Source organism: Merdimmobilis hominis, assembly GCF_900104615.1.
Lineage (GTDB): Bacteria > Bacillota > Clostridia > Oscillospirales > Ruminococcaceae > Merdimmobilis > Merdimmobilis hominis.
The window spans coordinates 278,766-335,115 of the sequence record NZ_LT629939.1 but is presented as its reverse complement, the minus strand read 5'-3'; the positions used below and the strand labels follow the sequence as shown (position 1 = coordinate 335,115).

Here is a 56,350-nt window from a genome sequence, read left to right as displayed (position 1 = left end):
AGACCATGGACGTCAAGGAGGTTCGCCTCTCTTTGAACATCGACGTCCACGACTTTGACACCAAGCTCAACCACGCCAAGAAGTTCCTGGCCGGCGGCGACAAAGTCAAGGTTGCCCTGCGCTTCCGTGGCCGTGAGATGGCGCATCCCGAATTGGGCGAAGCCATCGTTAAGCGCTTCATTGAAAGTTGCTCGGAGTTGGGCTCGGTTGACAAACTGCCCAAGATGGAAGGACGCAGCATGGTCGCGTTTATCTCACCGAAGAATGCCAAGTAAATTTAAGGAGGAAAATCCACATGCCTAAGCTGAAAACTCATACCGGCGCCAAAAAGCGTTTTAAACTGACCAAAAACGGGAAGGTAAAAAGAGCGCACACCAACAGAAGACATATCCTGAACCACAAGACCACCAAGAGAAAGAGAGCTCTGCGGAAAGCTACCTATGCGGATAAGACCAATATGAGAGCACTCAAGCTCCTCATGCCCGCAAGATAATTTTTGAAGAACTACTTTTAAGAAAGACCAAAACGGAGGTATAACGATATGGCTCGTATTAAGGGCGCTACCATGACCCGCAAGAGAAGAAAAAAGGTACTGAAACTGGCCAAAGGCTACTTTGGTGCAAAGAGCAGACTGTTTAAAACCGCAAAAGAGGCGGTTATGAAATCCGGCCAGTACGCTTACATTGGCAGAAAGCAGAAGAAACGCAACTTCCGCTCCCTGTGGATCACCCGCATCAGCGCTGGCTGCAAGATGAACGGCACCAACTACTCCACCTTCATGAACGGCCTGAAAAAGGCTGGTATTACCCTCAACCGCAAAATGCTGTCTGAGATCGCCATCAACGATCCTGCTGCTTTCACCGCTCTGGTTGAGAAGGCAAAAGCCGCTCTGTAATTTTGACTAGAAAGAACGCCCGGGTCGCAATTGACACGGGCGTCTTTTACTACCTTAGGCGGGCTGCCGCCGGAAAGGGGAAGGGATGGAACGGATCACCTCACGGGAAAACCCCCAGATCAAACAGCTGATCAAATTGATCACCCAGAAAAAAGAACGGATCCGCACCGGGTTATTTGTAGCCGAGGGCGCGCGAATTGCTGCCGATGCGGTGAAGAGCGGCCTTGCTGTAGAGCAACTGTTCCTTACCCCTCAGGCAGGGGAACGCTATCCCCAGGAAACGGCTCTCCTCACAGAAAAGGCCCAGAAAATCTACGAAATCACCCCGGAACTGGCGCAGAAGATTGCCGATACCAACACCCCCCAAGGGGTTTTCTGCGTCCTGCCTATGCTTGACAATCACTTCCAGACTGCTACAATATGGGGTACAGGGCATTATTTGGTGCTTTGCTCCCTCCAGGACCCGGGGAACCTGGGCACCATTATCCGCAGCTGTGAAGCCTTTGGCATCGACCGGCTGTTTTTGACCAGCGATTGCCCGGATCTTTACAGCCCTAAAGTGCTGCGTGCCACCATGGGGGGCGTATTCCGCCTGCCTATTACAGTGGCGGACAACCTGCCGGATCTATTTGAAAGGTTCCGGAGGGAGAAGGTGCCGGTGTATGCCGCCGCCCTTCAGGAAGGGGCCAAGGACATCACCCGGCTGCCCCTGAACCAAGGGGGCGCAGTGGTCATCGGCAACGAGGGGAAGGGATTGCCGCCGGAGGTTGTCGCCTTGTGCGACAGCGCGGTAATCATCCCCATGGCGGGGCGGGCGGAGTCTCTCAATGCCTCGGTGGCGGCGAGCATTGTCGCCTGGGAGATGGCCCGGCCCTAGGGCAGGGAAAAGGGGGAATACCATGGAAGAAGCGCTTTATTGGATGTGGTTCCAGCAGGTGTTTGGCGTGGGTACCCGCCGGGCGGAGGAAGTCCTCTCCCGGGTCGGCCACCCGCGGAAATTGTATGAGATGGACCGCATAAACCTGGCCCGGCTGGGCATCTTCTCCCAGAAGGAGCTCTCTTTGTTGGGCAACACCACCTTGGATCAAGCGCGAAAAAACGCCGCCGAGGCCAGGCGGCTCGGGTTTGAAATTTTGACGCCTGAGGACCTTAAATACCCTAATTTATTGAAGAACATTTATTCCTGCCCCCTGGTGCTCTATGTGGAGGGGGAACTGCCCGACCTCTCCCAACAATTGCCCATCGCTATGGTGGGCACCCGCAATTTTACCGAATATGGCAAGCGGGTGGGAAAAACTCTCTCCGGCGACCTGGCCAGGGCCGGGGCGGTGGTGGTCAGCGGACTTGCAGTCGGCATTGACGCCATCTGCCACGCAGGGGCCATCGCCGGCGGCGGAAAGACAGTCGCTGTGCTGGGCTGTGGTCTCGATGTGGACTACCCCCGGCAGAACAGCGACCTTCACCGGCTCATCTCCCAAAACGGGGCAGTCATCAGTGAATATCCCCCGGGCACGCCGCCCAACCCCGGCCATTTCCCCTGCCGCAACCGGATTATCTCCGGCCTCTCCAAAGGGGTCGTGGTGGTGGAAGCGGGGGAGCGCAGCGGCTCTTTGATCACAGCGGGCCTGGCCCTTTCCCAAGACCGGGATGTTTTTGCGGTGCCCGGCCGGATTGAGGAGCCAAATTCCAAAGGGACCCATAAACTGATTCAGCAGGGGGCAAAGCTGACGGCCTGCGCTCAGGATGTTTTGGAGGAGTACCTCTATAGCGGGTACGCCTTCCACCTTCCTCAGCAGCCGGCGCCGGAGCGCAAATCCAAAGAAAGGCCCCCAACCATCAACCAGAAAACACAGCCTGCGGCGCGCCCACCGGAGTATCTCAATCCGCCGCAGCTTTCCATATACAAGCTGTTGGAGCAGGGCCCACGCAGCGCCGAGCAGATTGCCCAAGAGGGCCGGATGCCGGTGGCAAAGGTCCTCTCCACCCTAACCGAATTGGAGATCTACGGGGCAGTCACCGCCTTGCCTGGCGGCCGATACAGCCTGTAGCCATAGACCCCCCGGCCAACTGTGGCCGAATCCTTTCATGGAGGTATTGGATGTCAAATCTAGTGATTGTGGAGTCGCCGGCCAAGGCGAAAACCATCCAGAAATATCTGGGCGATAATTATGAGGTGGTGGCCTCCATGGGCCACATCCGCGACCTGCCCAAAAGCAAAATAGGGGTGGATATCGAACACGGTTTCACCCCCCAATATGTCAACATCAAAGGCAAGGAAGATCTGATCTCCTCCTTGGTCAAAGAGGCCAAGAAGAGCGACAAAGTCTATCTGGCCACCGACCCCGACCGGGAAGGGGAGGCCATCTCCTGGCATTTGGCCCACCTGCTGGACCTGGATCTCAAAGACGAGAACCGGGTCACCTTTAATGAGATCACCAAGACCGGCGTCCAGAACGGCATGGCCCATCCCCGGCAGATCGATCAGGCGCTGGTGGACGCCCAACAGGCCCGACGCATCCTGGACCGGATTGTGGGTTATAAAATCAGCCCCTTTTTGTGGAGGAAAATCCGCCGGGGGCTCTCCGCCGGGCGGGTTCAATCGGTGGCAGTCAAGCTGATCGTCGACCGGGAAGAGGAGATCCGCGCTTTCAAGTCAGAGGAATACTGGACCATCGATGCCAGCCTGCTCGCTGAGGGCAGCCGCAAGGCGTTCCCCGCCAAATACCACGGCCATGGGGGCAAAAAACAGGAGATCAAGGACAAGGAGACCGCTGATGCCATCCTGGCCGCCCTCCAAGGGGTGGAGTTCCAGGTGGGCACGGTGAAGAAGGGGGTCCGCAAGAAATCCCCTGCTCCGCCGTTTATCACCTCCACCCTCCAGCAGGAGGCTTCCCGCAAATTGGGCTTCCAGGCGCGGCGGACCATGAAAGCCGCCCAGGAGCTCTATGAAGGCGTGGAAGTGGAGGGGATGGGCGCCATGGGCCTCATCACCTATATGAGAACCGACTCCCTGCGCCTTTCCGACGAAGCGGTGAAGGACGCGGCCGCCTTCATTGAAGAGAAGTACGGCAAGCCCTACCTGCCCCAGACCAAGCGGGTGTACAAATCCAAGGCCAGCGCCCAGGACGGCCATGAGGCCATCCGGCCCACCGTGGCCAGCCTCACCCCTGACAAGGTCAAAGGCAGCCTGACCAGTGATCAATACAAACTCTACAAACTGATCTGGGAGCGGTTTATCGCCAGCCAGATGGCCACTGCCCTGCTGGACACCGTCTCCGCCGACATCCACGCCGGCGACTACCTCTTTAAAGCCTCCGGCTACTCGGTGAAGTTTGATGGTTTCACCGTGCTGTATGTGGAGGGCAAGGACGAGGAGGAAGAGGACTCCGGCGCCCTGCCGCCTTTGGAGACCGGCATGGCCCTCAAGGTCAAAGCCCTGGACGGCAACCAGCACTTCACCCAGCCGCCGGCCCGGTTCACTGAGGCTTCCCTCATCAAGACGTTGGAGGAAAACGGCATCGGCCGCCCCAGCACCTACGCCCCCACTATCACCACCATTTTACAGCGCAACTATGTAGAGCGGGACGCCAAGGCCCTCAAACCCACCCCTCTGGGGGAGGTGACCACCAAGCTGATGGAAGACCAATTCTCCAACATTGTGGATGTGGACTTCACCGCCAACATGGAGAAGAACCTGGATGGGGTGGAGGAGGGCAAGACCGACTGGGTCAGCACCCTTGACAACTTCTACAAAGATTTTGCCGCTACCTTGGAACAGGCGGAGAAGAATATGGACGGCACCCGGATCAAGGTCCCGGATGAGGAGACCGATGTGGTCTGTGAATTGTGCGGCCGAAAAATGGTGATCAAAATGGGCCGGTTTGGCAAATTCCTGGCATGCCCCGGCTTCCCCGAGTGCAAGAACACCAAAAAGATCGTCCAGGAAACCGGCGGCATCTGCCCCTTGTGCGGCGGCAAGGTGCTGGCTAAAAAATCCAAAAACGGCAAGGGGTACTACGGCTGTGAAAACAACCCCACCTGCTCCTTTATGACCTGGGATAAGCCTTTGACCGACCTCTGCCCCCAGTGTGGCTCCACCCTGTTTAAAAAGGCGGGGCGGTATGGCCGGATTCACTGCCTCAAGCCGGACTGCGGTTATGAGCAGGCCACCGGCAAAGAGAAAAAGGAGAAGGAAGAATGATCCGGGCCGCGGTAGTAGGGGCGGGCCTGGCCGGCTGTGAAGCCGCCTGGGCTTTGGCCCAAAGGGGAATCGGGGTGGACCTTTTTGAAATGAAGCCCCAGCGGTACAGCCCTGCCCACAAATACCCCGGCTTTGCGGAGCTTGTCTGCTCCAACTCCCTGAAAGCCTCCCGCCTGGGGTCGGCGGCCGGGCTTCTGAAAGAGGAGATGCGGATGCTATCCTCCCTCACCATGGCCTGTGCGGAAGAGACCAGCGTCTCCGCCGGCGGGGCCTTGGCGGTGGACCGGGAGAAATTCTCCGACCTGGTGACCCAGCACATCAAAAGCCACCCCAATATCACCGTCCATGTAGGGGAGGTTACCGCCATCCCGGAAGGCCCGGCGGTCATCGCCACCGGCCCCTTGACCGACGGCGCTTTGGCCCAGGCTATCCGGGAGCTGTGCGGCAGCGATACCCTCAGCTTTTTTGACGCTGCCGCCCCCATCGTCTCCTTTGACTCCATCGACCAAGAGCGGGTGTTTTTTGCCGCCCGCTATGGCCGGGGGGAGGATGACTACATCAACTGCCCCTTTAATAAGGAGGAGTATGAGGCCTTTTACGATGCCCTGATCCACGCGGAATCCGCCCCGTTAAAGGAATTTGACAAGCGGGATTTCACCGTCTACGAGGGCTGTATGCCGGTGGAGGTAATGGCCAAACGGGGGCCGGACACCTTGCGCTTCGGGCCTATGAAGCCGGTGGGACTCACCGATCCCCGCACCGGCCGCCGCCCTTGGGCAGTGGTGCAGCTGCGGCGGGAAAATGCCGAGGGCACCATGTTCAACTTGGTGGGCTTCCAGACCAACTTGAAGTTCCCGGAGCAGAAGCGGGTGTTTTCTATGATCCCGGGGCTGGAAAACGCATCTTTCCTGCGCTATGGGGTGATGCACCGCAACTCCTTTTTGGATTCGCCCCGGCTGCTCACGCCCACCTTCCGCTTCCGAGGCAGGGAGGACCTCTACTTCGCCGGGCAGCTGACCGGGGTGGAGGGATATACCGAGTCGGCGGCCTCCGGCATCCTGGCGGGGCAGAATTTGGCGCGGCAGCTGCTGGGACAAGCCCCTCTTGTCCTCCCCCGGGACACCATGTTGGGGGCTCTGTGTGCCTATATCAGCGACCCAAACGTAAAAGAATTCCAGCCCATGGGGGCCAATATGGGTATTTTGCCACCTTGGCCGGATAGAATCCGGGATAAAAGCCAACGCTATATGTTGGTGGCCCAGCGAGCAGTGGACAGCCTTCGGGCTTATTTGCAGGAAGAGACACCTTTGTATGGGAAAGGGGATAACTAGCATCATGCGGATTATTGTAGACGCTTTCGGCGGAGACAACGCCCCCCAGGCAGTCATCGAGGGCTGCCTGCTGGCAAAACAGGAATACGGTGTGGACCTGGTCCTCACCGGGGATGAAGAGAAAATCCGGGAGGCGGCCAAGGAGATGAACGCCGACCTCACCGGGATTGCCATTGAAAATGCCCCCGGTATTATGCCGGTGGAAGCTGACCCCACCGATATCTTGAAAACTTATAGCGATTCCTCTATGGCGGTGGGCCTCAAGATGCTCAGCGAGGGGAAAGGGGATGCCTTCCTCTCGGCGGGGAGCACCGGCGCACTGGTGGTCGGCTCCACCCTGATTGTCAAACGGCTCAAGGGCATCAAGCGGGCGGCCCTTGGCACTGTGATCCCCACCATGACCGGCCGGGGCAATTACCTTCTGATGGATGCTGGCGCCAACCACGAATGCCGGCCGGAGATGCTCTGCCAATTCGGGGTGCTGGGTTCGGTGTACATGGAAAAGGTCATCGGGGTCAAGAATCCCAAGGTCGGCGTGGTCAATATCGGCGCAGAGGAGACCAAGGGCCTTCCCTTGCAGATCGATGCAGGCGCCCTGCTCAAAAAAGCGCCGGTGAATTTCATCGGCAACGTGGAAGCCCGGGGCTTGCCCTTGGGCGAGGTGGATGTGGCGGTGGCCGACGGCTTCACCGGCAACGTCATCCTCAAATTGAGCGAGGGGCTTGGCAAATCCTTTAGCGGAGCCATTAAGGACCTGTTTAAACAGTCGCTGCTGACCAAGATCGGCTACCTTTGCGTGCGGGGGGGCCTGGACGGCTTCCGCAAGAAGATGGACTACACCGAACACGGCGGCGCGCCCCTGTTGGGCCTTACCAAGCCGGTGATCAAAGCCCACGGCAGTTCCAACGGCTATGCCTTTAAAAATGCCATCCGGCAGGCTAAGCTGTGCTGTGAAAGCGACATGATTGGCACCATGCAGAAAGCGCTGGAAGAACTCAAAACCAGCACGGCGGCAGTTGCCGAAGAATAAATGGAAGGCCCAAAAGGCGGGAGATCTGCTCCCGTCTTTTGGCGCATCCTGTGGAGGAACGAATGAAAGGAGGGTTTCCCGGTGGATTTGGAAAAACGGATTGGCTACCACTTTCGGGAAAAACAATATTTGCAGACGGCGGTCACCCATTCCTCTTATGCCAACGAGATGAAGGACCCGACCCCGTACAACGAACGGCAGGAGTTTTTGGGGGACGCGGTGCTTTCCATCGTGGTGTCCGACTACCTCTTTAAAAACTCCAGCTTGGCGGAGGGGGATTTGACCAAGCTGCGGGCGGCTCTAGTCTGTGAAAAATCCCTGTGCGGCTTCGCGGCCAAAATCGACCTGGGTTCCGCCATCCGGCTGGGCAAGGGGGAAGAGATGATGGGCGGCCGGACCCGGCCATCCATCCTGGCAGACGCCTTTGAGGCGCTGATCGCCGCCATCTACCTGGACGGCGGCATGGAGGCGGCCCGGGAGTTTGTCCTTCCCTTTGTCATGGACACCTTGGAGAGTGAGAGCAAAATCCGCTTCCACGACTACAAGACCGCCCTCCAGGAGATCGTGCAGAAAAACCCGGAGGAAAAACTCTCCTATGTGCTGGTGGAGGAATCCGGCCCTGACCACAACAAGCGGTTTGAAGTGGAAGTCCGCCTCAACTCCAACGTCATAGGCCACGGGGTGGGCAAGAGTAAAAAGGACGCCGAGCAGATGGCGGCCAAAGAGGCCTTGGAATTGATGGGGCAATGATGGGGCAATGATGGGGAAACACGCCAATGTAGCCATCTTTGTCCCCCATTTGGGATGCCCAAACCAGTGCAGCTTCTGCGACCAACGGGAAATTTCCGGGGCCGTGTCTGCCCCCACCGCCCAAGAGGTGAAGGCGGCCTGTAAACAGGCTCTCCGGCAGTTGGGGGAGGGAGCCCGGCAGGCGGAAATTGCCTTTTTTGGCGGCAGTTTCACCGCCATCGACCCGGCTTACCAGCGGGAGCTGTTGGAGGCGGCATTTTCCTTTGTGGGGCCGCAGGGCTTTGGGGGTATCCGCCTTTCCACCCGGCCGGACGCCATCGACCGGGACATCCTCTCGATGCTGAAAAGCTATGGGGTCACCGCTGTGGAGCTGGGGGCCCAGAGCATGGACGACCGGGTCCTGGAGATGAACCGGCGGGGCCACAATGCCCAGGCGGTGCGGGATGCCTCCCGGCTCATCCGGGAAGCTGGGCTGGAGCTGGGCCTTCAAATGATGTTGGGCCTCTACGGGGACAGCCCCCAAGGGGCCATGGAAACCGCCCGGGAATTCGCCGCTTTGGGGGCGGATACAGTGCGGATCTACCCCACGGTGGTGCTGCGCCGTACCCAGTTGGAAACGCTGTACCAATCGGGGGAGTACCTCCCCATGGAATTCGAGGAGGCGGTGGAACTTTCCGCCCGCCTGTTGGAATTTTTCGGGGAACAGGGGATTCGGGTCATCCGCTGTGGGCTCCACGACAGCCCGTCTTTGGAGGAGAACCGGGTGGCCGGGCCCTATCATCCCGCCTTCCGGGAGGTCTGCGAGGGGAGGATGTTCCTCCGGCGGGCTCTCCGGCTGCTGGAGGGGATGCCCCAAGGGGAGGTCACCCTTTGGGTGGAACCCCGCAACCTCTCCCGGATGATCGGCCAAAAGCGGTGCAACCTTTTGGAGTTGCAGCGACGGGGCTACCGGGTGAAGGTGAAAGCCGACCCTGCCCTTACCGGGGATGGAATCCGCATATCATTTTGATGGAAGACCGAAACGACCGCGAAAGGGGGGAATGCCGCATGCAGCTGAAAGTGCTGGAAATCCAGGGGTTTAAATCCTTTCCCGACCGCACCCGGCTGACCTTCGGCCCGGGGATCACCGCAGTGGTGGGCCCCAACGGCAGCGGGAAAAGCAACATCTCCGACGCGGTGCGCTGGGTACTGGGGGAACAGTCCAGCCGCACCCTGCGGGGCGCCAAGATGGAGGATGTCATCTTCGGCGGCACCCAGACCCGCCGCTCCCAGGGGTACGCCTTTGTGTCCCTCACCATCGACAACCGGGACCGCGCCCTCCCTATGGAAGAAGATGAGGTCACCGTGTCCCGCAAGCTCTACCGCTCCGGGGAGAGCGAATACCGCATTGGCAGCGCTCAGGTCCGGCTGCGGGACGTCTACGAGCTGTTTCTGGACACCGGCCTGGGGCGGGACGGTTACTCGGTCATCGGCCAGGGGAAGATCGCAGAGATCGTCTCCGCCAAGGACAGCGACCGGCGGGAAATTTTTGAGGAAGCTGCCGGAATCGCCAAATTCCGGTTCCGCCGCACCGAGGCGGAGCGCCGCCTGGCCGCCGCCCGGGAGAACCTGGACCGGCTGCGGGACATTTTGGGGGAGCTGGAAAGACGGGTGGAACCCCTGCGGCAGGAGAGCGAAAAGGCCAAGGAATTCCTCGTTTTAGCGGGGGAGAAAAAGACGCTGGAAATCTCCCTGTGGATGGATAACCTGCGCAAGGCCCGGGCCCTCATCCGGGCGGAGGAGGACAAAATCCTGGTGGAGCAGTCCCGCCGCAAGGAACTGGATGGGGAGATCGCCGGGGTGGAGGCTGAAATCGCCGCCCTGTACCAAAAGATGCAGGAGGCGTCGGTGAAGGCGGAGGAAGCGCGCTCCCAGGTGAAAAGCCGGGAGGAGGCCGCCGCCGCCCGCACTGCCGAGATCGCTGTGTGCGAAAACAACCGGGAGCACAACCAGCAGGCACAAAGGGAAATCGCTGCCCAGCTGGAAGAATCCGGCCAGGCCGGGGCGGAATCGGAACAGGCCATCGCCGCCCTGGAAAGCCTGATGCAGGAGAAATCTGCCGCTCTCGATGCCCTGCGTCAAGAAGGGGAGGCCCTGGGCAGGGAATTGGCTGCATCTCAGGAGGAGGGGACCGCCATCCAGCGGGAGATCGACCGGCAGCGCGCCCTGCGGGATGCGGTGTACCTGGACGTCTCCAAGGCCGGGGCGGAAAAGGATGCCTCCGCTTCGTTGTTGGAGGAGGCCCGGGCCCGGATAGAAGAAGGGGCACGGCAGGACTTCGCCTCCCTATTGGCGGAGGTGGAGGCCCAGCTGGCCCAGGCAAAAGAGGACCTCACCGCTTTGGAGGAGGAAGCCTCCGGGCTGGAAAATACCGGAAAGGGCTATCGCCTGCGGCTGGAGCGAAAGGCCGCCAAGCGGGAGGAGCTCCTCGCCCAGCGACAAAAATGGGAGGACCAGCTGCGGGAAAAATCCCAGCGGGCCCGCCTGTTGGAGGACCTGGAAAACAGCATGGAGGGCTTTGCCCAAAGTGTGAAATACATCGTAAAGCAGGGGAAGAAGGGCCTCTTGCAGGGCATTGTGGGGCCGGTCTTCCAATTGATCGCCGCCAAGGGGGAACACGCCTTAGCCATCGAAACCGCTTTAGGCGGCGCCATGCAGAATATTGTGGCTGAGGATGAGGAAGCCGCCAAGGCGGCCATCCGGCAGCTTTCCCGGGACCGGGCTGGGCGGGCCACCTTCCTGCCCCGCACCTCGGTGAAGGGAAACCGGCTGGACGTCCGCTCCCTCTCCCGCCAGGCGGGGTTTGTAGGGCTGGCCGCTGACCTGGTTACATACGATCCCCGTTTTGAAGGGGTCGTGGCCTGGCTTCTTGGCCGGGTGGTTGTGGCGGAGGATTTGGACGCCGCTGTGGCCATCGCCAAGGGGGCCAGGTATCAGTTCCGGGTGGTGTCGCTGGATGGCCAGGTGGTCAACGCAGGGGGCTCCCTCACTGGGGGTTCTACGGCAAAATCCGCCGGCGCCCTCAGCCGCCGCACCGAAATTGAAACCCTCACTCAAGAAGTGAGCGCCCTGAATGCCAAGATCGGGGAATTGGAGAAGAAGCTTCTCGCCGCCCAGGGGGAGATCGGCCGGGACCAGGCGGAATTGACCGCTCTGGAATCCCGGAAAAAGACCCTTTCCGAGGATGCCATCCGGCTGGAAAGCCGGTTGCAGCGCCTCACCCAGCGGCGGCAGGAACTGCGGGAGGCGAGGGACTTCGCCCAAGGGGAAACCCAGCGCCTCAGCGCCCGGGCCAAGGAGTTGGAGGGCCAGAACCAAGCTGCCCACCGGCTGTTGGAAGAGCTGACCGCCCGCCTTTCTGAGGTGGAAATCCAGTTGGAAACCGCCCTCCTGCGCAAGGAGAAGCACCAGGGCCTTCTGGGGGAACTCCAGGATCGCCTCTCCAAGAACAGCCTCTCCGCCCTGGCGGCGGAGAAGGACGTGGAACAGCTTTCCGGCCGGCGGGACCAGCTGCGGCAGCAGCGGGAAAACCAGGCGAGCCGGGGCCAGGAACTGACCGCCCGGGCGGAAGCCCTCGTTGGGGAAAACGCGGCCATCGGGAAGAAGATCGAGGAACTGAAATCCCAGCGAGCCCACAGCCAGCGTCAGGCCGAGGAGTTCCGGGGGAACATCCTGGGACTCATGGCCCAGCGGGAGAGTTGGGAAGGGGAAACCACCCAGCTGCGGGGGCGGGAAAAAGAGCTCTCCGCCAAGCGGGAGGACAGCGCCCGCAGCCTGGCCCGTTTGGAGGAGCACAGGCTGAATCTCCAGGGGAGTTATGACAGTGTGATCCAACGGCTGTGGGATGAGTATGAGGTGACCCGCACCGAAGCGGAAGCCTTGGCCCAGCCGGTGAAGGATCTGTCTGCTGCCCAGCACCGTCTGCAGGAACTGAAAGGGAAAATCAAGGCCCTTGGCAGCGTCAATTTGGGGGCTTTGGAGGAGTATGAAGAGGTTTCTGGCCGGTACAGGGCGCTGAAGGGGCAGGTGGAGGATGTCACCCAATCGGAGGCGGAACTCTCCCGCCAGATCGGCAGCCTCACCCGGGAGATGCGGGAAATCTTTGCGGCAAGCTTTCAAAAAATTGCGGATCAGTTCTCTAAAGTGTTTACCGAGTTGTTTGGCGGCGGCCGCGCCAGCCTCTCCCTTACAGGGGAGGATGTGCTGGAATGCGGCATTGAAATCGCAGTCCAGCCTCCCGGCAAGGTGATTAAAAACCTTTCCGCCCTTTCCGGCGGGGAGCAAGCCTTTGTGGCCATCGCTATTTACTTTGCCATTTTAACCGTCAACCCGGCGCCTTTCTGCCTTTTGGATGAGATTGAAGCGGCACTGGATGACGTGAATGTGGATAAATTTGCCCGGTACTTGCGCCGCCTGTGCGGAAAAACCCAGTTTATCGCCATCACCCACCGCCGCGGCACCATGGAGGAAGCCGACGTCCTGTATGGGGTCACCATGCAGGAAGAAGGGGTCTCCAAACTGTTGGAATTGAAGGTGAGCGAGCTGGAAAGCAAGCTGGGCATGAAATAACTATCGTGAGGTGATCCTGTGGGATTTTTTAGCAAAATCAGCGAGGGGCTCAAAAAAACAAGGGACTCCTTCGCAAAAAAGGTGGAGGCCATCACCAATTCCTTCACCACCATCGACGACGACCTGATGGATGAGCTGGAGGAGACTCTCATCCTCTCTGACGTGGGTGTGACCACTTCCCAGCACATTGTGGAGGCGCTGCGCCGCCGCATCAAGGAGCGGGGGGTCACCGATGCCCGGGAGGTCAAGGGGCTGCTCAAGGAGATCATCGCCGAGATGCTGGAGGGCGGCCAGGAGCTGAACCTCTCCACCAAGCCGGCGGTTATCCTGGTCATTGGGGTCAACGGGGTGGGCAAGACCACCACCATCGGCAAGCTGGCCCACCAGCTCAAAGAGGAGGGCAAGACCGTCCTGTTGGCGGCGGCAGATACCTTCCGGGCCGCGGCCATCGACCAGCTGGAGATCTGGGCTGACCGGGCCGGGGTGGACCTCATCAAGCACCAGGAGGGGTCAGACCCCGCCGCGGTGGTGTTTGACGCGGTAAATGCCGGCCGGGCCCGGGGGGTGGACGTCATCATCTGCGACACCGCCGGGCGGCTCCACAACAAGAAAAACCTGATGGATGAACTGGCCAAAATCAGCCGGGTCATTGCCCGGGAACTGCCGGACAGCGCGGTGGAGACCCTGCTGGTGCTGGATGGCACCACCGGCCAGAACGCCCTCAACCAGGCAAAGCTGTTTGGGGAGGCCGCCGGCCTCACCGGCATCGTGCTGACCAAGCTGGATGGCACCGCCCGGGGCGGCGTGGTCATCGGTATCAAGGAAGAATTGAAAATCCCGGTGAAATACATCGGCGTGGGCGAGGGCATCGACGACCTGCGGCCCTTTGACCCGGTGGACTTTGCCGACGCGCTGTTCGGGGAGGAGTCCTCTAAGGAGATTCCACAAGAGGAAGCCCCCATCCCCCAGGAGGAGGAATAATCATGGAAATCATTGTAGCAACCCGCAACCAAGGCAAGATGCGGGAATTCGCCCGCATCTTGGAAGAATTCGGCTGCACCGTCATCGGCATGGAAGAGGCCGGGGTGGACATGGAGATTGAGGAGGACGGCTCCACCTTTGGGGAGAATGCCACCATCAAGGCCATGACCATCCACAAGGTGACCGGCAAGTCGGCCATCTCCGACGACTCCGGCTTGTGTGTCGATTACCTGGACGGCCGCCCCGGGGTATACTCCGCCCGGTACCAAGGGGAGGACACCCCCTATCCCGAAAAGATCGCCGCCTTGCTGGCGGAGCTGAAGGACGCCGCCCCCGAGGAGCGCACTGCCCGGTTCACCAGCGCCATCTGCTTTGTGGGAGAGGATTCCACTCCTCATCTCTTTGAGGCCAGCTGCGAAGGGACCATCGGCTATGAGTGCCGTGGGGAGAATGGCTTCGGATACGACCCCATCTTCTACGTGGGGGAGAGGAGCTTTGCCCAACTCTCCGGCGAGGAAAAGGACGCCATGAGCCACCGGGGCAAAGCCCTGCGACTCTTTGCAGAAGAGCTGCCTCAATTATTAAAATAAACAACTAGGAGAATGCAAGTGATCACATCAAAACAACGCGCAAAACTCAAATCCCTGGCCAACCCGATGGAGACCATCTTCCAAATTGGGAAATCCGGCATTTCGGAAGCTACGGTGAAGCAGGTGAACGACGCCCTCACTGCCCGGGAGCTGATCAAGCTGCGGGTGCTGGAAACCGCCCCCGCCTTCGCCCAGGAGACGGCACAGGAGCTGGCCGCCCTGACCGGCTCTGAGGTGGTGCAGGTCATCGGCACCCGGATCGTCCTGTACCGCCGCAATGACAAAGACCCCAAAATCGAGCTGTAACTAAGGGAGGCGCAGCCTATGAAAATCGGCGTTTTCGGCGGCACCTTTAACCCCATCCATCAAGGACATCTGTCGCTGGCCACCCAATTTGCAGACCGGCTGGGGTTGGACAGGGTATTGCTCATCCCCACAGCCATCCCGCCCCACAAGTCGGCACAGGACCTTGCCCCAGCGGAGCACCGGCTGAACCTCTGCCGTCTGGCCGCCAAAACCGATCCCCGGTTTGTCCCCTGCGATTTGGAGCTGCGGAGGGAGGGCCCCAGCTATACGGTGATGACCCTGCGGGAACTGCGGAACGCTTATCCCAAGGAGGATGAATTCTTCCTCCTGATGGGGTCGGATATGTTTTTGACCTTTGAAAGCTGGTATATGGCCGGGGAGATCGCCCTTCTATGCACCCTTTGCGGCGGCGCCCGGGACGGGGGAGAGCTGGAAGCCCTCCAGGCTAAGGAGAAAGAGTACCGCGCCCGCGGCTGGAGCTGCCGGGTACTGGACATCCAGGTAAAGCCCCTTTCCTCCACCCAGGTGCGGAAGAAGATCCGTCAAGGGGAGCCGGTGGAAGGGTTTCTGCCGCCCCAGGGGGAGGAATACATCCGCCAAAACGGCCTCTATGGATTGGACCCGGGCAAGTATGTGTACGACATCGGGGGGTATGTGGCGCAGATGAAAACCCTGTTAAAGGACAGCCGCCGCATCCACTCCCTGTATGTGGCAAAGCAGGCGGTCCGCCTGGCCAAGCGCTGGGGGGAGAATGAAACCTATGCCTTAGTGGCGGGCCTTCTCCACGATATTCAGAAGAACGTCCCCGGCGACGAGCAGTTGCAAAGGATTGTAAATTCTGATATAATTTTTGAGAAAACTTTGCCGCAGCAGCCCAAACTTTGGCACGCGGCGGCGGGGGCCATCTACCTGCGGGATGCATTAAACATCCACAACCTTCAAATACTAAATGCAGTGCGGTATCACACCACTGGCCGGGCAAATATGACCCGGCTGGAGCAGATTGTCTACCTGGCCGATTTGACCTCCAAAGACAGAACATACGGCGGGGTGGAAAAGATGCGCGATTTGGCGGATACTTCCTTGGATGACGCAATGCGGGAGGCGATGGAGTTTATCATGGGCGACCTTTTGCAGAAAAAGGCGCTGATCAACTCCGATACGCTGGGCGCTTACAATTGTTATGTTGTGCGCTGAATAAGGGAGGCGCGGCATTTGGCCGGTGGGTTCAACAAGTTTCGGTGGCTTCTCATCCCTGTACTGTTGGGGGTGACGGTGTTTTTTCTGCGCTGGCCTGGGGCCGCGGTTCCGGATGGGCCGGACTCCCCTGGGGAGAGGGAAATGGAGTTTGAACCCCTCTCAGCGAAAGCGGTGACGGTGTTGGGCTGCGGCATCGACGAGACCGGTATGCTCACCGACGTGATCATCCTGGGCCGCTTTGACCTGGAAACCGACCGTATCAGCCTTTTGCAAATCCCCCGGGATACCTATATCGGGGACGGGTATGTCACCGGCAAGATCAACGCGGTCTACGGCCATCCCAAGGGGGACAGCGGCATCCAGGAGCTGAAAACACTGGTGGAAAAGCAGCTCCAGCTCCCCATCGACTACACAGCGACTATCACCCTTTCTGGCCTGCGAAGCATGGTGGACGCCATGGGCGGGGTGGAGGTGGAGGTCCCCTTCCAGATGGAGTACCTGCCCGGCATGGTGCTGGAGGAGGGGAAACAGCGGCTGAATGGAGAGCAGGCGGAGTGGTTTATCCGGTACCGCAAAGGCTATGCCACTGGCGATATCGGCCGCCTGGGCGCTCAGAAGGAGTTCCTTCACGGGGTATTAGATGCGGTGCGGCGGGAAGGGCGGCTCAAGTCCATCCAAATCCTTTTGGACCACGCCGGCGAGGTGAAAACCGACCTGCCCCTCGGGCAGATGGCCAGCCTTGCCAACCGGGCTTACCAGGTTCCGGACAGCGGGGTGGAGTTCTATCTGCTCCCAGGCCGGGGGACTTATCACAACGGCTACTCGGTCTATGAAGCGGATCGGGAAGCCCTGGCGGATCTTTTGAATGAAGCATTCCGCCCGGTGGGGGAGGAAGTTCCCCCATCCCAGCTGGAGGTGGCCGCAGTGCCGCTCCCGCCGCCTGAGCCGGAAGAACCGGCCAGTGAGGAAGAACAACCCATAGAAGAATCGGCCGGTGAGGGGAACTTACCGGGCGATTTGATAGAGAATCCCAGCGCTTTTCCCACAGATTAGGCGTATGGGACGGTAAAGGAGGGGAAAAGATGACAGCATTGGAACTGGCAAAAAAGGTTGCCGCCCTGCTGGATGCCAAAAAAGCCAAGGATGTAGAAGCCATTGATATCCATGGCCTGACCACCATCGGCGATTATTTTGTGGTGGCTTCGGGCAGCAGCACCTCCCAGACCAAAGCGCTGGCCGACGAGGTGGAGGAAAAACTCTCCCAGCTGGGCGTTGAGCCCAAACGGGTGGAGGGGTATAATTCCGCCGCCTGGATTTTGCTCGATTACAGCGATGTGATCGTCCATGTGTTTCTGGAGGAGGCCCGGGAGTTTTATTCGCTGGACCGACTATGGGCGGACGCGCCTCGCGTCGATCTGTCGGATGTGCTGACCCAGGACTGATTCCTGCCCGCTGTGACACAAAATCCATGCCGAACGGCATTTGGGAGGTACCTACATTGAAATATGAGTTTGCGGCCATTGAACAAAAATGGCAAAAAATTTGGGCGGACAAGCATGTCTTTGCCGCCACCAACGATTACACCAAGCCGAAATATTACGCCTTGGTGGAGTTCCCCTACCCCTCGGGGCAGGGCTTACACGTGGGCCATCCCCGCTCCTATACCGCCCTGGACATCGTGGCGCGCAAACGCCGCCTGGAGGGGTACAACGTGCTGTATCCCATGGGGTGGGACGCCTTTGGCCTGCCCACTGAGAACTTCGCCATTAAGAACCACATCCACCCGGAGATTGTCACCCGGCAGAATGTGGCCCGCTTCAAATCCCAGCTCCAGTCTCTCGGTCTCTCCTTTGACTGGGACCGGGAAATCAACACCACCGACCCCAGTTACTACAAATGGACCCAGTGGATTTTCCTCCAGCTGTTTAAACACGGCCTGGCCTATAAAAAGGAGATGAACGTCAACTGGTGCACTTCCTGTAAAGTGGTTCTGGCCAACGAGGAGGTCGTGGGCGGCGTCTGCGAGCGCTGCGGCGGCCAGGTCATCCACAAGGTAAAAAGCCAGTGGATGCTGAAAATCACCGAATATGCCCAGCGGCTGATCGACGACCTTGATATGGAGGGTCTGGATTACATAGACCGGGTCAAGACTTCCCAGAAGAACTGGATCGGCCGCTCCACCGGCGCAGAGGTGACCTTTGCCACCACCGCCGGCGATGACCTGCTTATCTACACCACCCGCCCAGATACCCTGTACGGCGCCACCTACATGGTCATGTCGCCGGAGCACCCCTTCCTGGAGAAGTGGGCGGACAAGATTACCAACCTGGAGGAGATCAAGGCCTACCAGCAGCAGGCGGCCCAAAAGTCCGACTTTGAACGCTCAGAAGTGAACAAGGACAAGACTGGCATCCGCATCGACGGGGTGCGGGGCATCAACCCCGTCAACGGCAAGGAGATCCCCATCTTCGTCTCCGATTATGTGCTGATGACCTACGGCACCGGCGCCATCATGGCGGTCCCCGGTCACGACACCCGGGACTGGGAGTTCGCCAAAAAGTTCGGCCTGCCCATCGTTGAGGTGGTCAAAGGCGGCGATGTGGAGAAGGAAGCCTTCACCGACTGCGAGACCGGCATTATGGTCAACTCCGGCATGCTGGACGGCCTGACAGTGGAAGAGGCCAAGAAGAAGATCATCGCCTGGCTGGAAAAAGAAGGAAAAGGACAGCCCAAGGTCAACTACAAACTGCGTGACTGGGTGTTCTCCCGCCAGCGTTACTGGGGCGAACCCATCCCCATTGTCTATTGCGAGAAGTGCGGCTATGTTCCCCTGCCGGAGAGTGAGTTGCCCTTGACCCTGCCTGAGGTGGAAAGCTATGAGCCCACCGAAAATGGCGAATCCCCCTTGGCGAAGATGGACGCCTGGGTCAACACCACCTGTCCCTGCTGCGGCGGCCCCGCCAAACGGGAGACCGACACCATGCCCCAGTGGGCAGGCTCCTCCTGGTACTTTATGCGCTACTGCGACCCCACCTGCGACACTGCTTTGGCTGCTAAAGAGGCCCTGGACTACTGGCTGCCGGTGGACTGGTACAACGGCGGCATGGAGCACACCACTCTGCACCTGCTCTACTCCCGGTTCTGGCACAAATTCCTCTATGACATCGGTGTAGTCAGCTGTCCCGAACCCTATGCCAAACGGACAAGCCACGGTATGATCCTGGGCGAAAACGGGGAGAAGATGAGCAAATCCCGGGGCAATGTGGTCAACCCCGATGACATTGTCAAGGAATACGGCGCCGATACCATGCGCCTCTATGAGATGTTCATTGGCGATTTTGAGAAGAGCGCCCCTTGGAACACCTCCTCCATTAAGGGCTGCAAACGGTTCCTGGAGCGTATCTGGGGCCTGCAGGACGTCCTCACCGATGGGGAGGGATACTCTAAGGAGCTGGAAACCTCTTTCCACAAGACCATCAAGAAGGTCAGTGAGGATATCGAGGAGATGAAGTTCAACACCGCTATCGCGGCGATGATGAGCCTGCTCAACGAAATCACCGACAAGGGGAGCATCACCCGTGGGGAGTTTAAAACTTTCCTCCTGTTGCTCAATCCCTTTGCCCCCCATATTGCGGAAGAACTCTGGGAGGTCTGCGGCTTCGGCGGCATGATCACCGACCAGAAATGGCCCTCCTATGATGAGGCAAAGTGCAAGGATGCCAGCGTGGAGATCGCAGTGCAGGTGAACGGCAAGGTAAAGGCCCGTGTGGTCATTCCCGCCGATTGCAGCAACCAGGATGCCATTGCCGCCGCCAAGGCCAATGAGTCCATCGCAGCGGCCATAGCAGGCAAAACAGTGGTCAAGGAGATCTGTGTCCCCGGCAAATTGGTCAACATCGTGGTAAAATGATCGCAAAGCGATCATTGGGGAAGAAATCCCTGTCAGGGTGCGGCCCTTCCTGCGGCAAAGCCGCATCGGGATTTTTCCAGTTTGTGTAGACTTTATATTTAAAATAATCAGTTCCGCTGGGTCTTGCTGCCCCTCTGGATGAAAGGGTTCTCTTCAAAAAAGAATTTGGAAGAAACTTGTATTCAATGGGGGCAAAGGTATTGACATCCTAGTGCATGATATTGTATAATATTCGATGTTATCCACTTGGGATAAAAACTCCTGCCGGTTGGGCGTAAGGAGGGATATTGTAAATGGCAGAAATTCGTATTAAAGATAACGAGTCTTTGGATAGCGCTCTTAGAAGATTTAAGAGACAGTGCGCTAGAGCTGGCGTTCTGGCTGAGGTTCGCAAAAGAGAGCACTACGAAAAACCTTCCGTCAAACGGAAAAAGAAGTCTGAAGCTGCTCGGAAACGCAAATTCAAATAGGGTTTGTGTCCTCTAAGGAAGAGAAAAGCGAACGGGGTTATTCCCGTTCGCTTTTTTTCGTATGATAAAAAACAAATCCCCTAAAGAGAAGGGGGAAATGTCTTCCTCCACCTAGGCGGGGAAGGGCTAGGATATACAAGAACGCCCCGTGGAACGTTTGCGTCCCGCGGGGCGTTTTGCTTTTTTAGTGGCTCCGGTCGGTATAATGGGTGTGGAGCAGTTCATGGGCCAGATGGCCGTTGGGCTCGCCCAGGAATTCATCGTACAGGGCGAGAATTTCCGGGTTTTTGTGGGACTGGCGGATTTTGCTGTCCTTATCCACCTTGTAGAGGCCGGTCATCCGGTTGGAGCGGATAGCCGCAGTGGTGCGGAAGGGCTGCCCGCCGCCGCCTACACAGCCGCCTGGGCAGCACATGATCTCAATGAATTGGTAGTCGGCCTCACCGGCGCGAACTTTATCCATCAAGATTTTGGCGTTGGAGAGGCCATTGGCAACTGCAACTTTCACGGTGGTGCCATCCAAATCCAAAGAGGCTTCTTTGATGCCCTCATGACCCCGCAGTTCGTTAAAATCAAGACTCTGGGGCTCTTTGCCGGTGACAATCTCATAGACGGTGCGGACTGCGGCCTCCATGACCCCTCCAGAGGTGCCGAAGATGGCTCCCGCACCGGAGGCAAGGCCCAACGGACTGTCAAACTCTTCTTCCGGCAGGGCGCCAAATTGGATGCCGGCCAGGCGGATCATCTTAGCCAATTCCCGGGTGGTAAGGACCACGTCTACATCCTGGTAACCACTGGAGTTCATCTCCGGCCGCTGGGCCTCATATTTCTTAGCCACGCAGGGCATGATGGAGACTACAAACATCTTCTCCCGGGGGATTTCCATTTTGTCGGCGTAATAGGTCTTAGCCACTGCGCCAAACATCTGCTGAGGGGATTTACAGCTGGAGACATGGTCCAGCAGGTCGGGGTAGTTCTTCTCCACATAGTTGACCCATCCGGGGCTGCAGGAGGTGATCATCGGCAGATTCTTACCAGATTTTAATCGGGAGAAGAGCTCATTGCCCTCCTCTACGATGGTCAGGTCGGCGGAGAAGTTGGTGTCAAACACTTTGTCAAAGCCCAGGCGGCGCAGGGCAGCCACCATCTTGCCGGTGGCAATGGCCCCTTTCTCCATGCCGAACTCCTCGCCGATGGCCACACGGACCGCAGGCGCGGTCTGGACCACTACGTGGAGGTCCTTGTTGGAGAGAGCGTCCCACACCTTTTGGGTGTCGTCTTTCTCATAAAGGGCACCCACAGGGCAGGCGGCAATGCACTGGCCGCAGTAGACACAGGGGGATTCGCTCAAAGGCTTCTCAAAGGCGGTGGTGATTTTAAACCCAGTGGATCGGCCGGCATACCCAATGGCATTGACCCCCTGAACCGCCTGGCAGGCATCCACACAACGGCCGCAGCGGATGCATTTGCTCATATCCCGGACCATGGCGGGATTGCTCAAATCTTTGGGGACCGGGCGGTAGACTGGGTCGAAGGCGTTTTTACGGATGCCGAACTCTTCAGCCAGGGTCTGGAGCTCGCACTTGCGGTTGCGCTCGCAGTGGAGACAGTCCTGGGGATGGTTGGCCAGCAGCAGTTCCAAAATAGTGCGACGGGCCCGGCGAATCCCTTCGGTGTTGGTGAAGATATCCCCGCACTCGTCCACAATGTTGTTGCAGGCGGTTTTCAGGCGGCGGCTCCAAGTGTCTTCTACCACGCAGACGCGGCAGAAAGCCCGGACGGTCAAGTCGGGGTGATGGCACAGGGAAGGGATTTTAATGCCGATTTTTTTGGCGGCTTCCATGATGGTGGTGCCGGAGGGCACAGTGACCGGGATGCCGTCGATCTTTACAGTGACCATTTTGTTGGGATCAATATGCATAGGTATCACCATTCTTTCTACTGTTGAAGCACACAGGGCAGACGCCGTTGATATGAGCGATAAATTCTTCCCGGGCGTGGATGAGGCAGGAATCCAGGGCAGTAGTAGCCGCCTGGCCAAGGCCACAGGAGGAGGCCATCGCCATGGTGAGGGAGAGCCGCTCCAGCCGTTCAAAGTCCTGCATGGTGGCCACACCGTCGGAGAATTTTTGGAGGATCAGGCGGATCTGGCGGTTGCCTTCCCGGCAGGGGACGCATTTGCCGCAGCTTTCATGGATGAAGAAGTCGGCCACCTTTTTCAGGTAATCGATGATGCAGACCGATTCATCCAGCACCACCACTGCGCCGGAGCCCACCGAAAGCCCCACTTTTTTCAGGGCATCGTGGGAGTAGACGGTATCCAGCTGGTGAGGGAAGCCGATGGGGCCGGATTGGCCGCCCAGGTGGAAAAACTTCAGTTCTTTGCCGTCCGGGATGCCGCCGCCCAGTTCTGGATCATAGATAATATCCCGCAGGGTGACGCCGTGCATGGGAATTTCATAGGTGCCCCGGTTGTTGACATTTCCAGAGAGGCAGATGAGCTTGGTGCCGCCGCTGTTCTCCGAACCAAGTTCCAGGAACTGTTTGCCGCCCATGGAGAGGATAACCGGGATGCCCGCAAAGGACTCCACGTTGTTCACCAAGGTGGGCATGGAGAAGAGGCCAACCTCCGCTAGATGGGGCGGTTTGACCCGGGGCCGTCCGGTTTTAGCTTCGATGGAGTTGAGTAGGCCGGAGTTCTCGCCGCAGATATAAGCGCCGGCGCCGGACACGATGTGAACTCGGAAGGAGAAATCCGTCCCGCAGATGTTGTCCCCTAAGAATCCAGCAGACTCCGCATTGGCGATAGCGGCCTGGAAGATCCGCTGGATCTCCCGGTATTCGCCGCGGATGTAGATGTAACCGTCGTGGGAATCAAAGACATAGCCGGCGATCAGCATGCCCTCGATGACCAAGAGAGGGTCTTTTTCCAGCAAGACTTTGTCCTTAAAGGTGCCGGGCTCGCCCTCATCGGCATTGCAGACGATGTATTTGGGGAAGGTGGGGATCTCATAGAGTTGCTTCCATTTTTTACCCGCTGGGTAAGAAGCGCCGCCGCGGCCTAGAAGCTTGGCGTCCATCACCTCGTTGATGATCTCCATAGGCTCCATAGCCAGCGCCTTGCGGAAGGCTTCAAAGCCGCCGGTGGCCACATACTCCTTGACCGAGTCCGGCCGGATTCTGCCGCAGCGCGCTGTCAGAACAGACATGGTTTTTGGCATGTGAAAAACATCCTTTCCTTCGATTTGGGGTCTAGCCCTCCAGGTTGTTGGTCAGGTCGGAGAGGATCTTGCGGATCTTCTCCTCGGTCAGGTTGCCATAGACCCGGTCACCGATTTTGATTACCGGGCCGATGTCACAGGCGCCGACACAGGGCATGTATTGAAGGGTAAACAAGCCGTCCGCTGTGGTCTGGCCGAAGTTGATCCCCAGCTCCTGGCGAAGGAACTGGGCAATCCGGTCGGATTTGGAGACGTAGCAGGGGGCATTGTTGCAGACCTCAATGAGGAAGCGGCCCCGGGGCTTTGTCTCCAACATGGCATAGAAGGTCAGGATGTCGTACAGCTTCACCAGGGGGATGCCCATTTCCCGGGAAACAATCTCTGCGGCCTCCTCACTGATGTAGTTTTTGCCTGAGGCCTTTTGGATGTCCAGGAGAATGGACAGCAACTTTTGTTGGTCGCGGCCCTGTTCGTCCAGAATTTTGGTGATTTGCATTTCGAACTGGTTGGCCATGGTGCTTCCTCCTTGTGGATTTTTTTTGAATGTTAAGAAGAAATTTCTTGCAAAATACAGCTGCGGTACAAGACTAGCAAAGGTATCAAATTTCGATTTTTTCTATCTTAATTTGCTTCCCATTGATGATACCTATTATAAGAGGAGAGGCTAAAGCAGTCAATAGATACAACATAAAAATAAAAGTTCCCAATCCATTGTTTGTCAAGTGTTGAACAATATGGGGGAAATGCATATTCTTCAAGAGAAATGCATGCATCCTGCATTTTTCAGCGCAGGAGCCGACCCGGGGAAGGTCTGGCATCCCTCCCCAGCGGAAAATGCAGATAAAAAACTGCTGGGGAGAAAAGGAGCTAACTCCATTATCGCACAACTCATATTTGGGCGCAATTGATGAAAAATAGAAATAAAACTGAACTTTTGTAGATATTTTGATAAACAAAGGGAAAGGAGACCATTTGGATGGAATCCAACGTCAAAAGGCAGGTTTTGCCCGATCCCAATGGCTTTCCTAGGAAGGGGGCTATTCCAGATATTTCTGGAACCAGTCTGTCATCTCCTTCAAGCGGCGGATGCGGTGCCTCGGAGTGCCGCTGCGGCTCAGCTCATGGTTTTCCCCGTGAAACAGGCAAAGGCGCGTCTGTACCCCGTGGAGCTTGAGGGCGGTGAACATCTGGAGCCCTTCGGCCATCCAGCAGCGGAAATCCTGGTCAGAATGGAGAAAAAGGGTAGGGGTTTTTACCTGGCTGGCGTATTTGAGGGGGGAACAGTCCCACAGTGGAGTGGGGTCCGGCCAGGGCATCCCCCCAACTTGGTCGGCGTTGTAGTAGTAGCCGATGTCGGTGGTGAGGATTTTGGTGATCCAGTTGGAAATACTCCGCTGGGAGACGGCACAGGCGAACCGGTGGGTGTGGCCGATGATCCAGTTGGTCATATACCCCCCGTAGCTGCCCCCGGTCACCCCCAGCCGCTCCCGGTCGATTTGGGGATACGCCTCCAAGACCTGGTCGGTAAAGTCCATAAAATCCTCATAATCTACCCGGCCGAACTGGTTCCGGATGTCTGAGAAGGCGTCGCCCCGGCCATCGCTGCCCCGGGGATTGACATAAAAGACAAAATACCCCTTGGCAGCCAGAACCTGCATCTCGTGGAGGAAGGCAGCGCCATAGGCGGTTTTTGGCCCGCCGTGGATGCTGAGTATGCCCGGATAAACTCTGCACTCATCAAAGTCCGCCGGAGGGATTACCCAGCCATCCAGACGCAGGCCCTTTTTTTCAATGGGGAAATAAACGGGTTCACAAACCGTATGGCTGTTCCGGTATTCCTCGTTGCAGGCGGTCAACTGGGTCTCCACCCCATCCCGGAGGCAATACAGCTCCTGTAGGCGGGTGCCCCGGGTGCCGATGAAGTAATACTCCCCCTCTTTGCCCCGGGCGAAGCACTCGATGGAGCCATTGTCCCGGCCCAGAAGGGAGATCCGGCCATCTTGGGAGAGGGTGGCGATGTAGTCACTGCCGCCCCGGGTTGTGATGTAGGAAAAAGTATCCCCTTCCAGGGAGAAACCGCTGCCGCCGCCCAGCTTGCAGTCCAAGGTCATGGAGCTGTGGATGCTGAAGTCGTTCTCTGCAAGTAAAACGAGGCGCCCCTCCCGCACCCAATAAAAATTGGGGGACTCATTCATGGCATAGCGCTTCATGTCGGTGGCGGCCAGGAAGATTTCCTCCCCCCAGAAGCCGGCATACTCCATTTTATAGACCCCGTCCTCCACCAGAACCTGGTGGGAGCCGCGCTGGATGTGGTAGCGGGTAAGGGCGCTGGTCAGGTTGTATTTCTCCCGGTAGGTGCTGGAGATGTAGAGGACTTCCTCCCCCTGGACTTGGTAGAAGCTGACGTTTTCCAGCTCCCCAGTGATGGGCCGCAGTTCCCCAGAGGAACGGTCGTAGAAATAAAGCCGCTGCCGCCACTTGCCGGTATACCCCCTGCCGTTGGAGCAGTAGGGAATTTCATCCAGGACGGTGTAGTCCTTCCCTTCCCGGAGGTAGGCGGCCTGTTCTTCTTGGGACAAGGCGTGGAAATCGGGCAGGGTGCTGTTGGTGCGGGCCAGCAGCACAAAGCGCCGGCTGTCCAGCGGCTTAGCGGAAATGACTTCCAGCGGGATGCGCATATGCTCACAGGCTTCACCGCCCCGGATGTCGATGGCGTAGAAAGCTGTCCAAGGCTCACCTTGGGCTTTTTTCTTCCGCAGTTCTGGGTCCCGCAGGCCGGGGAAAAGGATGGTGGAGCCATCCAGCCAGAAGAAGCTCTTTTCCCTCCCGCCGGAAGTGAGCATCCGGGTGGTTTGGCTCACGGTGTCGTAGAGATAGAGGCTGCCGATATAGCTGTTTTGATCGCTGGCAGCCTGCTGCACCACAAAAGCGATGTGCCGGTTGTCGGGGGACAGGGCGAGACCGGAGAGATACCGGTACTCCAACAGGTCTTGTATTTCAATAGGTTTCATAAGAAATCTCCTTGGGGCGGCGGGCCGCCGTTCTATTGATAAAATCGATTACACAGGCAAATTGGATTTGATTTTATTATCGCATGGCATTCGATTTGGCACAATAGACGGGAAAGAGAAATAGCAGAGGGATGTTTGTATATATTTTTTTGCTTTGGGGAAAACACGGCCAATTGAGGAAAGATGCCCCTAGTATTGGGGAAGTCTAAAACGCAAAAACGGGATGGCGCGGCAAAAGCCGCGCCATCCCGCTTGGAAACAGGAACGCTATTTCAGGAATTTTTCAAACCAATTGGTGATCTCGTCCAGGCGGCGGATGCGGTGGTTGGGCTTGCCACCGCGGCTCAGCTCGTGGTTCTCGCCGTGGAACATGCACAGGCGGCTTTCCACCCCGTGGAGCTTGAGTGCGGTGAACATCTGGAGCCCTTCCACCAGCCAGCAGCGGTAGTCCTCATCTGAGTGGATAAATAAGGTGGGGGTTTTCACCTGGTCGGCGTATTTAAGGGGGGAATGCCACCACATTTTTTCCACATTGTCCCAGGTGTTGGCCGCCATCTGGTCGTCGCCAAACCGGTAGCCGATGTCAGTGGTGTTGGAAAAAGACACCCAGTTGGAGATGCTCCGCTGGGAGGCTGCACAGGCGAACCGGTCGGTGTGGCCGATGATCCAGTTGGTCATAAAGCCGCCGTAGCTGCCGCCGGTAACTCCCATGCGGGCGGTGTCGATGGCAGGGTATTTGGCGATGACCGCATCGGTGAACTTCATCAGGTCGTCGTAGTCATAGGTGCCATAGGCGCCTCGCAGTTCAGCGAAGGCGTCGCCCCGGCCGTCGCTTCCCCGGGGATTCATAAAGAAGACAAAGTATCCCATGCCGGCCCAAGCCTGCATCTCATGGAAGAAGACGGTGCCAAAGGCAGTCTTGGGACCGCCGTGGATGTCGATAACCGCCGGGTACTTCTTACTGGGGTCATAACCGTAGGGAGGGATGACCCAGCCCTCCAGGGTGATGCCGTCGTTCTCAAAGAAGCAGGGCTCAGGGGTGGCGATGGCGTGGGTTGTGAAGTACTCCTCATTGAAGGAGGTCAGCCGCTTTTCCTCTTTGCCGCACAAGCTGTACAGCTCGGGGAGGCGCATGCCCCGCTGGCCGATAAAGTAGAAGCAGTCATCGCCCAGGTCAAAATCATCGATGGAGCCGATGGGTTCGCCGATGAGCTCCACCTTGTCACAACCCAAAGTCACTTTGCCAATGTGGTTGGCATGGCCCCGGGTGGTGATGAAGAAGAGGCTGTCGCCACTGGTGTGGTAACCGCCGTATTTGCCCAGCTTCACGTCGGAGCCCAAGGTGCTGGCGATGCTGTAATCGTTCTCCGCAATCAGTTCCAAGCCCTTTTCGCCAACCACATAGAAGTTGTAGGCGGTGTTCATGCCATGGGCTTTGCGGTCGGTGGCCGCCACGATGATCTTATCCCGCAGGAAGTCGGCATAGCCCAGTTTCAAATCCTCATCCTGGCAGACGAGGGTTTTCTTTTCGCCGGAGGCGATGTCATACAGGTAAAGGCCGCTGGCCTGGCCCAAGATATCGTCGTAGCTGGTGGAAATGTAGAGGAGTTTGCCATCTTTGGTTTTGAGGAGGCCCACTGTCTCATTCTCCGCAGTGAGAGAGGTCAGCTTCCCGCTGGACTTGTCAAAAAGGTAGAGGCGGTTGCGGTCTTTGTTGACAAATCCTGCGCCGTTGCTCCAGTAGGGGAGCTCATCTAGGACCTCATAATCTTTCTCCGCTTTCAGATCGGCGATGGCCTTTTCTTTTTCTTCGCCGTGAAGGCTGTGGAGATCGGGGGCATATTTGTTGTATTTGGCGGTAAGGGCAAACAGGTCGCCGCCCAAGGGTTTGACTGCGGTCACCGAGAGGGGGACCCGCATAAACTCGACTGCTTCGCCGCCGGTGACGTCGATGGAATAGTAGACCGTCCAGGGCTCGCCTTTTTTGGAGGCTTCCGTCAGAGCTTTATTCCGCTTGGCCGAGGGGAAGATCAGGGTGGTGTCATCCAGCCAAGTGTAGGACTTGCCATCCCCCTGGGAGGTGAGGCGGCGGACAGCGCCGCTGGCGATCTCATAGAGGTAGATATCCCCATCGTAATCGTTGTCCTTGCCGTTTGCTTTCTGTACAACCAGAGCAGCGCGGGTCTTGTCGGGGGACAGGGTCAGGGAAGACAGAAAATGGAACGAGAAAAGATCTTGGATTTTTACATTTTCCACGGAAAAGACCTCCTTCTGTCGATGTGAACGGATTTTGTAATTTCATTATCGCACATTATAAGGATAGTTTGCAATAGAACAACCTTAGAATCGACGCTGGAAATCTTGTGTATATTGCTTTTGTAGATGGGGGAGAAAGCAATCAGGTTTGGAACTATTGACGATGTGATGTGCACGGTGAGAGGACGGTGTGATTCCCACAGCAGCATGAGGGAGAAGGCTCCGTTTAAAGACGGCCTGGCTTCATGGCGGGACGGATATTTGCGGAGGGTCAAAACCGAAAGATGGTGGCTATGGGAAGGGTTTTGTGCTACAATAATCGCAAAGAGATTATTGGGGAAGAAATTTCTGTATTTCTTGGGGAAGATAAAGGGGAGAAGGGGCCGGCGCCTTTTTGAAGCTCCCAATCCAACTAGACAAACAAAAAATGGCGGAGGACAATATGCCCATCTTTTACCCGACAATTGATGTAAGAGGGGTCTGCGATATCACCCTAGAACTGCTGGGCCGTCTGGGGGTCCGGGCCTTGATTTTAGATGTGGACAACACCTTGACCACCCATGACAACCCCGTCCCCTCCCAAGGGGTGCGGGAGTGGCTGGCGAAGATGCGGCAGGCGGGAATCCCTATGATGATCGTATCCAACAACCACTATGAACGGGTCAAGCCCTTTGCCCAATTGCTGGGCCTCCCCTTTGTAGAGGACGGCAGGAAGCCCTTATCCAGTGGGATGAGCCGTGCGGCCCAGTCTATGGGGGTCTCCCCGCGGGAGATCGCTGTGGTGGGGGATCAAATCTTTACCGATATCCTGGGGGGGAACCTGTTTGGGGCAAAGACCATCCTCGTTCAGCCCATCGAGCTGGAGGACAAGCCCTTTTTCAAATGCAAACGGTTTTTAGAAAAAGGGGTGCTCCGCCGCTATCAAAGGAGGAAGACAAGATGATTCGTTTTGGGCCTGCGGGCAATTCCGACAGCTTTAAGGCTATGGGGTATAAAAAGACCATCCAGGTGCCGGAATATGTGGAAAAAATGGGGCTCAACGCCTATGAGTACCAGTGTGGCCGGGGGGTGCGCATCAGCGAGGAAGCCGCCCGGGAGCTGGGGGAGGAGGCAGCCCGCCGGGGCATCGCCCTTTCGCTGCATGCGCCCTATTACATCTCCCTCTCCAGTTTGGAGGAGGAGAAGCGGGAAGGCAGCGTGGATTACATCCTCCAATCGGCCAAAGCGGCCAGCGCCATGGGGGCCACGCGGGTGGTGGTGCACTCCGGGTCCTGTGCCAAAATCTCCCGGCAGCAGGCGCTGGAGTTAGCGGGGGACACACTGCGAAAGGCCCTGCGCGCCCTGGATGAAAACGGCCTTTCCCATATCCGGCTCTGCCCGGAGACTATGGGCAAGGTCAACCAGCTGGGCACTTTGGAGGAGGTGGTGGAACTCTGCCGCATCGACGAGCGGATGCTCCCCTGCATTGACTTTGGCCACCTCAACGCCCGGACCTTCGGGGGGCTCAAGGAATTTTCCGATTACAAGCGCGTCTTTGACCACATTGAGGACCGGTTGGGAGTCAGCCGCCTGCGGGAGTTCCACTCCCACTTCTCTAAGATCGCGTATACCGAAAACGGAGGGGAAAAGATGCACCTCACTTTTGCGGACACCGTCTACGGCCCGGATTTTGACCCGGTGGCAGAGCTCTTGGTGCAGAAAAACTGCGCCCCCACCATCATCTGCGAATCCGCCGGCACCCAGGCGGAGGATGCTGCCCAAATGTTCGCCGTTTACCGGGAAAAGGCGGCCAAACAGTCCTAATCGTTGGTTAAGCAGGCAAATTTGCATGCAAAAGCCCCATTTTAGGGGAAAAACAGCAAAAATATTTCGCTTTTTGCTTGCAAAACGAACCGAGATAGGATAGAATTAGTACGTTAAACATCTTACAGGAAAAGTTAATTTTTGGAGGTTTCATACATGATTTCTGCAGGTGAGTTTCGAAACGGCGTTACTTTCGATATGGACGGCAACGTTTTTCAGATTATCGAGTTTCAGCATGTAAAACCCGGTAAAGGCGCCGCCTTTGTGCGCACCAAAATCCGCAATGTAATTTCCGGTTCGGTGGTTGAAAAAACTTTTAACCCCACCGATAAATTCCCCACTGCATTCATTGAGCGCAAGGATATGCAGTACCTGTACCAGGACGGCGACCTGTACTACTTTATGGACAACGAGACCTATGAGAATATCCCTATCAACGCCGACAAGCTGGGTGACAACTTCAAGTTCGTCAAAGAGAACACCGATGTCAAGGTTCTTTCTTACAAAGGTGTGGTCTTCGGCGTGGAGCCCCCCTTCTTTGTAGAGCTGGAGGTCACCAAGACCGATCCCGGCTTCAAAGGCGACACCGCCACCAACGCCACCAAGCCCGCCACTGTGGAGACCGGCGCGGAGATCAAAGTCCCCCTGTTTATCGAAGAGGGCGACCGCATCCGCATCGACACCCGCACCGGCGAGTACATGGAACGCGCATAACAAGCATGTGGATTGAAGTGAACACCCAGGTGTTCACTTCAATTTCTATCAACACATGGGTATCCCAAAGTAAATTTTGGAATATCAATGCTAATTAGACCAATCCTATTATCGCAAAGGAGGAAGAACAAATGACTATCACGGAAAAAGTATCTTATCTGAAGGGCCTGGCCGAGGGTTTGAGCATTGATGACACCACCAAAGAGGGCAAGATTATCAAAGCAATCATTGACGTTCTGGATGACGTTGCATTTTCTGTAGCCGATCTGGAGGATGGTCTCGCTGAGGTTTGCGATCAGGTTGATCTGATTGACGAGGACCTGGAAGCTCTGGAAGAGGAGTTCTACGGCGACGAGGACGAGTGCGACTGCGATGGGTGCAGCGACGAGGATTTTGACGGCGACCTGTACGAGGTGCAGTGCCCCGCCTGCGGCGACACCATCTGCATTGATGAAGAAACTCTGGAGCAGGGTGAGATTGAATGCCCCAACTGCGGTGAGCTTCTGGAATTTGATCTGGAAGAGGAGTGCGAGGACGAGGGCTGCGATTGCGGCTGCTGTGGCCACGATCACGACGCAGAATAACGAATTTTCCCCAAATGGCGAAAGAAGGGCCTGGCCTTTCTTTCGCCATTTTTTTGTCATTGAGGGGCAGGAGTACTTATCTATTTATCCAAAAACCCCTTTTGTATTTTGGCAAAAGAGTTGAATTGGTAGATACTTCGACTAAGAATATGAATATTTTATTGACATTTGCATGAATAATCTTTAAACTTAGATGTTGGTGTATTGGGGTTTATGGCGAATTTTGCTGGAGATCCCACTGCGCTACAGAAGCATTTTCCATCCCCTTTTTCTTCGGGAAATGTTGTGTTTTTTGACGAAAAACAGTATACTTATCCTGTACAAAATGAGAGGGGGAACGCCGATGCAACCAAAGAAAAAAGCCGCTGCACTGCTGCTGGCATTTGTTTGTTTTCTGGGCGCCTGTACCCCGCAGCCTAGGCAGGAAATCCCTGTGAAATCGGGGATGACCTTCGCCTTTGATACGGTGATTGAACAGACCTGGTATGGGGAAGCGGGGAAAACTGCCTACCTGGACATCGCCAAAAAGCTGGGCGCCATGGAATCAAAATTGTCCCTTTACCGCCAGGGAAGCGAGATCGACCGCCTCAACCAAGCGGCGGGCAAGGAATACGTCCCCCTTTCAGAGGACACCTTCCAAATTCTCAAACAGGCCAAGGAATGGTCCATTGCCTCCGGTGGGGTGTTTGACGTAACCATCGCGCCGGTCACCACCCTGTGGGGCATCACCGGGGAAGACCCTAAAGTCCCGGGGGAGGAGGAACTGCAAAGCGCCCTCTCTCTGGTGGGGGCAGAGGGCATCCTCCTAGACGAAGCCACCCATTCAGCTATGTTGGCCCGGGAAGGGATGGCGGTGGACCTGGGCGGGGTTGCCAAAGGGATGCTTCTGGATCAAATCCGGGGTATTGCCCAAGAAGATGGGGTGGATTCCGGCTTTGTCTCCCTGGGGGGAAACATTCTGGCTATCGGCCAAAAACCCGATGGGAAGGAATTTGTCTTTGGCCTGCGGGACCCTAGGGGGGATGGTGGGGAATACCTAGGAACCTTGAGCATCCCTGGCCTCACCATGGCCACCACAGGGGACTATGAGCGTTTTTTTGAGCAGGATGGCGTCCGATACCACCATGTGATCGACCCCCGCACCGGCTATCCCGCCAAGACCGACCTCATCTCCCTGACGGTTATCTCCGCGGATGGGGGCCTGGCAGACTACCTCTCCACTACCTTTTTTATCTATGGAAAAGAGGTGGCTCTCCAATACCTGGATGAGGAGGAGTTTTCTCTGATTGCGGTGGATGAGGAGAAAAACGTCTACCTTTCTCCAGCGCTGGTGCCGAAGTTTACCCCCAATGAGCAAAAGACCGAGTATACCTTCCATCTGGAAGGGTAGGGAAAGGATCTGTGCCCATGCCAAAACCGCAGCCGGGTGGCAGAATCCCCACCATAAAAATTGCCCTGATGGGCCTGCTGTTTGCCCTTGCTATGGCCTTGAGCTATGTGGAAGGGCTGTTGCCCGTTCTGCCGGCTCTGCCCCCTGGGGTAAAGCTAGGGCTTTCCAACATCGTCACCATGTATTGCCTTTTCTGCCTGGGCGGCAAGGAAGCCCTCACCCTGGCAGTGCTCAAATCTTTGTTTGTGCTGTTGACCCGGGGCGGGGTGGCCATGGCCATGAGCTTGGCTGGGGGCCTCTGTTCCCTGGGGATTATGGCGGCACTTTGCGCCCTCAAGCGCTTTGCGCCCAGCGCTTTTTTGATCAGCGTAGCTGGCGCAGTATTCCACAATTTGGGCCAATTGGGGATGGCAAGTTTCATCCTGCGCTCCCAGTTTGCCCTTGCTTACCTGCCTATAATGGTGTTCTCCGGAATCTGTATGGGAGCCTTGACCGGCACCCTGCTCCGGGTACTGACACCTTATATGAATACACTCCATGTTTGTCAAACAAAAAATACATAGCACGGGAGGATACAGATTGTGTCAAAGTTAAAATCTTTGCATGGCGTCAAAGTGAAGCACTTCAAAAATACCGAAGACTGCTCCACTGAGATTCTGCCCATTCCGGACAGAGTTGTGATCTCCATGTCACAGCACATCGGCAAGCCCTGTGACCCGACGGTGAAAATCACCGATTTGGTCAAGGTTGGCCAGGTCATCGGGACCAGCGATGCCTTCATCAGCGCCCCGATTCATTCCAGCGTGTCCGGCAAGGTGGTGGCAGTGGACGAAATTTTGATGTCTAACGGCCAGAAGACCAAGGCGGTCACCATCGAGACCGACAAACTCCAGGAGGTGGACGAATCGGTTGTGCCGCCGTCCGTCAACAGCTTTGAGGAGTTCATCCAGGCGGTGAAAGCCTCCGGCCTGGTGGGCTTGGGCGGCGCCGGTTTCCCGACCTATGTAAAACTCAGCCCCAAAAACCTCAGTGAAGTGGATACCCTGTGCATCAACGCCGCTGAGTGCGAACCTTACATCACCTCCGATTACCGCACCATCATGGAGGATGCCGAGGATGTTCTGAACGGCGCCCGCCAGGTGCAGAAATACCTGGACCTGAAAAAGGTCATCATCGGGGTGGAGGACAACAAGCCCAAAGCCATTGCCCTCCTCAAGGAGATGACCGCAGGGGATGCTTCCATCGAAGTGGCTTCCCTGCCGGCCAAATACCCCCAGGGCGCTGAAAAGGTGCTGATTTACCACACCACCGGCCGTGTTGTGCCGGAGGGGAAACTCCCCGCGGATGTGGGGGTCATCGTGATGAACGTGGCTTCGGTCGCCTTCCTGTCCAAATACTTAAAGACCGGTATGCCCCTGACCACCAAACGGGTCACTGTGGATGGCAGCGCCATCGCAGAGCCTAAGAACTTGCTGGTCCCCATCGGCACACCCATCCAAAATTTGATCGACTTCTGCGGCGGTTTCAAGACCGAGCCCGGCAAGGTGCTGATGGGCGGCCCCATGATGGGCATTGCCGTCAACCGTCTGGATTACCCGGTGTTGAAAAACAACAACGCCATCTTGGCCTTTGATGAGAAGGACAGCCGGGAGCCGGAGGAGACCCCCTGCATCCGCTGCGGCCGCTGTGTGAACGCCTGCCCGTTCAACCTGATGCCCGCCTCCATTGAGAAAGCCTTTAAGGCCGGCAATGTGGATGCCCTGCGGGAGCTGAAGGTCAATCTCTGTATGGAGTGCGGTTGCTGCGCCTTTGCCTGCCCGGCCAAACGCCGGCTGGTGATGACCAACCGCCTGGCCAAAAAAATGCTGACACAAAAGAAATAATATGGGGTGAACACTTTGAGCAATAAACTGATTGTAACTCCCTCGCCGCATGTAAAGGATTCGGTCACCACCCAGTCGATTATGGGCAACGTTGTGTTGGCCCTCGCCCCGGCCATGGTGGCTTCAGTCCTGATCTTCGGCGTCCGGGCTCTTCTAATTTTAATTACCTGCGTGGTCTCCTGCGTCGCGGCGGAGTACCTGTTTGAGATGGTCTGCAAAAAACCCAATACCACCAAAGATTTGAGTGCGGTGGTCACCGGTGTCATCCTGGCCATGAACCTGCCTTCCTCCCTCCCCCTGTGGATGGCTGCGGTGGGTTCCATTGTGGCCATTGTGGTGGTCAAGCAGCTGTTTGGCGGCATCGGCCAGAACTTTGCCAACCCCGCCATCACCGCCCGTGTGGTGCTGCTGATCTCCTTTACCCAGCCCATGACCAAATGGGTTTCCCCCAATTTTGGCACAGCGGCTTTTGATGCCATGGGCGGCGCAACCCCTTTGGCGGTGATGAAAAACGCAGGGGAGACCCTGCCCTCCCTCACCGAGATGCTGCTGGGCTTCCACGGCGGTTCCCTGGGTGAGACCTGTTCCATCGCCCTGTTGATCGGCGGCCTGTACCTCATCGCCAAAAAGATCATCAGCCCCATCATCCCGGCCAGCTTCATCGCCACCGTGTTTGTGCTGACTGCGGTGCTGGGACAGAACCCCATCTACCACATCCTGGGCGGCGGCCTGTTCCTGGGCGCCTTCTTTATGGCTACCGACTATGTCACCTCCCCGGTGACCGATAAAGGCAAGTTGATCTTCGGCATCGGCTGCGGTGTGATCACCGTTCTGATCCGCCTCTTTGCCAACTACCCGGAGGGCGTCTCCTTCGCCATTTTGCTGATGAATATCATCACCCCTCACATTGACAACCTGACCCGGAACAAAGCGTTTGGAGGTGCGTACTAGATGAGCGTCTTCCAAGATTTTATCAAGCCCACCCTGGTGCTGGCGGTAATCTGCCTGGTGATCTCCTTCGCCTTGGCCAAGACCTACAGCATCACCCAGCCCATTATTGACCGGCTGGCCATTGAGACTGCCAACGCAGCCCGTGCGGAGGTTCTGCCCGGCGCGTCTGACTTTGAACAGCTCACCGTTGCCAATATGCCGGAAGGAGGCTTGGATGCCTACCGCGCCACCGACGGTTCGGGCTATGTGATCACCACGGCCTGGAAAGGTTACGGCGGCACCATCAAGGTGATGTTCGGCATGGATGCAAACGGTGTCATCACAGGGGCCAAAGTGCTGGAAAACTCCGAGACTGCGGGCCTTGGTACCAAAGCTTGCGACCCCAAACACATGGTTCAGTACACCGGCAAAACGGTGGATACCCTGGGCGAGGTCAATGCTGTTGGCGGTGCCACCGTCTCCTCCACAGCCATTATGAACGCGGCCAAAGCTGCTTACCGCGTCTACAACGAAGTGGGCGGAGAGGGGGCAGCAGCTCCCCAGCGCGCACCGGCCAAGGAAGAAACTCTGCGGGCCATTTACCCTGACGCCCAGGAGTTTATCCCTTTGGATATGGAGGTAGAGGCTTACCGCGTGGATGGCAAAGAGCACATCGTTGTCATCAGTGAGCCCAGTTTCCACGATGATATCGTGGCGGCAGTCGGTTTCGCGGAGGATGGCACCATCACCGGCGTGGCCCTGGACTATATCAATGAAAACCCGGATTATGGCATGAAGGTTGCCCGCCCGGAGTACCTGGAACAATTCATCGGCAAGACCAGCGCGGACGAGGTCGCCAGCATTTCCGGTGCCACTTCTTCCAGCGACGTGCTGAAAAAGGCGATCAACAAAGCCGTTGCCGCCCATCCTGCTGCGCAGCAGGCCCCCGAGCTGCAGAAAGGAGCAGAGTAACATGGGAAAGAGATTGAAGATTTTAACCAACGGCATCATTAAGGAGAACCCAGTATTGGTGCTGCTTTTGGGCACCTGTCCCACCCTGGCGACCACCTCCATGGCCATCAACGGCCTGGGCATGGGTGTAGCTGCCACTGTGGTGCTCATGTGCTCCAACCTGGCCATTTCCCTTTTGAAGAAGATTATCCCGGATAAGGTCCGCATCCCTTGCTACATTGTAGTAATCGCCGGCTTTGTCACCGTGGTTCAGTTCCTGGTAAAAGCCTTTGCCCAGGATCTGGACAAAGCCCTTGGTATCTTCCTGCCGCTGATCGTCGTCAACTGCATCATTCTGGGCCGGGCGGAAATGTTCGCCAGCAAAAACGGCCCGGTGGATTCGGTCTTGGATGGCCTGGGCATGGGCCTTGGCTTCACCTTGGCGCTGACCTTGATCGGCTCGGTGCGTGAGATCCTCGGCGCCGGCACCTGGATGAGCGGCACCCCTTTTATGGTGGACCTGACCGGCATTCTCTCCACCCCCATGAGCATCTTCACCCTGGCGCCCGGTGGCTTCTTCGTATTCGGTTGTATGATCGCTTTGATCAACAAGCTGACCAAGGGCAAAGCCATTAAGAAGAAGGAATTCGGCTGCGCCAATTGCCCCAACGCTTCCAGTTGCGGCGCTGCGAAAGGAGGCTGCTAACCCATGAAAGAAATGATGATCATCCTGTTTAGCGCCATCCTCACCGAAAACTTTATCCTGGCCAAGTTTATGGGCATCTGCCCCTTCTTGGGCGTTTCCAAAAAGCTGGATTCTGCCGTGGGAATGAGCGTGGCCGTAACCTTTGTTATGGCCATGGCCACTGCAGTTACCTGGCCCATCTACACTTACCTGCTGGTTCCCAATGGGCTGGATTACCTCCAGACGGTGGTGTTCATCCTGGTCATTGCGGCCCTGGTACAGCTGGTGGAGATCATCCTGAAAAAGTATGTCCCCGCCCTGCATAAATCCCTGGGTATCTATTTGCCTTTGATCACCACCAACTGCGCCGTGCTGGGCGTCACCATGCTCAACATCAGCAAGGAGTTGAACTTTGCTGAGTCGATGGTGAACGCGGTGGGCGCTGGCCTGGGCTTCCTGCTGGCCATGGTGCTGTTCTGCGGCGTGCGGCAGCGGCTGGAGGACATCGACACCCCCGAGTGCTTCAAAGGAATCCCCATCACATTGATCGCGGCTTCTATCGTATCGGTATCCTTTATGGGATTCGGCGGCCTGGTCGAAGGCCTGTTTAAATAACAAAACTAGAAGATAGGAGTCTGATACTATGAATGATTTTATGGTTCCTGTTTTGATTGTGACAGGCATCGGTATTTTGGCCGGCGTCATCCTGTCCGCCGCCGCTAAATTTATGGCAGTCAAGGTGGATGAGCGGTTTGAAAAGATCCGCGCTGAGCTTCCAGGCGCCAACTGCGGCGCTTGCGGCTATGCCGGTTGTGACCAATATGCCCAGGCTCTGGTGGAGAATCCAGATCTGGCTACCAATCTTTGTGTGCCTGGCGGCGCTGGTGCAGCCAAGGCTTTGAGCGAGATCATGGGCGTCTCTTTTGAGGCGACTGTGCCCAATTATGCGGTGGTCCACTGCAACGGCACCTGCAACAATACCCAGTATGCGGTGGATTATGAAGGCCCTGCCACCTGCGCTGCCTGCAGCACCTTGTTCGGCGGCCGCGGCACCTGCCCCAATGCCTGCCTCGGTTTTGGCGACTGCGTCAAGGTCTGCCCTTATGGGGCCATCGACCTGGTGGACGGGGTGGCTGTAGTGGATAAAAACCTCTGCGTAGGCTGCGGCCTCTGCGCCAAGACCTGCCCCAAAGCGCTGATCAGCCTGATCCCGGTGACAAGCAACGTCTATGTGCGCTGCTCCAGCCAGGAGAAGGGCGCCGCCACCCGCAAAGCCTGCAAAACCGGCTGCATCGCCTGCCGTAAATGCGAGAAAGCTTGCCCCTCCCAGGCGATCACCATTGTGAACAACCACGCGGTGATTGACCCAGCCAAATGCACAAACTGTGGCACTTGTGTAGCTCAGTGCCCCACCGGGGCCATCCACGAGTACAAATGCCCAGTAGAGTTGGCCGCCCAGGCGAAAGCGGAAGCCGCTGGAGAAGAGAAAGCGGCGGAATAACCCCGCGGATATAACCAATCAAAAACAGCACAGCCAACTTGGGCTGTGCTGTTTTTTCAAATGGGGATGGGGAGGAGCGCCCGTCTGATCCTCTTCTTAGGGCAGTGGCGCTCCCATTGGGCTGCTGTCCAGGAGAGCTGGGAATTTCTTATCAGGGGTTGGCTTCGCGTGATAAAGCCTGCGCTTTCCTTCCAAATTTGTGCCGGCGCGAAGCGACAGATTCCTTGCGCTACCTGCGCAGTGACTGCCCTGTGGATTTAAAGGAAGGGGAGTTGGAACAGTTCCGGCAGTGGCGGGTTACCACCGTCATCGACCTGCGCAGCGCAGAGGAGATTGCCCGCAAACCCTGCGCTTTTGCGGGGAGAGAAGGGTTTTACTACCATTCCCTCCCACTGGCAGGAGGCGGCCTGCCGGATACGGAGGACGATGTGGCAGTATTCTACTTTGACATGGTGGAGCCGGGGGAACGGATGAAACAGGTGATGAAAACCATTGCCGCCGCCCCTGGGGGGGCCTCTTCCACTGCACGGCGGGAAAGGACCGCACCGGCGTCACCGCGGCTCTGCTCCTCTCCTTGGCGGGAGTGGCGAAGGCGGATATTGTGGCGGATTATCAGGTATCCTACACCTATATCCAGCCGCTGATAGAAGCCATGCGGGGGGATCACCCCGATCTCCCCGCCTTCATCGGCCGTTCCAACCTGGAATACATGGAGGCTTTCTTGGACCGCTTCCAGAAGACCTTCGGCACGGTGGAGGAGTACCTGCGGGGTATCGGCCTCACCGGGGAGGAGATCGAAGCCCTGCGGGCAAAGCTCCTTCGCCCATGAATCCAAACAGGCGGCCGTACCCCCGCCGCAGGAGGATACCATAAGAAAGAACAGAGAAAGACCCCTTCCACCAAAACCTAGGTGGAAGGGGTTTGCTATTGGAGAAATTTGTTCATCAGGAGGATGTCCTGGTACTGGCCATCTACAAAAAAGGCCCGGCGGCGGACCCCTTCCTGCTCAAAGCCGAAACGTTCATACAGCCGAATCGCCCGGCCGTTGCCAGACAGCACTTCCAGCTCCACCTGTTCAAACCGGCCCTGGGCCTGGTTGAGGGCAGCCTTTAGAAGGCGGCCCCCGAGTCCGTGATTCCGGTAGGCGGGCAGCAGGCCGATCCCCAGCCGTCCCACGTGGCAACAGCAGTCCCCTGGCAGGGCGATGATGTCACACCAGCCCACCAGCCGATCCTGGTCGTCTACTGCCACTAGAATAGGGCAGTTGTCGTCAAAAGCGGAGCGGAAAAACGCCTTGGTGGAGGCCAGGGAGAAGCCGGTGGTGCGGGAAAGATACCGCCGTTCCCGGGCGACAATGTCCACAGCGGCGCAGTAGGCCTTGGCGTAGCGCATAGTGGCGGGAATAATTCGGATGTTTACCATGCCGCTTTCACCGGCTCTCCAATCAAATCCTGGACTGCGTCAAAGATGGCGGCGGCACAGTCCACAGTCCGGTCGGAACCGGCCATCTCCGCCGGGCAGTAGCCATACAGGCAGCCGATGAAGGGGATGGAATTGCCCCGGGCCGCCTCCATGTCGAAGATCCGGTCGCCCACCATCACCGCCGCCTCCGGCTCCTCCCGCTGGAGCAAAAGGCCCAGGGTGTCCACCTTGGTCAGGCCGGGGAGAAGGGGCTGGATGGCGTCGATTTTGTCCAGCAGATGCAGGGCGGTCAGCACCGGCACAATGTAGTCCCGGGCGGAGTTGGAGCAGACAGCAGTGCGGTACCCAGCTTGGTGCAGCCGGTCCAGTAATTCCGGGATGCCCTCAAAGCTGCCGCAGCTTTTTTCCATAATCACCTTTTCCCAATACAGCTCCCGCTCCAGGTAGCGCAGATGATCCTCATGGGTAAGATGGGGCAGGAAGCGTTTGGCGTAGTCGATGGGCCGCCCGCCGAGGCATCCCTTAAGATCCGCCTCCGGGATGCCGGTGACCCCGAATTCCTCTAGGGCCTTCTGTTGGGCCGCCACCGAATAGAGGTCAGTGCGGTTGAGAGTCCCATCCAAATCAAAGATGACCAGTTTGTCGCGGCTCATAAAAAATCCTCCTATGCTGCCGATGAAATCTTCTTTATTATACCAAGCAGGGTGGGAAAATCAATGGAGATCGGGTAAATTTGGGGAAAAGTCCTGGAAATATATGCAAAAAAACAGCATTTGTATTTTGGCGAATTCCTTGTTATAATGGGACAATGAGGAAAAAAACCGGGCTGGAATCATCCAGCCTGCGACCAATAGGGAGTAAAAACGCATGGAAGAACAAATTTTGTTTAAAACAACCGCCTTGGGCGGCTTTGAAAAGAAGGCAGTTCTCGCCTACATTGACGAGCTGACCGCCAAACACCACGCTGAACTTGCACAGAAGGAAGAGAGAATCAACAGCTTATTCGCCGAAAAGCAGGAGGCGTCCCACCGGGCATCGGAATCCCAGTCACTGGTCAATTCCCTGACTGGGCAGCTTCAGGAGGCGCAGAAGAAGCTGGAGGAACTGGAGCAAAAGCTGGCCAACCAGGAAAGGGAGACCAACATCCAAAAGACAGTGGTCAAAGAAAAGGACCAAGAGATCCGCGCCCAGGCGGAAAAATGCCGCCAGCTTCAGTTCCAGGTGGAGACCTTGGACCGGAAGAGCAAAAAGTTTGACGAAGCCGCCGCCCAAGTCGGCGCCGTGCTGGTGGATGCCCGCAGTACAGCCCAATCCATCATCGCGGAGGCAAAAGCCGAAGCGGATGCCCTGCGGGAAGAAACCGCCAGATCCGCCAAGGGGATGGAAGAGGAGATCCTGCGGTTCCAAAAGGAGCTGGGCGGGCTGCGCACTGCCTTGGGGGAGTTGACCCAGCAGGCGGTATCCCGCTTGAATGATGTGGATTCCCTGGCGGATACAGTGCTTTCCCACTGCGCCCAGCTAATCGGGGAAGAGGAGGCGGAGCTCTCCGCCCAGGAGGAGTGCGTCCGGTTATAAGCGTAAAGTAAAATACCACAGGGAGGCCCCAAAAAACTTGGGGCCTCCCTGTTTTTGCGAGGGGAAGGACGCCGCAGTGGATTTTAACAATCCAACAGGCGGCAGTCCTTGGCAATGAGGCAGCCGCGTCGGAATACCATCCGCTCCACTGGGGGTTGGGCTACGCACTGGGCGGGGCAAGAACCCTTGACCAGCAGGAAATCCGCGGGGCCGCCTGGCAAGGGCTCCCAGGATTCCAGTCCCAGAAGCTGGGCTCCAGACCGGGTGCAGAGGTCCAGGACCAAATCCAGCTCGCTGTCGTTGCGGCAGAGGTTTTTCATGGCGATGAGGGAAGCCCTCTGGAGCATGTCTGGGGTGCCGAAGTGGCTCCACAGGTCCTGGATATTGTCGTTTCCGCAGGCGGTTTTTACCCCGGCGGCGGCCAATTCCTGGATGTGGGGGAAGGTGGCCAATTGAGGCTGGCCGCAGGTGATGATGGTGATATCTGCCCGGGCCAGCTTTTCCAGCAGAGGGGGAACCAGGCCGGGGATGGGGGCGCCCAGACAGAAGGCGTGGCTGATAGCTACCTTGCCCTGCATGCCCAAAGCCTCGGTCCGCTGAATGATTTCCTCCATATCATAGGCGCCTAGCTCTGCGGGTTCGTGAAGATGGATGTCCACTGGCTTGCCGTGCTTCTGGGCCAGTGCAAAGATGGCATCCAGGCAGCCTTTGGAGTCCCGGTCCAAGGCGGAGGGATCCACGCCGCCCACCAAGTCGGCTCCCATCGCAAGAGCTTGGTCCATCAGCTCATAGGTGCCGGGGCGGCTCACAAGCCCACTCTGGGGAAAAGCCACCAGCTGGAGGTGGAACAGATCCTTGTACTCTTCCCGGGCGGCTAGGGCCCCCTCTAGGAGGGAGAGGCCGTGTTGGGTATCCACGTCGATGTGGCTGCGCATTGCCAGCACCCCGTACCCGAGAGAGCTGCGGATGTGGCGCACTGCCTGGCGGTAGGGGTCCAGCCCCCAGGCGATCCGGTGTTCCCTCTCATTGGCGATGAGGTTGACAAGGCCGGGCTTAACCTCGTTTTTGATCCAGTCAAGGCCCAGGGTGGTTTTGTCCAGATGGGCATGGCAGTCACAGAGGGGGGGAAGGAGAAGATACCCGTCCCCATCGATAGAGGACTCGGTGCCGGCAGCTAGGGAACCCGCTGGGCCTACCTGCTGGATCCGTCCATCCTCTAAGAAGAGGTCGGCACAGGAGCAGTCGGGATGTCGGACATTTTGAATGGTCATACTCACGCTGCATCCTCCTTTTTATTGTGGAATAGCACTGTTATTTTGATTATACCACAACGGGAAAGGGGTGAGAATAGGGGAGCGGTGCGAATAGCGTATAGAAAAACAAGGCCCCCAACCGGTGGGAAGCCCTGTTAAAAGTCTGCACAACAGTGTCGCTTACAGCACCTTGGAGAGAAAGTCGATGGTGCGGGGGTTCTGGGGGTTGTTGAATACAGCTTCGGGGGTGCCCTCTTCTAGGATCCGGCCTTCATCCATAAATAGGATGCGGTCACCAACCTCCCGGGCAAAGCCCATCTCATGGGTGACCACCACCATGGTCATACCGTTTTTGGCAAGATCCTGCATCACCGCCAGCACCTCGCACACCATCTCCGGGTCAAGGGCGCTGGTGGGTTCGTCGAAGAGCATCACCTCCGGCTCCATAGCCAAGGCGCGGGCGATGGCGATCCGCTGTTTCTGTCCGCCGGATAGGGAAGAGGGATAGGCGTCCGCCTTGTCGGAGAGCCCAACCATCTGCAGCAGCTCGTCGGCCTTGCGCCGGGCGTCGGTTTTGGACATCTTCTTGACATGGATGGGGGATACGATGATGTTTTCCCGCACCGTCATGTGGGGAAAGAGGTTGAACTGCTGGAACACCATACCCATCCGGGTACGGATGGCGTTGACATCGGTCTTGGGGGCGGTGATCTCCTGCCCGTCAAAGAGGATGGAGCCGCTGTCCGGGGTTTCCAGCAGGTTGAGGCAGCGCAGGAAGGTGGATTTCCCCGAGCCGGAAGGCCCGATGACCACCACTACTTCCCCTTTGGCCACTTGGGTGGAGATGTCCCGGAGCACATGGTTTTTGGCAAAGCTCTTGTTTAAGTTGGCGACTTTAATCACAGGTCTTCATCCTCCGTTCTGCAAAGCTGACCATCCGCCCCAAGGTGAAGGTGAGCACCAGATAGAAGAGGGCGGACACCATCAGCGGCTCCAGGGAGAGGTAGGTGGCACCTTGCACTACTTTGGCGGAGTAGGTTAGTTCACCCACACCCAGCACATAGGCCATGGAGGAACCTTTGATGATGGATACAAACTCATTGCCCAAGGCGGGCAGGATGTTTTTGATGGCTTGGGGCATGATGACCAGCCGCATGCTCTGCATCCGGGTCATACCCAGGCAGTGGGCAGCTTCCTCTTGTCCAGGGTCCACTGCCTGGATACCAGCGCGGATGATCTCGGAGACATAGACGCTGGAGTTAAGGGTGATGGCCAGAACCACAGCGTTGGCGGCGGATAGATCCCACCCAAACATCATTTTAAAGCCAGAGAAGGCGATGAGGATTTGCAGCAGCACCGGGGTGCCGCGCATCACTTCGATGAAGATTGTAGAGACCACCCAAAGGGGACGCACCTTTAAGATGGAAAAACGGGATGTGCGCATCCAGTAAACCAGGATGCCGATGAGCGTTGCGCCGATCACCGCCCAGACAGAGAGGACGATAGTCAGCTTTAAGCCGCTGATAAACTTGGGCAGATAATCTGCCACAAAGCTAAAGTTGAGTTTCATGGAATGTAGCCCTCCTGCGAGATTTCAGGGCAGCACTCTGCCCAAGAAAGGGTGCAGGATAACCCGCCTAAGTGGATTATCCTGCAAAAGGGGTATTTTGTTATGCTTCTTCCGCGCTGACATTGTTGGCTGCAATTTCGCAGGCGCGGTTCATAAATTCGTCGATCTTGCCCTCGTCTTTCAGGCGGATGATGGTGGAATCCAGTTGGGCTTTCAGAGCATCAGAGCCTTTGCGGATGCCCACCGCTGCACCGGGGGAGTTGAGGAAATCAAGGTCAAACTCAGAGCCTTCGGCGACGGTGAATTCCGGGTTGGCCGCCATGGCCTGTTTGCAGACGATGTCAGCGGTGACCAGCGCATCGATCTGATCGGCCTTGAGGGCCAGCATCAAGGTGTTCATGCTCTCGATGAGCATGTATTCGTCGTCGGGTTTATCAGGGAAGGCGTTGTTGACCGCCTGCTGCTGTAGGCTGGAGAGCTGGACCCCCAATTTTTTGTCCTTCAGGTCATCTAGGGTCTTGTATTGGCCGACGTTTTTCTTGTTGATCATCGCCACAGTTTTGCTCTTGTAGTAGGGTTCGGAAAAGTCGATCTGCTCCCGCCGCTTTTCAGTGGCGGACAGGCCGGAGATCAGAATGTCCACCTGCCCGGCGTTGAGGGCGGTGATCAGCGCGTCGAAAGCCAGCTCTTTGATTTCCAGCTCCACCCCCATGTCGTCGGCGATGGCTTGGGCGATTTCGATGTCCATGCCCACCAGCTTATCCTCACCGTTTTCCATGATGTGGAACTCATAGGGGGCGAATTCGGCGTTCATGCCGACGATCAGTTTTCCCCTCTTCTGAATATCGGAGAGGGAGGTGTCCTCCCCTTCACTGGATTCTCCAGAACTGGAGGAAGAGCCTCCGCCGCAAGCGGTGAGGGAGAGTGCCAGGGTAGCAGCCAAAAAGCCGGCCGCAAAGCGTTTCCATATAGTTTTCATGGTCATATTCTCCTTCTATCATTGGGAAGGGGACCGCGGGGGAGTTACCGGTTTAAGAAATCAACCGCTCCCTGGGCGAGCAGCGCGGTGCCCTCGTATAAAATCGAATCGTCAAGGACAAAACGGGCGTTGTGGCCGGGGTAGATTTCCCCATCCACAAAGGGGGCGGGGTTGTATAGCCGGAAGAAGCAGCCGGGCACCTTCTGGTAGAAGAAGCCAGCGTCCTCACCACCCATGGCCTGTTCGGTATACAGCTTCACCTTGTCATCGCCAAGCAGGTTCTTTGCGGTGGCGATCATGCCGTCGGTCATGGACTGCTCATTGAACACCGGGGGATAGCCGTAGTCAAATTTCAGTTCATAATCAGCGCGCATAGCCATGCAGGTGCCTTTGAGGATCTCGTCGATCCGCTGGAAGACAAACGCCCGGGTCTCCATGTCGCTGTTGCGGACGGTGCCGCGGATGTACACCTCGTCGGGGATGATGTTCTCGGCCCCCCGGCCGGCCTGCACGGTGGCCAGTGTGATGACCGCCGCCTTTCCGGGCTTGACCTCCCGGCTGATGATGTATTGCAGGTTGTTGATCACCAAGGCTGCCACCGCCACGGGGTCGACACAGAGGTGGGGCTGGGCTCCATGGCCGCCTTTTCCGAAGATGCGGATGTCAATCTGATCATCCGCCGCGGTGATATTGCCGTATTTGACTAACATATCCCCGTTCTGATAGCCCATACCCGGGGTGCGGTCGCAGTGGAGGGCCAGGATGGCGTCCACCTTGGGGTTTTCCAGCACGCCGTCTTCAATCATGGGGGCGGCGCCGCCGGGGCCCTCTTCTGCAGGCTGGAACAGCAGTTTAACCTGGCCGTTCAGCTCGTCCTCATGGGCTTTGAGAATTTTGGCTACGCCCAGCAACATGGCAGTGTGGGCATCATGGCCACAAGCGTGCATATATTCATTTTCCGATTTGAAATCGCTCTCCACAAGTTCCTTTATGGGCAATGCGTCCATGTCGGCCCGCAGGGCGATGGTTTTGCCGGTGGGTTTGCCTAAGAGGACCACGATGCCGGAATGTCGCTCAAACAGCTGGTAGGAAATGCCCATCTCGTCCAAACGGGCGGTGACGTATGCCGCAGTTTTGGGGAGGTTCAGGCCGATCTCCGGGATGCGGTGCAGGTCTCTGCGCCAGCCGGTGATCTCATCTGCAATTTCTTTTGCCAGTGTCAGCGCGTTCATAATGGTACCTCTCTTTCTCACAGATACTTTAGTCTGCTAATATGGTAAAATAATAGCATATAAAAGCAGGTTTGTCAATTCCACGGCCTTGGTTTCTAAATTTTTCGGAAATATGAGAAGAGAATCCTAGTTTTCCACTGCGATATCGGTCGAATTATCTAAAATTCTTCGAGATCATTCATGAAAGAATCCCCCAAGGCATATTGTTTTTTCAAAGGGAAAGGGGGAGGTTCTATGCGGATTTGGGTGATCGGCCGCCGGGAAAGTGCCCGGATGCTCGCCTTGATTGGGGTGATATTGGCGGTGCTGTTTTTAGGAGGAAACTTTTTCCGGGGCGTACAGGCAACGGCCGCATCCAAACGGCAGCTGCCTATCTACTCGGTGGAGCGGGAGGGAAAGACCATCTCTCTGGGGATCAACTGTGCTTGGGACAACGCCGACATCCCTCAGCTGCTGGATATTCTGGATAAGGCTGGTGTAAAGGCCACTTTTTTTGTGGTGGGGCAGTGGTGTGACAAATACCCCGAATCGGTCAAAGCCATTGGGGATGCGGGCCACGAGATTGGCAACCACTCTGACCGGCATAAGGATATGACCAAACTGGACCGGGCGGGAATTGTGGAAGAGATTGAGAATGCATCGGATAAGGTGGAGAAGATCACCGGGACCCGGCCCAAGCTGTTCCGAGCCCCTTCTGGCGCCTACAACGACTTGTTGGTGGAGACCGCCCGGGGCCTTGGTTATGAGGTGATTCAATGGGACTGCGATTCCATTGACTGGAAGGGATACACCGCCGACGAAATCTGCAACAAGGTGGAGAAAAAGGCGGGGCCGGGGTCGATTACCCTCTTCCACTCGGGGGCAAAGCATACGGCAGAAGCCTTGCCGCGAGTCATAGAATACCTGAAAGGGGAGGGGTATACCATCCTGCCGGTGTCAGAAATGATCTATTGGGACAACTACGAAATGGATGTCCAGGGAAGGCAGCACCCCCTCCCAAAGGCGCCGGATTCGGGGGAAACCCCCTCCTTCCAACCGGAAAAGGGGAGAAATTAGTTGAATCAGATTAAATTTTGAGGAATTTTATAAAAAATGAGACAAATATCGGAATAGGTGTCGAAATTTCAATTCGTCGATTAATGTCAATAAGAACATTTCTCGTTTCGTTCATCGTATAATCTCTTTAGAAAAAAGGGGAGAGTGCGGATGAACGAAATCAAAGAAGTCCTCAATTACTTTCGGATGCTTCCAAAATACAAAGGTTATTCCTATCTAGAGGATGCTATACAGCTTTGCCGGGAGCACTCGGAGTACTTAACCCAGATCACCAAAGTGGTATACCCTGAGCTGGCAAAGAAATACCACGTCACTCCATGGAGTGTAGAGCGGAACATTCGCACGATCATCGATAAATCCTGGCAGATGGACCGCCGTTTGTGCGAAGGCCAGGAAAGCCGGTACAACAAATTTTTTGAATACAATGTTATTATACGGCCGAGCAATGCGGCGTTTATCTCTATGGTCGTCGTCCGTTTGGAGGAAAATCAAGGGGTGCTGCAGGGTAAGGGCTAATTGGGGATGTAGACCTGATTCCAGATCCGGGCAAAAGGCTGGCAATTTGGGTTTGCCCACTTCCTGAATGGCAACAATCTGTTAAGGGAAACTTCCGCTGTAGAGAAAACGGCTGCCAACGCCGCACAACCAAAGCAGTTGTGCGGCGTTTTTGCAGGTGGGGATGTTAGATTAGGGGAGTTCTAAATGCCGGGAAGAAATTGGCGCAGCTTTTTAGTCTATAGCCGGTTTTCTATATAACAAAAAAACGACACAGCAAACGCTGCGCCGTCTTTTTAAAACAATATTGTGCCCTCTATGGGATTTCCCATAAGGGGCCCTGCAAGTTGTGTAGAATTAGCCTTTGATCATCTTTAAGATCTCATCCGGAGTTTTGCCAGAAGCTTTAATTGCTTTCATCAGTTCTTTATAGGTCTCTTTGGAGCTGGGCTTTAACAATTCATCTTTTTTCTTCTTCAATGTGGCAATACACTTGGTGTGATAGGCAATTTTCTCATCAAGCGCAGCAACCCGCTCCTCTTTGGTGCGAACGTTGCGGGTTCTCTTTTTGGTTTCTTCCATGGCGCTACACTCCTTTATCATTATAATTCTATTATACATAAGAATGTTAAAAAGTAAATATCCCAAATTGAAAAGATGACAAAAAAGAAGATAAAAGGGAAAGTGCCGCAAAAATCAGTGTAATTCCATACCAAACCGTTTTAACATCTGATCCAACTGAGAAACCATCTTTTCTTTATCTTGAGGGAGGGTGCCCGCCACAAGAAAACGATTGGTGGCGTGATCGGTGGCAAATGGGGTTGGAGTGTTTAAATCCAGGTTTTCCAGCAAAGTGCGCAGCTCTAAAAGGAGCTCTGCAAAGTTGGCTTCTTCGAATTCCCCGGAATGAACCCGGCGTTCCAGCTCGGTGGAGGGCATAATGGTCAGGCACATGGGGACAATGGCTACCGATTCCACCTGATTCAGCACGTTTGCAGTGGCCAGGGCGTTCTGGATGCCGCGGCCCCGCCCGCCGATGCCGTACATGATGATGGAGTGGAAGGGGATGCCCGCTTGATTGAGCCGCTTCAGCTGGCGGGCAGCTTCCTCCCCTGTGTGCCCCTTGTGCATCTCCTCTAAAATCTCATCGCAGCCGCTCTCCACCCCGATGTAGAGTTTGCCCAGACCCAAAGCTTTAAGTTCCGCCAGGTCTGCATCGGTTTTATCCGCCACGCTGCGGATGGAGGCGTACATGGATACCGCCTCGCAGAGGGGGAGCCTTTCCCGGATATACCGCAGGATCTCCTTGAGCTTGTCCGCTTTCAGGCAGAAGGACTGCCCTCCCAGCAGAAAGACCCGTTCGGAGCAGGGGCGGTATTCCGACACCTCCCGGATGGACTGCTTGATGTCCAGCAAAGAGACCTCCCGGTATGGGGTATCCTTGTACATGCTGCAGAAGGCGCACTGGTTGTGGGGGCAGCCGTAACTGGCGGGAATGAGGATGGAACGGTTTTCATAGGGGGGATAGTAGATGGGGGCGTCGTAATCAAATGGCATAGAATGGGCCTCTTTTCCAAAAAAGTGAAGAAAAGGAAGAAGGCAGAGAACGCCCTCTGCCTTCTGGAAGGATAATTCGATTACGCTTTGCCGGCGGAGCCGAGGACGTCGCTGATTTTGTGGGCGACCATGGATTTGACGGCGGCGCGGGCAGGGGTCAGGTATTGGCGGGGGTCAAAGTGGCTGGGGTTCTCCAACATGTGCTTGCGGATAGCGGCAGTCATGGCGACCCGGATATCCGAATCAATGTTGATTTTGCAGACAGCCATACCAGCCGCCTGACGGAGCATCTCCTCGGGGATGCCGATGGCGTTGGGCATTGCGCCGCCGCACTCGTTGATCACCTTGACCAGGTCCTGGGGAACGGAGGAAGCGCCGTGGAGCACAATGGGGAAGCCAGGCAGGCGGCGGCTGACCTCTTCCAGGATGTCAAACCGCAGCTGGGGCTTCTGGCCGGGTTTAAATTTGTAAGCGCCGTGGCTGGTGCCGATGGCGATGGCCAGAGAATCCACGCCGGTGCGGGTGACAAACTCTTCCACTTCAGCAGGGTTGGTGTAAGAGGCGTCTTCCGCTTTGACATTGACCGCATCCTCGATGCCAGCTAACTTGCCCAGCTCACCTTCCACCACAACACCGTGGGCGTGGGCGTATTCCACCACCTGTTTGGTCAGGGCGATGTTTTCCTCAAAGCTCTTGGAGGAACCGTCGATCATGACCGAGGAGAATCCGCCGTCGATGCAAGCTTTGCAGATTTCAAAATCCCCGCCGTGGTCCAGGTGCAGGGCAATGGGGATGCCGGCGGTGTCGGCGATAGCGGCCTCCACCAGTTTCATCAGATAGACGTGTTTGGCGTATTTCCGCGCGCCGGCGGAGACCTGCAGAATCACAGGGGAATTGAGCTCGGAAGCCGCTTCGGTAATGCCTTGGACAATCTCCATGTTGTTGACGTTGAACGCGCCGATGGCATACCCGCCATCGTAAGCCTTTTTGAACATTTCGGTTGTGGTGACCAGTGGCATGACAACAACTCCTTTTTATAATTCGGTGTAGGGGCAATCATTATCTCCATTATATCCAGTTTTAGGCAGTTTTTCAATAGAAACCGCCCAACTTCCGCCTGGGAAGGGGAAACCTAAGCAAACTAACCAAAAAGAGAAGGATTTTTTCCAGTATGGGGACAAGGTTCCCGTCGAGATTGGGGGCGGGTTGTCAATCCCTCGAGGTTGACATTCAGCAAGGCCGCCTTTACAATAAGGGGGAGGTGAAACTATGAAATTGATGTTTGTATCGGATATCCACGGCTCCCTCTATTACTGCCGCCTCATGCAGGAGATTTGGCAGGCAGAACAGCCGGACCGTTTGATTTTGTTGGGGGACCTTTTGTACCACGGCCCCCGCAACGACCTGCCCCGGGATTACAATCCAAAAGGGGTCATCGCCATTTTAAATGAGATGAAGGATGAAATCCTCTGCGTGCGGGGCAACTGCGACGCAGAGGTGGATCAGATGGTGCTCCAGTTCCCCATCTTGGCGGATTATTTGATGCTGATGCTGAAAAAGCGGACCTGCATTGTCACCCACGGCCACATCTACAACAAGGACAAGCTCCCTCCGATGAAAAAAGGGGACATCCTTCTCCACGGCCACACCCACCTTCAGGCATTGGAGGACATGGGGGACTACCTCTATATCAACCCCGGCTCCATCTCGCTGCCCAAGGGGGACGATGTCAACAGCTATATGATCTATGAGGACGGCATCTTCACCATTCGGGATTTGGAGGGGCGGCCCATCAAATCTATGAGCATTTTCCATTAGCTTATTGGAGGAATCCCCGGAACCACGGGGATTTTTTCAATGGAAAGGGGGAATGCCGGTGACACTGCAGGAATCGCTGGAACTGGCCCAGAAAGAGTCCGCCGGAGGCATTGGCACCTTGGGGGAGCGGACGCTCCACGCCGCGCTGAAATACTACCTCCAGCCGGACCCTGCATTCCACGAGATCAAAGTGGGGCGGTGGGTGGCGGACATCCAGGACAGCTGGGGCATCACCGAGATTCAAACACGGCAGTTCGGCCGCCTCCAAGCCAAGCTGGAGGCGTTTCTTGCCCTGGGTCCGGTGACGGTGGTGTATCCAGTGGCTGCCCAAAAGCGCCTTTGCTGGATGGACCCGGAGACTGGGGAGACCTCCCCTTGGCACAGGTCCCCTAAGAAAAAGGGGCCGGCTGATGTCCTCTATGAGCTCTATGCCATCCGGGATTTGCTTGGGAACCCCAATCTTTCCATTCGGATTCTCCTGCTGGAAATGGAGGAAATCCGCTATCTCAACGGTTGGAGCCATGACCGGAAACGGGGTTCCACCCGCATGGATCGGGTGCCGGTCTCCCTCTTGGGGGAGGTCACGGTGGGGGCCAAAGTGGGCTATGAGGCTCTCCTTCCAGCTGGGCTGCCGGAGGAGTTCACCTCGAAGGAGTTTGCCAAGGGGGCGGCCCTCAGCCTCCCCTCAGCCCAGCGGGGGCTTCTTCTTCTCCACCAACTGGGGGTGGTGGACCGCCTGGGAAAACAGGGGAGATCCTACCTCTACCGGGCTGTTGAACAACCAAAAACGCCAAGGGAGGAAATAGTTGAATGAAACGGGTGCTGTTGTTCGCCGGAGCCACCGAGGGGCGGGAGCTGGCGGAGTTTTTGACGGGATTCCCAGTGGGGCTGACTGTTTCCACCGCCACTGAATATGGGGCTTCCCTGCTGCCCCGTGGGGAGCGGGTTACCTGCCTGTCCGGCCGACTGGACCAGGGGGAGATGGAGGGGGTTATCCGCCAGGGAGGCTACCGCTGGGTAGTGGATGCCACCCACCCCTATGCCACCCAGGCAGGGGAGAACATCCGCCGGGCTTGTGAGGCGGTTGGGGTCCCTCTCCTGCGCCTCTCCCGGCAGCTGGATCGGCCTATGGAGGGGGCCATTGCCGTCCCAGATGCGCAAGCCGCAGCCCAGCTTTTAAATCAGATGGAGGGAAAGGCCCTTCTCACCACGGGGAGCAAGGAACTCCCTATCTTTACACAGGTGGAGGATTTTGCCCAGCGGCTGTATCCGCGGGTGCTGCCTTTGCCTGCGGTAGTGGAGGAATGCCTGCGTTTGGGGTATCTGCCCGCCCATATCATCGCCATGCAGGGGCCTTTTTCCCAAGAGTTTAACGCGGCTCTTCTGCGTCAGACTGGGTGCAGCATTCTGGTGACTAAGAACACCGGCGGCCCTGGAGGGTTTGCTGAAAAGCTGTCGGCCGCCCAGGAAGTGGGGGCCCAGGTGATGGTCATCTCTCCTCCTGTGGGGCGGGAGGGGATGACTTTGGAGGAAGCCAAGGCGTTTTTCCAAAGGAAGCTGTAAAGGGAAACAGGGTGGGGAATGTGGACTAAATCTTCCGGGAAAAAGGGGTAACCTATTGAAAAGGGGCAGGCCAATTGGCCTGCCCCAAAAATATTTTGTGTGTTTGTTACTCTTTTAAAGAAAGAACTGGACTTGACACTCGTTTTGCCAAGTCCAGTTCTCTGTTTTTTGGTGGAGACGATCGGGATCGAACCGACTACCTCTTGAATGCCATTCAAGCGCTCTCCCAAGTGAGCTACGCCCCCAAAGCTCTATTATAATACCACAGGTTTTTCCATTTGTCAATCATTACTTTATTGGGTTTTGGGGTTGGCAAATGGAATATTATTATCAGAAAAGCACAAAAACCTATTGACTTAGAGTTGGCTCCAAGTTTTATAATATAGGTAAACGAAGAGGGCGCGGATCCTGCACGGGCAGTTGTGGGGGCGGCGGCTCTTCCTGTAAGGTTGCGCACAGAGAAAAACATCCATATATCATATAGGAAAAGGAGCAATGAATGATGGAAAAAGCAAAAGTCTACTTCACCAAGGAGCTCACTCCTGAGGCAATGGTTAAGATGTATGAGGCGCTGGGGGTCAAGCTGCCGGGCAAAGTGGCGGTAAAGCTTCACTCCGGCGAAGTGGGGAACCAGAACTTTATCCGCCCGGCCTTTTTAAAGCCGGTGATCGACCACGTGAATGGCACCATTGTGGAGTGCAACACCGCTTATGAAGGCAAACGCAACACCACAAAAGATCATTGGGAGACCATGAAGCTCCATGGCTGGACCGACATCTGCACTGTGGATATCATGGATGAAGACGGGGACATGGAGCTGCCCATCCCCAACGGCAAATGGCTCAAAACCAACTATGTGGGCGGCCATTTAAAAAATTACGACTCCATGCTGGTGCTCTCCCACTTTAAAGGCCATCCCATGGGCGGATTTGGCGGCGCGCTGAAAAACATCTCCATCGGCATTGCTTCCGCATACGGCAAAGCGCATATCCATGGAGCCGGCAAGGCGGAAGAGATTTGGACGGCAGACCACGATTCCTTCCTGGAATCGATGGCGGACGCGGACAAATCCATTGTGGATTATTTCGGCGACAAGATTGTCTACATCAATGTGATGTGCAACATGTCGGTGGATTGCGACTGCTGCGCCGTAGCGGAGGACCCCAAGATCAAAGATATCGGTATTCTCTCCTCTACCGACCCGGTGGCATTGGATCAGGCTTGCCTGGATCTGGTGTACCGTTCCGATGATCCCGGCAAGGCGGATCTGATTGAACGCATTGAGTCGAGACACGGCATCCTCACAGTGGAGGCTGCGGCGGCTCTGGGCGTCGGCACCCGGGAGTATGAGCTGATTGAGCTGTAGAAACTGTGTATCTGAATTCACTTTAAAAGCGCGGGAGGCTGTAAAACAGCCTCCCGCGCTTTTGTTCTCCTGAATTTTTAGAATTCTAAAGGAATAGCACAACCGTAGCGGGCCTTGATAAGGTTTTGATCTGTCAAGGCAAATGGGGAAGGCCCCGGAATCCATCCGGGGCCTTTGGTATGTTTATTTCCCTGTTTCTGGTTGCGATCCTTCGGGGAGTTTTTCTGCCTCTAGCTGATGGGTAAGCCGTTTGAGCTGAGGGAACATACAGGCCACAAGGATAAGTGACAGAAGATCGGCGATGGGCTGGGCGGCCAGCACGCCGTTGAATCCGAAGAACCGAGGCAGGATTGTCACCAGGGGAATATACAGAAGGCCCTGGCGCGAGATGGCGATAATAATTCCCTGGACGCCTTTGCCCAGTGCCTGGAAGGCGACCATTATCAAAAAGGACATGGCAAACATGGCGCAGAAGATGGTCTGGGAACGAAGCAGAAGCTCGCCCGCTTGGGTGACCGAGGGGTCAGGAGAGAAGAGGGACATAATCCATTTCCCGCTGAAGAAGCAAGCGGCGCTGATGGACAATGCCACCAGTACTAACATTTTAGCAGAGTAGGCCAGCCCTTCCCGGAACCGCTTGCCATTTTTGGCGCCGGCGCTGAAGGCCAGGATAGGCTGCAGACCCTGGATGAGTCCCAAAAAGATGAAGGTTACAATAATTACCAGTTTTTGGATAACGCTATAAGCGGTGATGTAGATGTCACCGTCAGGCAAACCAGCCATGGCGCTGTTGGTGAAGGCGGAAGCACCGCTGATCAGCGATTGAAACACTGCCATGGGCAGCCCGATGGAGACGAGGTTCCGGTACATAGCCTTGTGATGGTGCACAGCAGAGAAGCGGATTTTTACCAAAGATTTGCCCCGGATGTAGTAGGAAGCCACGCACAAGAGGCTGACTGCCTGAGAAATGGTGGTGGCAATAGATGCGCCAGCAACCCCCAGTCCTAAGCCAAAATCAAAGATGAAGATGGGGTCCAGGATTACATTGAGCAAAGTGCCAATGAGTATGGAATTGGAGGCTACCTTTACAGCGGATTCGCCGCGGGCCGCGTTGTTGAGGCAGGCGGCAGGCATGGTAAACAGGATGCTGACAAACACCCAAACGCCGTATTGCCGCGCATAAGGAAGGACTTCCGCCGAAGCGCCGAAGAGCTTCAGCAGCGGGTCCATACAGAGGAAGGAAACACAGCAGAAAAAGATGCC

At 56.7% G+C, this 56,350-nt stretch carries 56 protein-coding genes and 1 tRNA gene (2 of these 57 only partly in view); 40 read left to right on the top strand and 17 right to left on the bottom strand.

Annotated features, from left to right (window positions below):
- The 19 genes from infC to rpsU all read left to right on the top strand — a co-directional run.
- A protein-coding gene (gene infC / locus BQ5353_RS01645; RefSeq protein WP_074026294.1) for a translation initiation factor IF-3 crosses the window boundary here: on the top strand, window positions 1-275 show its 3' portion. The gene continues 271 nt to the left of window position 1, outside the view; only the last 275 of its 546 coding nucleotides appear in the window; its start codon lies beyond the left edge, outside the window; the stop codon is at window positions 273-275.
- A gap of 20 nt (window positions 276-295) precedes the next feature.
- Window positions 296-493: a 50S ribosomal protein L35 gene (gene rpmI / locus BQ5353_RS01640; RefSeq protein WP_054331022.1), complete on the top strand. Its 198-nt coding sequence runs from the start codon at window positions 296-298 to the stop codon at window positions 491-493.
- 48 nt (window positions 494-541) lie between these two features.
- The gene (gene rplT / locus BQ5353_RS01635) at window positions 542-895 is read left to right on the top strand and encodes a 50S ribosomal protein L20 (protein WP_071427179.1); all 354 of its coding nucleotides are present in this window, start codon (window positions 542-544) and stop codon (window positions 893-895) included.
- Window positions 896-980: 85 nt separating this feature from the next.
- Window positions 981-1,772 carry a TrmH family RNA methyltransferase gene (locus BQ5353_RS01630; protein WP_071427178.1) on the top strand — a complete coding sequence of 264 codons (792 nt, stop codon included), beginning with the start codon at window positions 981-983 and terminating at the stop codon, window positions 1,770-1,772.
- Between the two features lie 22 nt (window positions 1,773-1,794).
- Window positions 1,795-2,943, top strand: coding sequence for a DNA-processing protein DprA (dprA, locus tag BQ5353_RS01625; RefSeq protein WP_054331025.1), 1,149 nt, complete (start codon window positions 1,795-1,797; stop codon window positions 2,941-2,943).
- 50 nt (window positions 2,944-2,993) lie between these two features.
- On the top strand, window positions 2,994-5,096 hold the full coding sequence (topA, locus tag BQ5353_RS01620; protein ID WP_071427177.1) for a type I DNA topoisomerase: 2,103 nt from the start codon (window positions 2,994-2,996) through the stop codon (window positions 5,094-5,096).
- Window positions 5,093-6,427 carry a methylenetetrahydrofolate--tRNA-(uracil(54)-C(5))-methyltransferase (FADH(2)-oxidizing) TrmFO gene (gene trmFO, locus BQ5353_RS01615; protein WP_071427176.1) on the top strand — a complete coding sequence of 445 codons (1,335 nt, stop codon included), beginning with the start codon at window positions 5,093-5,095 and terminating at the stop codon, window positions 6,425-6,427. Before topA ends, trmFO begins: the two co-directional genes overlap by 4 nt.
- 4 nt (window positions 6,428-6,431) lie before the next feature.
- A complete protein-coding gene (gene plsX, locus BQ5353_RS01610; protein ID WP_071427175.1) occupies window positions 6,432-7,457 on the top strand; it encodes a phosphate acyltransferase PlsX in 1,026 nt (341 codons plus the stop codon).
- Between the two features lie 81 nt (window positions 7,458-7,538).
- Entirely contained in the window at window positions 7,539-8,207 is a 669-nt protein-coding gene (rnc, locus tag BQ5353_RS01605) for a ribonuclease III (RefSeq protein ID WP_054331026.1), read from the top strand.
- Between the two features lie 7 nt (window positions 8,208-8,214).
- Window positions 8,215-9,216: an elongator complex protein 3 gene (locus BQ5353_RS01600; RefSeq protein ID WP_231358481.1), complete on the top strand. Its 1,002-nt coding sequence runs from the start codon at window positions 8,215-8,217 to the stop codon at window positions 9,214-9,216.
- A 38-nt stretch (window positions 9,217-9,254) separates the two neighbouring features.
- A complete protein-coding gene (gene smc / locus BQ5353_RS01595) occupies window positions 9,255-12,815 on the top strand; it encodes a chromosome segregation protein SMC (protein ID WP_071427174.1) in 3,561 nt (1,186 codons plus the stop codon).
- An 18-nt stretch (window positions 12,816-12,833) separates the two neighbouring features.
- Window positions 12,834-13,796, top strand: a complete 963-nt coding sequence (ftsY, locus tag BQ5353_RS01590) for a signal recognition particle-docking protein FtsY (protein ID WP_054331030.1) — start codon at window positions 12,834-12,836, stop codon at window positions 13,794-13,796.
- Window positions 13,797-13,798: 2 nt separating this feature from the next.
- Window positions 13,799-14,386 carry an RdgB/HAM1 family non-canonical purine NTP pyrophosphatase gene (gene rdgB, locus BQ5353_RS01585; RefSeq protein WP_054331031.1) on the top strand — a complete coding sequence of 196 codons (588 nt, stop codon included), beginning with the start codon at window positions 13,799-13,801 and terminating at the stop codon, window positions 14,384-14,386.
- 18 nt (window positions 14,387-14,404) lie between these two features.
- Window positions 14,405-14,692, top strand: a complete 288-nt coding sequence (locus tag BQ5353_RS01580) for a YhbY family RNA-binding protein (protein WP_054331032.1) — start codon at window positions 14,405-14,407, stop codon at window positions 14,690-14,692.
- A gap of 18 nt (window positions 14,693-14,710) precedes the next feature.
- Complete coding sequence (gene nadD / locus BQ5353_RS01575) at window positions 14,711-15,889, top strand: nicotinate (nicotinamide) nucleotide adenylyltransferase (protein ID WP_071427173.1); 1,179 nt, start codon at window positions 14,711-14,713, stop codon at window positions 15,887-15,889.
- Window positions 15,890-16,033: 144 nt separating this feature from the next.
- The gene (locus BQ5353_RS01570) at window positions 16,034-16,945 is read left to right on the top strand and encodes an LCP family protein (RefSeq protein ID WP_054331033.1); all 912 of its coding nucleotides are present in this window, start codon (window positions 16,034-16,036) and stop codon (window positions 16,943-16,945) included.
- A 29-nt stretch (window positions 16,946-16,974) separates the two neighbouring features.
- Window positions 16,975-17,334, top strand: coding sequence for a ribosome silencing factor (rsfS, locus tag BQ5353_RS01565; protein ID WP_054331034.1), 360 nt, complete (start codon window positions 16,975-16,977; stop codon window positions 17,332-17,334).
- Between the two features lie 56 nt (window positions 17,335-17,390).
- Window positions 17,391-19,802 carry a leucine--tRNA ligase gene (leuS, locus tag BQ5353_RS01560; RefSeq protein WP_071427171.1) on the top strand — a complete coding sequence of 804 codons (2,412 nt, stop codon included), beginning with the start codon at window positions 17,391-17,393 and terminating at the stop codon, window positions 19,800-19,802.
- A 293-nt stretch (window positions 19,803-20,095) separates the two neighbouring features.
- Window positions 20,096-20,272: a 30S ribosomal protein S21 gene (gene rpsU / locus BQ5353_RS01555; protein WP_054331035.1), complete on the top strand. Its 177-nt coding sequence runs from the start codon at window positions 20,096-20,098 to the stop codon at window positions 20,270-20,272.
- Window positions 20,273-20,456: 184 nt separating this feature from the next.
- Here the strand turns inward: rpsU and BQ5353_RS01550 are convergent, their stop codons facing one another.
- The 5 genes from BQ5353_RS01550 to BQ5353_RS01525 form a co-directional block, all read right to left on the bottom strand.
- Entirely contained in the window at window positions 20,457-22,193 is a 1,737-nt protein-coding gene (locus BQ5353_RS01550) for an NADH-dependent [FeFe] hydrogenase, group A6 (RefSeq protein ID WP_071427170.1), read from the bottom strand.
- A complete protein-coding gene (locus BQ5353_RS01545; RefSeq protein ID WP_071427169.1) occupies window positions 22,183-23,493 on the bottom strand; it encodes a complex I 51 kDa subunit family protein in 1,311 nt (436 codons plus the stop codon). The genes BQ5353_RS01550 and BQ5353_RS01545 overlap by 11 nt, the downstream gene beginning before the upstream one ends.
- A gap of 31 nt (window positions 23,494-23,524) precedes the next feature.
- Complete coding sequence (locus BQ5353_RS01540; RefSeq protein WP_143117127.1) at window positions 23,525-24,007, bottom strand: NADH-quinone oxidoreductase subunit NuoE family protein; 483 nt, start codon at window positions 24,005-24,007, stop codon at window positions 23,525-23,527.
- A 523-nt stretch (window positions 24,008-24,530) separates the two neighbouring features.
- Complete coding sequence (locus BQ5353_RS01530) at window positions 24,531-26,504, bottom strand: alpha/beta hydrolase family protein (RefSeq protein ID WP_071427167.1); 1,974 nt, start codon at window positions 26,502-26,504, stop codon at window positions 24,531-24,533.
- A 267-nt stretch (window positions 26,505-26,771) separates the two neighbouring features.
- On the bottom strand, window positions 26,772-28,760 hold the full coding sequence (locus BQ5353_RS01525) for an alpha/beta hydrolase family protein (protein WP_071427166.1): 1,989 nt from the start codon (window positions 28,758-28,760) through the stop codon (window positions 26,772-26,774).
- A 442-nt stretch (window positions 28,761-29,202) separates the two neighbouring features.
- On the opposite strand from BQ5353_RS01525, the gene BQ5353_RS01520 reads away from it, so the two are divergent.
- The 14 genes from BQ5353_RS01520 to BQ5353_RS13360 all read left to right on the top strand — a co-directional run bounded on the left by BQ5353_RS01520 (window position 29,203) and on the right by BQ5353_RS13360 (window position 40,030).
- Complete coding sequence (locus BQ5353_RS01520; protein ID WP_054331252.1) at window positions 29,203-29,703, top strand: YqeG family HAD IIIA-type phosphatase; 501 nt, start codon at window positions 29,203-29,205, stop codon at window positions 29,701-29,703.
- Window positions 29,700-30,563 carry a TIM barrel protein gene (locus BQ5353_RS01515; RefSeq protein ID WP_071427165.1) on the top strand — a complete coding sequence of 288 codons (864 nt, stop codon included), beginning with the start codon at window positions 29,700-29,702 and terminating at the stop codon, window positions 30,561-30,563. Before BQ5353_RS01520 ends, BQ5353_RS01515 begins: the two co-directional genes overlap by 4 nt.
- 156 nt (window positions 30,564-30,719) lie before the next feature.
- Complete coding sequence (efp, locus tag BQ5353_RS01510; protein WP_054331039.1) at window positions 30,720-31,277, top strand: elongation factor P; 558 nt, start codon at window positions 30,720-30,722, stop codon at window positions 31,275-31,277.
- A gap of 131 nt (window positions 31,278-31,408) precedes the next feature.
- Window positions 31,409-31,861, top strand: a complete 453-nt coding sequence (locus tag BQ5353_RS01505; protein ID WP_054331040.1) for a CD1247 N-terminal domain-containing protein — start codon at window positions 31,409-31,411, stop codon at window positions 31,859-31,861.
- Between the two features lie 343 nt (window positions 31,862-32,204).
- Entirely contained in the window at window positions 32,205-33,251 is a 1,047-nt protein-coding gene (locus BQ5353_RS01500; protein ID WP_071427164.1) for an FAD:protein FMN transferase, read from the top strand.
- Between the two features lie 17 nt (window positions 33,252-33,268).
- Complete coding sequence (locus tag BQ5353_RS01495; protein ID WP_054331042.1) at window positions 33,269-33,814, top strand: Gx transporter family protein; 546 nt, start codon at window positions 33,269-33,271, stop codon at window positions 33,812-33,814.
- Window positions 33,815-33,829: 15 nt separating this feature from the next.
- Window positions 33,830-35,134 (top strand): electron transport complex subunit RsxC, encoded by a 1,305-nt coding sequence (rsxC, locus tag BQ5353_RS01490; protein ID WP_369949013.1) that lies wholly within the window; start codon window positions 33,830-33,832, stop codon window positions 35,132-35,134.
- 15 nt (window positions 35,135-35,149) lie between these two features.
- On the top strand, window positions 35,150-36,085 hold the full coding sequence (locus BQ5353_RS01485; protein ID WP_071427162.1) for an RnfABCDGE type electron transport complex subunit D: 936 nt from the start codon (window positions 35,150-35,152) through the stop codon (window positions 36,083-36,085).
- Window positions 36,086-37,036, top strand: a complete 951-nt coding sequence (locus BQ5353_RS01480; protein ID WP_054331043.1) for an FMN-binding protein — start codon at window positions 36,086-36,088, stop codon at window positions 37,034-37,036.
- Between the two features lies 1 nt (window position 37,037).
- Window positions 37,038-37,721: an electron transport complex subunit RsxE gene (rsxE, locus tag BQ5353_RS01475; protein WP_054331044.1), complete on the top strand. Its 684-nt coding sequence runs from the start codon at window positions 37,038-37,040 to the stop codon at window positions 37,719-37,721.
- A 3-nt stretch (window positions 37,722-37,724) separates the two neighbouring features.
- Window positions 37,725-38,315 carry an electron transport complex subunit RsxA gene (rsxA, locus tag BQ5353_RS01470; RefSeq protein ID WP_071427161.1) on the top strand — a complete coding sequence of 197 codons (591 nt, stop codon included), beginning with the start codon at window positions 37,725-37,727 and terminating at the stop codon, window positions 38,313-38,315.
- A 28-nt stretch (window positions 38,316-38,343) separates the two neighbouring features.
- Window positions 38,344-39,201 (top strand): RnfABCDGE type electron transport complex subunit B, encoded by an 858-nt coding sequence (locus tag BQ5353_RS01465; protein ID WP_054331045.1) that lies wholly within the window; start codon window positions 38,344-38,346, stop codon window positions 39,199-39,201.
- A gap of 224 nt (window positions 39,202-39,425) precedes the next feature.
- Complete coding sequence (locus BQ5353_RS13365) at window positions 39,426-39,845, top strand: tyrosine-protein phosphatase (protein WP_074026293.1); 420 nt, start codon at window positions 39,426-39,428, stop codon at window positions 39,843-39,845.
- The gene (locus BQ5353_RS13360) at window positions 39,764-40,030 is read left to right on the top strand and encodes a tyrosine-protein phosphatase (protein ID WP_267888291.1); all 267 of its coding nucleotides are present in this window, start codon (window positions 39,764-39,766) and stop codon (window positions 40,028-40,030) included. Before BQ5353_RS13365 ends, BQ5353_RS13360 begins: the two co-directional genes overlap by 82 nt.
- Window positions 40,031-40,125: 95 nt before the next feature.
- On the opposite strand, the gene BQ5353_RS01455 is transcribed toward BQ5353_RS13360, so the two are convergent.
- A complete protein-coding gene (locus BQ5353_RS01455; RefSeq protein ID WP_054331047.1) occupies window positions 40,126-40,623 on the bottom strand; it encodes a GNAT family N-acetyltransferase in 498 nt (165 codons plus the stop codon).
- Window positions 40,617-41,276 carry an HAD family hydrolase gene (locus BQ5353_RS01450; RefSeq protein ID WP_054331048.1) on the bottom strand — a complete coding sequence of 220 codons (660 nt, stop codon included), beginning with the start codon at window positions 41,274-41,276 and terminating at the stop codon, window positions 40,617-40,619. The genes BQ5353_RS01455 and BQ5353_RS01450 overlap by 7 nt, the downstream gene beginning before the upstream one ends.
- Window positions 41,277-41,490: 214 nt before the next feature.
- Between BQ5353_RS01450 and BQ5353_RS01445 the strand changes: the two genes are divergently transcribed.
- On the top strand, window positions 41,491-42,198 hold the full coding sequence (locus BQ5353_RS01445; protein ID WP_054331049.1) for a coiled-coil domain-containing protein: 708 nt from the start codon (window positions 41,491-41,493) through the stop codon (window positions 42,196-42,198).
- Window positions 42,199-42,281: 83 nt separating this feature from the next.
- Here the strand turns inward: BQ5353_RS01445 and BQ5353_RS01440 are convergent, their stop codons facing one another.
- From BQ5353_RS01440 to BQ5353_RS01420, 5 genes are all read right to left on the bottom strand, one after another.
- A complete protein-coding gene (locus BQ5353_RS01440) occupies window positions 42,282-43,469 on the bottom strand; it encodes an amidohydrolase (protein ID WP_071427159.1) in 1,188 nt (395 codons plus the stop codon).
- Window positions 43,470-43,631: 162 nt separating this feature from the next.
- On the bottom strand, window positions 43,632-44,354 hold the full coding sequence (locus tag BQ5353_RS01435) for an amino acid ABC transporter ATP-binding protein (RefSeq protein ID WP_054331051.1): 723 nt from the start codon (window positions 44,352-44,354) through the stop codon (window positions 43,632-43,634).
- Window positions 44,347-45,021, bottom strand: coding sequence for an amino acid ABC transporter permease (locus BQ5353_RS01430; RefSeq protein WP_054331052.1), 675 nt, complete (start codon window positions 45,019-45,021; stop codon window positions 44,347-44,349). Before BQ5353_RS01430 ends, BQ5353_RS01435 begins: the two co-directional genes overlap by 8 nt.
- A gap of 100 nt (window positions 45,022-45,121) precedes the next feature.
- Window positions 45,122-46,000, bottom strand: a complete 879-nt coding sequence (locus BQ5353_RS01425) for a transporter substrate-binding domain-containing protein (RefSeq protein WP_054331053.1) — start codon at window positions 45,998-46,000, stop codon at window positions 45,122-45,124.
- A 44-nt stretch (window positions 46,001-46,044) separates the two neighbouring features.
- Window positions 46,045-47,232, bottom strand: a complete 1,188-nt coding sequence (locus BQ5353_RS01420; protein ID WP_071427158.1) for a M20 metallopeptidase family protein — start codon at window positions 47,230-47,232, stop codon at window positions 46,045-46,047.
- 234 nt (window positions 47,233-47,466) lie between these two features.
- Here BQ5353_RS01420 and BQ5353_RS01415 point away from each other — a divergent pair, with 234 nt between their 5' ends.
- The gene (locus BQ5353_RS01415) at window positions 47,467-48,288 is read left to right on the top strand and encodes a polysaccharide deacetylase family protein (protein WP_071427157.1); all 822 of its coding nucleotides are present in this window, start codon (window positions 47,467-47,469) and stop codon (window positions 48,286-48,288) included.
- Window positions 48,289-48,438: 150 nt separating this feature from the next.
- Entirely contained in the window at window positions 48,439-48,804 is a 366-nt protein-coding gene (locus tag BQ5353_RS01410; RefSeq protein WP_054331056.1) for a sporulation initiation factor Spo0A C-terminal domain-containing protein, read from the top strand.
- A gap of 336 nt (window positions 48,805-49,140) precedes the next feature.
- Here the strand turns inward: BQ5353_RS01410 and BQ5353_RS01405 are convergent, their stop codons facing one another.
- From BQ5353_RS01405 to fba, 3 genes are all read right to left on the bottom strand, one after another.
- Window positions 49,141-49,365: a hypothetical protein gene (locus BQ5353_RS01405; RefSeq protein ID WP_054331057.1), complete on the bottom strand. Its 225-nt coding sequence runs from the start codon at window positions 49,363-49,365 to the stop codon at window positions 49,141-49,143.
- Window positions 49,366-49,479: 114 nt separating this feature from the next.
- On the bottom strand, window positions 49,480-50,340 hold the full coding sequence (locus tag BQ5353_RS01400; protein WP_071427156.1) for a radical SAM protein: 861 nt from the start codon (window positions 50,338-50,340) through the stop codon (window positions 49,480-49,482).
- Between the two features lie 80 nt (window positions 50,341-50,420).
- Window positions 50,421-51,359, bottom strand: a complete 939-nt coding sequence (fba, locus tag BQ5353_RS01395) for a class II fructose-1,6-bisphosphate aldolase (protein WP_054331059.1) — start codon at window positions 51,357-51,359, stop codon at window positions 50,421-50,423.
- Between the two features lie 250 nt (window positions 51,360-51,609).
- On the opposite strand from fba, the gene yfcE reads away from it, so the two are divergent.
- Genes yfcE through cobK form a run of 3 tightly spaced genes read left to right on the top strand, consistent with a single transcriptional unit; the run spans window position 51,610 to window position 53,721 of the window.
- The gene (gene yfcE, locus BQ5353_RS01390) at window positions 51,610-52,158 is read left to right on the top strand and encodes a phosphodiesterase (protein WP_054331060.1); all 549 of its coding nucleotides are present in this window, start codon (window positions 51,610-51,612) and stop codon (window positions 52,156-52,158) included.
- 58 nt (window positions 52,159-52,216) lie between these two features.
- The gene (locus tag BQ5353_RS01385) at window positions 52,217-52,972 is read left to right on the top strand and encodes a DUF8091 domain-containing protein (RefSeq protein ID WP_233424486.1); all 756 of its coding nucleotides are present in this window, start codon (window positions 52,217-52,219) and stop codon (window positions 52,970-52,972) included.
- The gene (gene cobK / locus BQ5353_RS01380; protein WP_071427154.1) at window positions 52,969-53,721 is read left to right on the top strand and encodes a precorrin-6A reductase; all 753 of its coding nucleotides are present in this window, start codon (window positions 52,969-52,971) and stop codon (window positions 53,719-53,721) included. The genes BQ5353_RS01385 and cobK overlap by 4 nt, the downstream gene beginning before the upstream one ends.
- Before the next feature lie 169 nt (window positions 53,722-53,890).
- Here cobK and BQ5353_RS01375 read toward each other — a convergent pair.
- Window positions 53,891-53,966 (bottom strand) — tRNA-Ala (locus tag BQ5353_RS01375).
- A gap of 257 nt (window positions 53,967-54,223) precedes the next feature.
- Here BQ5353_RS01375 and BQ5353_RS01370 point away from each other — a divergent pair.
- A complete protein-coding gene (locus BQ5353_RS01370; RefSeq protein WP_054331062.1) occupies window positions 54,224-55,087 on the top strand; it encodes a DUF362 domain-containing protein in 864 nt (287 codons plus the stop codon).
- A gap of 183 nt (window positions 55,088-55,270) precedes the next feature.
- Here the strand turns inward: BQ5353_RS01370 and BQ5353_RS01365 are convergent, their stop codons facing one another.
- Window positions 55,271-56,350: the 3' portion of an MATE family efflux transporter gene (locus tag BQ5353_RS01365; RefSeq protein ID WP_162273096.1), read on the bottom strand. The gene runs 318 nt beyond the window's last position; 1,080 of the gene's 1,398 nt are visible here — the last part of the coding sequence; its start codon lies off the right edge, out of view; the stop codon is at window positions 55,271-55,273.

What these genes read in the sequence shown, in the direction of transcription:
- rpmI (WP_054331022.1), top strand. Translation starts at nt 296, where the DNA reads ATGCCTAAGCTGAAAACTCATACCGGCGCCAAAAAGCGTTTTAAACTG.
- rplT (WP_071427179.1), top strand. Translation starts at nt 542, where the DNA reads ATGGCTCGTATTAAGGGCGCTACCATGACCCGCAAGAGAAGAAAAAAG.
- BQ5353_RS01630 (WP_071427178.1), top strand. Translation starts at nt 981, where the DNA reads ATGGAACGGATCACCTCACGGGAAAACCCCCAGATCAAACAGCTGATC.
- dprA (WP_054331025.1), top strand. Translation starts at nt 1,795, where the DNA reads ATGGAAGAAGCGCTTTATTGGATGTGGTTCCAGCAGGTGTTTGGCGTG.
- topA (WP_071427177.1), top strand. Translation starts at nt 2,994, where the DNA reads ATGTCAAATCTAGTGATTGTGGAGTCGCCGGCCAAGGCGAAAACCATC.
- trmFO (WP_071427176.1), top strand. Translation starts at nt 5,093, where the DNA reads ATGATCCGGGCCGCGGTAGTAGGGGCGGGCCTGGCCGGCTGTGAAGCC.
- plsX (WP_071427175.1), top strand. Translation starts at nt 6,432, where the DNA reads ATGCGGATTATTGTAGACGCTTTCGGCGGAGACAACGCCCCCCAGGCA.
- BQ5353_RS01600 (WP_231358481.1), top strand. Translation starts at nt 8,215, where the DNA reads ATGATGGGGAAACACGCCAATGTAGCCATCTTTGTCCCCCATTTGGGA.
- smc (WP_071427174.1), top strand. Translation starts at nt 9,255, where the DNA reads ATGCAGCTGAAAGTGCTGGAAATCCAGGGGTTTAAATCCTTTCCCGAC.
- rdgB (WP_054331031.1), top strand. Translation starts at nt 13,799, where the DNA reads ATGGAAATCATTGTAGCAACCCGCAACCAAGGCAAGATGCGGGAATTC.
- nadD (WP_071427173.1), top strand. Translation starts at nt 14,711, where the DNA reads ATGAAAATCGGCGTTTTCGGCGGCACCTTTAACCCCATCCATCAAGGA.
- BQ5353_RS01570 (WP_054331033.1), top strand. Translation starts at nt 16,034, where the DNA reads ATGGAGTTTGAACCCCTCTCAGCGAAAGCGGTGACGGTGTTGGGCTGC.
- rsfS (WP_054331034.1), top strand. Translation starts at nt 16,975, where the DNA reads ATGACAGCATTGGAACTGGCAAAAAAGGTTGCCGCCCTGCTGGATGCC.
- rpsU (WP_054331035.1), top strand. Translation starts at nt 20,096, where the DNA reads ATGGCAGAAATTCGTATTAAAGATAACGAGTCTTTGGATAGCGCTCTT.
- BQ5353_RS01550 (WP_071427170.1), bottom strand. Translation starts at nt 22,193, where the DNA reads ATGCATATTGATCCCAACAAAATGGTCACTGTAAAGATCGACGGCATC.
- BQ5353_RS01545 (WP_071427169.1), bottom strand. Translation starts at nt 23,493, where the DNA reads ATGCCAAAAACCATGTCTGTTCTGACAGCGCGCTGCGGCAGAATCCGG.
- BQ5353_RS01540 (WP_143117127.1), bottom strand. Translation starts at nt 24,007, where the DNA reads ATGGCCAACCAGTTCGAAATGCAAATCACCAAAATTCTGGACGAACAG.
- BQ5353_RS01530 (WP_071427167.1), bottom strand. Translation starts at nt 26,504, where the DNA reads ATGAAACCTATTGAAATACAAGACCTGTTGGAGTACCGGTATCTCTCC.
- BQ5353_RS01520 (WP_054331252.1), top strand. Translation starts at nt 29,203, where the DNA reads ATGCCCATCTTTTACCCGACAATTGATGTAAGAGGGGTCTGCGATATC.
- BQ5353_RS01515 (WP_071427165.1), top strand. Translation starts at nt 29,700, where the DNA reads ATGATTCGTTTTGGGCCTGCGGGCAATTCCGACAGCTTTAAGGCTATG.
- efp (WP_054331039.1), top strand. Translation starts at nt 30,720, where the DNA reads ATGATTTCTGCAGGTGAGTTTCGAAACGGCGTTACTTTCGATATGGAC.
- BQ5353_RS01505 (WP_054331040.1), top strand. Translation starts at nt 31,409, where the DNA reads ATGACTATCACGGAAAAAGTATCTTATCTGAAGGGCCTGGCCGAGGGT.
- BQ5353_RS01500 (WP_071427164.1), top strand. Translation starts at nt 32,205, where the DNA reads ATGCAACCAAAGAAAAAAGCCGCTGCACTGCTGCTGGCATTTGTTTGT.
- BQ5353_RS01495 (WP_054331042.1), top strand. Translation starts at nt 33,269, where the DNA reads ATGCCAAAACCGCAGCCGGGTGGCAGAATCCCCACCATAAAAATTGCC.
- BQ5353_RS01480 (WP_054331043.1), top strand. Translation starts at nt 36,086, where the DNA reads ATGAGCGTCTTCCAAGATTTTATCAAGCCCACCCTGGTGCTGGCGGTA.
- rsxE (WP_054331044.1), top strand. Translation starts at nt 37,038, where the DNA reads ATGGGAAAGAGATTGAAGATTTTAACCAACGGCATCATTAAGGAGAAC.
- rsxA (WP_071427161.1), top strand. Translation starts at nt 37,725, where the DNA reads ATGAAAGAAATGATGATCATCCTGTTTAGCGCCATCCTCACCGAAAAC.
- BQ5353_RS01465 (WP_054331045.1), top strand. Translation starts at nt 38,344, where the DNA reads ATGAATGATTTTATGGTTCCTGTTTTGATTGTGACAGGCATCGGTATT.
- BQ5353_RS01455 (WP_054331047.1), bottom strand. Translation starts at nt 40,623, where the DNA reads ATGGTAAACATCCGAATTATTCCCGCCACTATGCGCTACGCCAAGGCC.
- BQ5353_RS01450 (WP_054331048.1), bottom strand. Translation starts at nt 41,276, where the DNA reads ATGAGCCGCGACAAACTGGTCATCTTTGATTTGGATGGGACTCTCAAC.
- BQ5353_RS01445 (WP_054331049.1), top strand. Translation starts at nt 41,491, where the DNA reads ATGGAAGAACAAATTTTGTTTAAAACAACCGCCTTGGGCGGCTTTGAA.
- BQ5353_RS01440 (WP_071427159.1), bottom strand. Translation starts at nt 43,469, where the DNA reads ATGACCATTCAAAATGTCCGACATCCCGACTGCTCCTGTGCCGACCTC.
- BQ5353_RS01430 (WP_054331052.1), bottom strand. Translation starts at nt 45,021, where the DNA reads ATGAAACTCAACTTTAGCTTTGTGGCAGATTATCTGCCCAAGTTTATC.
- BQ5353_RS01425 (WP_054331053.1), bottom strand. Translation starts at nt 46,000, where the DNA reads ATGAAAACTATATGGAAACGCTTTGCGGCCGGCTTTTTGGCTGCTACC.
- BQ5353_RS01420 (WP_071427158.1), bottom strand. Translation starts at nt 47,232, where the DNA reads ATGAACGCGCTGACACTGGCAAAAGAAATTGCAGATGAGATCACCGGC.
- BQ5353_RS01415 (WP_071427157.1), top strand. Translation starts at nt 47,467, where the DNA reads ATGCGGATTTGGGTGATCGGCCGCCGGGAAAGTGCCCGGATGCTCGCC.
- BQ5353_RS01410 (WP_054331056.1), top strand. Translation starts at nt 48,439, where the DNA reads ATGAACGAAATCAAAGAAGTCCTCAATTACTTTCGGATGCTTCCAAAA.
- BQ5353_RS01405 (WP_054331057.1), bottom strand. Translation starts at nt 49,365, where the DNA reads ATGGAAGAAACCAAAAAGAGAACCCGCAACGTTCGCACCAAAGAGGAG.
- BQ5353_RS01400 (WP_071427156.1), bottom strand. Translation starts at nt 50,340, where the DNA reads ATGCCATTTGATTACGACGCCCCCATCTACTATCCCCCCTATGAAAAC.
- fba (WP_054331059.1), bottom strand. Translation starts at nt 51,359, where the DNA reads ATGCCACTGGTCACCACAACCGAAATGTTCAAAAAGGCTTACGATGGC.
- yfcE (WP_054331060.1), top strand. Translation starts at nt 51,610, where the DNA reads ATGAAATTGATGTTTGTATCGGATATCCACGGCTCCCTCTATTACTGC.
- cobK (WP_071427154.1), top strand. Translation starts at nt 52,969, where the DNA reads ATGAAACGGGTGCTGTTGTTCGCCGGAGCCACCGAGGGGCGGGAGCTG.
- BQ5353_RS01370 (WP_054331062.1), top strand. Translation starts at nt 54,224, where the DNA reads ATGGAAAAAGCAAAAGTCTACTTCACCAAGGAGCTCACTCCTGAGGCA.